This window comes from Streptomyces sp. NPDC047525 (genome assembly GCF_040643025.1).
Classification (GTDB): Bacteria; Actinomycetota; Actinomycetes; order Streptomycetales; family Streptomycetaceae; genus Streptomyces; species Streptomyces durmitorensis.
In genome coordinates this window covers 144432-198720 of record NZ_JBEYTL010000015.1, presented here as the reverse complement: position 1 = coordinate 198720, position 54289 = coordinate 144432, and the positions used below count along the sequence as shown (strand labels likewise).

General features: G+C 69.6%; 60 protein-coding genes (1 of these 60 running past the window's edge). 40 read left to right on the top strand and 20 right to left on the bottom strand.

What is annotated here, in order from left to right; genetic code table 11:
* The 5 genes from ABZ833_RS34395 to ABZ833_RS34375 form a co-directional block, all read left to right on the top strand.
* On the top strand, positions 1 to 171 hold the 3' portion of the coding sequence (locus ABZ833_RS34395; protein ID WP_361055136.1) for a glutamyl-tRNA reductase. Its footprint begins 1560 nt before the window's first position; the window shows 171 of its 1731 coding nt (coding positions 1561-1731); its start codon lies beyond the left edge, outside the window; its stop codon occupies positions 169 to 171.
* Entirely contained in the window at positions 168 to 1127 is a 960-nt protein-coding gene (gene hemC, locus ABZ833_RS34390; protein ID WP_361055133.1) for a hydroxymethylbilane synthase, read from the top strand. The genes ABZ833_RS34395 and hemC overlap by 4 nt, the downstream gene beginning before the upstream one ends.
* Positions 1124 to 2782 (top strand): bifunctional uroporphyrinogen-III C-methyltransferase/uroporphyrinogen-III synthase, encoded by a 1659-nt coding sequence (locus ABZ833_RS34385; RefSeq protein WP_361055130.1) that lies wholly within the window; start codon positions 1124 to 1126, stop codon positions 2780 to 2782. The genes hemC and ABZ833_RS34385 overlap by 4 nt, the downstream gene beginning before the upstream one ends.
* Positions 2783 to 2919: 137 nt before the next feature.
* Positions 2920 to 3909 carry a porphobilinogen synthase gene (gene hemB / locus ABZ833_RS34380; RefSeq protein WP_361055127.1) on the top strand — a complete coding sequence of 330 codons (990 nt, stop codon included), beginning with the start codon at positions 2920 to 2922 and terminating at the stop codon, positions 3907 to 3909.
* A gap of 121 nt (positions 3910 to 4030) precedes the next feature.
* On the top strand, positions 4031 to 5008 hold the full coding sequence (locus tag ABZ833_RS34375; RefSeq protein WP_361055124.1) for a zinc-binding dehydrogenase: 978 nt from the start codon (positions 4031 to 4033) through the stop codon (positions 5006 to 5008).
* Here ABZ833_RS34375 and ABZ833_RS34370 read toward each other — a convergent pair.
* Both ABZ833_RS34370 and ABZ833_RS34365 read right to left on the bottom strand, forming a co-directional pair.
* Positions 5005 to 5898, bottom strand: coding sequence for an NAD(P)-binding domain-containing protein (locus ABZ833_RS34370; protein ID WP_361055121.1), 894 nt, complete (start codon positions 5896 to 5898; stop codon positions 5005 to 5007). The two genes, ABZ833_RS34375 and ABZ833_RS34370, sit on opposite strands and share 4 nt — an antisense overlap.
* A gap of 188 nt (positions 5899 to 6086) precedes the next feature.
* A complete protein-coding gene (locus ABZ833_RS34365) occupies positions 6087 to 6617 on the bottom strand; it encodes a DUF4232 domain-containing protein (protein WP_361055118.1) in 531 nt (176 codons plus the stop codon).
* A 225-nt stretch (positions 6618 to 6842) separates the two neighbouring features.
* Here ABZ833_RS34365 and ABZ833_RS34360 point away from each other — a divergent pair, with 225 nt between their 5' ends.
* Positions 6843 to 8300, top strand: coding sequence for a helix-turn-helix transcriptional regulator (locus ABZ833_RS34360; protein ID WP_361055115.1), 1458 nt, complete (start codon positions 6843 to 6845; stop codon positions 8298 to 8300).
* Positions 8301 to 8412: 112 nt separating this feature from the next.
* Positions 8413 to 9621 carry a PLP-dependent aminotransferase family protein gene (locus ABZ833_RS34355; RefSeq protein WP_361055112.1) on the top strand — a complete coding sequence of 403 codons (1209 nt, stop codon included), beginning with the start codon at positions 8413 to 8415 and terminating at the stop codon, positions 9619 to 9621.
* A 100-nt stretch (positions 9622 to 9721) separates the two neighbouring features.
* Here ABZ833_RS34355 and argS read toward each other — a convergent pair whose 3' ends face one another.
* On the bottom strand, positions 9722 to 11500 hold the full coding sequence (argS, locus tag ABZ833_RS34350; protein WP_361055109.1) for an arginine--tRNA ligase: 1779 nt from the start codon (positions 11498 to 11500) through the stop codon (positions 9722 to 9724).
* 135 nt (positions 11501 to 11635) lie between these two features.
* On the opposite strand from argS, the gene lysS reads away from it, so the two are divergent.
* From lysS to ABZ833_RS34325, 5 genes are all read left to right on the top strand, one after another.
* Positions 11636 to 13384, top strand: coding sequence for a lysine--tRNA ligase (gene lysS, locus ABZ833_RS34345; RefSeq protein WP_361055106.1), 1749 nt, complete (start codon positions 11636 to 11638; stop codon positions 13382 to 13384).
* Positions 13385 to 13550: 166 nt separating this feature from the next.
* On the top strand, positions 13551 to 13877 hold the full coding sequence (locus ABZ833_RS34340) for a PadR family transcriptional regulator (RefSeq protein WP_361055103.1): 327 nt from the start codon (positions 13551 to 13553) through the stop codon (positions 13875 to 13877).
* A complete protein-coding gene (locus tag ABZ833_RS34335; protein ID WP_361055100.1) occupies positions 13874 to 14230 on the top strand; it encodes a DUF1048 domain-containing protein in 357 nt (118 codons plus the stop codon). Before ABZ833_RS34340 ends, ABZ833_RS34335 begins: the two co-directional genes overlap by 4 nt.
* A 1-nt stretch (position 14231) precedes the next feature.
* A complete protein-coding gene (locus tag ABZ833_RS34330; protein ID WP_361055097.1) occupies positions 14232 to 14573 on the top strand; it encodes a DUF1048 domain-containing protein in 342 nt (113 codons plus the stop codon).
* 51 nt (positions 14574 to 14624) lie between these two features.
* Entirely contained in the window at positions 14625 to 14834 is a 210-nt protein-coding gene (locus tag ABZ833_RS34325) for a hypothetical protein (RefSeq protein WP_249588529.1), read from the top strand.
* Positions 14835 to 14846: 12 nt separating this feature from the next.
* Here ABZ833_RS34325 and ABZ833_RS34320 read toward each other — a convergent pair whose 3' ends face one another.
* The 3 genes from ABZ833_RS34320 to ABZ833_RS34310 all read right to left on the bottom strand — a co-directional run bounded on the left by ABZ833_RS34320 (position 14847) and on the right by ABZ833_RS34310 (position 18331).
* Positions 14847 to 16301 (bottom strand): DUF2637 domain-containing protein, encoded by a 1455-nt coding sequence (locus ABZ833_RS34320; RefSeq protein ID WP_361055093.1) that lies wholly within the window; start codon positions 16299 to 16301, stop codon positions 14847 to 14849.
* Between the two features lie 174 nt (positions 16302 to 16475).
* The gene (locus ABZ833_RS34315; RefSeq protein WP_361055090.1) at positions 16476 to 17345 is read right to left on the bottom strand and encodes a DUF3558 domain-containing protein; all 870 of its coding nucleotides are present in this window, start codon (positions 17343 to 17345) and stop codon (positions 16476 to 16478) included.
* A gap of 116 nt (positions 17346 to 17461) precedes the next feature.
* A complete protein-coding gene (locus ABZ833_RS34310) occupies positions 17462 to 18331 on the bottom strand; it encodes a DUF3558 domain-containing protein (protein WP_361055087.1) in 870 nt (289 codons plus the stop codon).
* A 182-nt stretch (positions 18332 to 18513) separates the two neighbouring features.
* On the opposite strand from ABZ833_RS34310, the gene ABZ833_RS34305 reads away from it, so the two are divergent.
* Complete coding sequence (locus ABZ833_RS34305; RefSeq protein WP_361055084.1) at positions 18514 to 19707, top strand: RtcB family protein; 1194 nt, start codon at positions 18514 to 18516, stop codon at positions 19705 to 19707.
* Positions 19708 to 19722: 15 nt separating this feature from the next.
* Here the strand turns inward: ABZ833_RS34305 and ABZ833_RS34300 are convergent, their stop codons facing one another.
* The 3 genes from ABZ833_RS34300 to ABZ833_RS34290 all read right to left on the bottom strand — a co-directional run bounded on the left by ABZ833_RS34300 (position 19723) and on the right by ABZ833_RS34290 (position 21061).
* On the bottom strand, positions 19723 to 19875 hold the full coding sequence (locus ABZ833_RS34300; RefSeq protein WP_361055081.1) for a hypothetical protein: 153 nt from the start codon (positions 19873 to 19875) through the stop codon (positions 19723 to 19725).
* Entirely contained in the window at positions 19875 to 20657 is a 783-nt protein-coding gene (locus ABZ833_RS34295; protein ID WP_249588522.1) for an SDR family NAD(P)-dependent oxidoreductase, read from the bottom strand. Before ABZ833_RS34295 ends, ABZ833_RS34300 begins: the two co-directional genes overlap by 1 nt.
* A 68-nt stretch (positions 20658 to 20725) precedes the next feature.
* Positions 20726 to 21061, bottom strand: coding sequence for a YnfA family protein (locus ABZ833_RS34290; protein WP_361055078.1), 336 nt, complete (start codon positions 21059 to 21061; stop codon positions 20726 to 20728).
* Between the two features lie 164 nt (positions 21062 to 21225).
* On the opposite strand from ABZ833_RS34290, the gene ABZ833_RS34285 reads away from it, so the two are divergent.
* The gene (locus ABZ833_RS34285) at positions 21226 to 21657 is read left to right on the top strand and encodes a MarR family transcriptional regulator (protein ID WP_361055212.1); all 432 of its coding nucleotides are present in this window, start codon (positions 21226 to 21228) and stop codon (positions 21655 to 21657) included.
* Here the strand turns inward: ABZ833_RS34285 and ABZ833_RS34280 are convergent.
* A complete protein-coding gene (locus ABZ833_RS34280) occupies positions 21654 to 23099 on the bottom strand; it encodes an MFS transporter (RefSeq protein ID WP_361055075.1) in 1446 nt (481 codons plus the stop codon). The two genes, ABZ833_RS34285 and ABZ833_RS34280, sit on opposite strands and share 4 nt — an antisense overlap.
* A gap of 257 nt (positions 23100 to 23356) precedes the next feature.
* On the opposite strand from ABZ833_RS34280, the gene ABZ833_RS34275 reads away from it, so the two are divergent.
* Positions 23357 to 23893 carry a GNAT family N-acetyltransferase gene (locus ABZ833_RS34275; protein WP_361055072.1) on the top strand — a complete coding sequence of 179 codons (537 nt, stop codon included), beginning with the start codon at positions 23357 to 23359 and terminating at the stop codon, positions 23891 to 23893.
* Here ABZ833_RS34275 and ABZ833_RS34270 read toward each other — a convergent pair.
* Positions 23847 to 24671: a helix-turn-helix domain-containing protein gene (locus ABZ833_RS34270; protein ID WP_361055069.1), complete on the bottom strand. Its 825-nt coding sequence runs from the start codon at positions 24669 to 24671 to the stop codon at positions 23847 to 23849. The genes ABZ833_RS34275 and ABZ833_RS34270 overlap by 47 nt on opposite strands.
* An 81-nt stretch (positions 24672 to 24752) precedes the next feature.
* Between ABZ833_RS34270 and ABZ833_RS34265 the strand changes: the two genes are divergently transcribed.
* The 3 genes from ABZ833_RS34265 (at position 24753) to ABZ833_RS34255 (ending at position 27199) form a co-directional block, all read left to right on the top strand.
* On the top strand, positions 24753 to 25355 hold the full coding sequence (locus ABZ833_RS34265; protein WP_361055066.1) for a TIGR03086 family metal-binding protein: 603 nt from the start codon (positions 24753 to 24755) through the stop codon (positions 25353 to 25355).
* A 165-nt stretch (positions 25356 to 25520) separates the two neighbouring features.
* Complete coding sequence (locus ABZ833_RS34260) at positions 25521 to 26621, top strand: LLM class flavin-dependent oxidoreductase (protein ID WP_361055209.1); 1101 nt, start codon at positions 25521 to 25523, stop codon at positions 26619 to 26621.
* Positions 26618 to 27199: an FMN reductase gene (locus tag ABZ833_RS34255; RefSeq protein WP_361055063.1), complete on the top strand. Its 582-nt coding sequence runs from the start codon at positions 26618 to 26620 to the stop codon at positions 27197 to 27199. Before ABZ833_RS34260 ends, ABZ833_RS34255 begins: the two co-directional genes overlap by 4 nt.
* A 53-nt stretch (positions 27200 to 27252) precedes the next feature.
* Here the strand turns inward: ABZ833_RS34255 and ABZ833_RS34250 are convergent, their stop codons facing one another.
* A complete protein-coding gene (locus ABZ833_RS34250) occupies positions 27253 to 27852 on the bottom strand; it encodes a hypothetical protein (protein WP_249588516.1) in 600 nt (199 codons plus the stop codon).
* Between the two features lie 162 nt (positions 27853 to 28014).
* Here ABZ833_RS34250 and hemL point away from each other — a divergent pair, with 162 nt between their 5' ends.
* From hemL to ABZ833_RS34210, 8 genes are all read left to right on the top strand, one after another.
* Positions 28015 to 29352, top strand: a complete 1338-nt coding sequence (gene hemL / locus ABZ833_RS34245) for a glutamate-1-semialdehyde 2,1-aminomutase (protein WP_361055206.1) — start codon at positions 28015 to 28017, stop codon at positions 29350 to 29352.
* Positions 29349 to 30032: a histidine phosphatase family protein gene (locus ABZ833_RS34240; protein WP_249588515.1), complete on the top strand. Its 684-nt coding sequence runs from the start codon at positions 29349 to 29351 to the stop codon at positions 30030 to 30032. The genes hemL and ABZ833_RS34240 overlap by 4 nt, the downstream gene beginning before the upstream one ends.
* A 177-nt stretch (positions 30033 to 30209) precedes the next feature.
* Complete coding sequence (locus ABZ833_RS34235) at positions 30210 to 31439, top strand: hypothetical protein (RefSeq protein WP_361055059.1); 1230 nt, start codon at positions 30210 to 30212, stop codon at positions 31437 to 31439.
* Positions 31440 to 31505: 66 nt separating this feature from the next.
* Positions 31506 to 32129 carry a TlpA disulfide reductase family protein gene (locus ABZ833_RS34230; RefSeq protein ID WP_361055056.1) on the top strand — a complete coding sequence of 208 codons (624 nt, stop codon included), beginning with the start codon at positions 31506 to 31508 and terminating at the stop codon, positions 32127 to 32129.
* A 10-nt stretch (positions 32130 to 32139) separates the two neighbouring features.
* Positions 32140 to 32904, top strand: a complete 765-nt coding sequence (locus tag ABZ833_RS34225; protein WP_361055203.1) for a cytochrome c biogenesis protein CcdA — start codon at positions 32140 to 32142, stop codon at positions 32902 to 32904.
* A 3-nt stretch (positions 32905 to 32907) separates the two neighbouring features.
* Positions 32908 to 34704: a cytochrome c biogenesis protein ResB gene (locus tag ABZ833_RS34220; protein ID WP_361055053.1), complete on the top strand. Its 1797-nt coding sequence runs from the start codon at positions 32908 to 32910 to the stop codon at positions 34702 to 34704.
* On the top strand, positions 34701 to 35807 hold the full coding sequence (ccsB, locus tag ABZ833_RS34215) for a c-type cytochrome biogenesis protein CcsB (RefSeq protein WP_361055050.1): 1107 nt from the start codon (positions 34701 to 34703) through the stop codon (positions 35805 to 35807). Before ABZ833_RS34220 ends, ccsB begins: the two co-directional genes overlap by 4 nt.
* 150 nt (positions 35808 to 35957) lie before the next feature.
* A complete protein-coding gene (locus ABZ833_RS34210) occupies positions 35958 to 36464 on the top strand; it encodes an SRPBCC domain-containing protein (RefSeq protein WP_361055047.1) in 507 nt (168 codons plus the stop codon).
* Between the two features lie 14 nt (positions 36465 to 36478).
* Here ABZ833_RS34210 and ABZ833_RS34205 read toward each other — a convergent pair whose 3' ends face one another.
* Complete coding sequence (locus tag ABZ833_RS34205; protein ID WP_361055044.1) at positions 36479 to 37471, bottom strand: 2-oxoglutarate and iron-dependent oxygenase domain-containing protein; 993 nt, start codon at positions 37469 to 37471, stop codon at positions 36479 to 36481.
* Positions 37472 to 37504: 33 nt separating this feature from the next.
* Positions 37505 to 38482, bottom strand: a complete 978-nt coding sequence (locus tag ABZ833_RS34200) for a zinc-binding dehydrogenase (RefSeq protein ID WP_361055200.1) — start codon at positions 38480 to 38482, stop codon at positions 37505 to 37507.
* Between the two features lie 118 nt (positions 38483 to 38600).
* On the opposite strand from ABZ833_RS34200, the gene ABZ833_RS34195 reads away from it, so the two are divergent.
* The gene (locus ABZ833_RS34195; RefSeq protein ID WP_361055042.1) at positions 38601 to 38927 is read left to right on the top strand and encodes a winged helix-turn-helix domain-containing protein; all 327 of its coding nucleotides are present in this window, start codon (positions 38601 to 38603) and stop codon (positions 38925 to 38927) included.
* A gap of 6 nt (positions 38928 to 38933) precedes the next feature.
* On the opposite strand, the gene ABZ833_RS34190 is transcribed toward ABZ833_RS34195, so the two are convergent.
* Entirely contained in the window at positions 38934 to 39392 is a 459-nt protein-coding gene (locus tag ABZ833_RS34190) for a nucleoside deaminase (protein WP_361055039.1), read from the bottom strand.
* A gap of 129 nt (positions 39393 to 39521) precedes the next feature.
* Between ABZ833_RS34190 and ABZ833_RS34185 the strand changes: the two genes are divergently transcribed.
* On the top strand, positions 39522 to 40457 hold the full coding sequence (locus tag ABZ833_RS34185; protein ID WP_361055036.1) for a DMT family transporter: 936 nt from the start codon (positions 39522 to 39524) through the stop codon (positions 40455 to 40457).
* Here ABZ833_RS34185 and ABZ833_RS34180 read toward each other — a convergent pair.
* Both ABZ833_RS34180 and ABZ833_RS34175 read right to left on the bottom strand, forming a co-directional pair.
* Positions 40384 to 41313, bottom strand: a complete 930-nt coding sequence (locus ABZ833_RS34180) for a LysR family transcriptional regulator (protein ID WP_361055197.1) — start codon at positions 41311 to 41313, stop codon at positions 40384 to 40386. The two genes, ABZ833_RS34185 and ABZ833_RS34180, sit on opposite strands and share 74 nt — an antisense overlap.
* A gap of 25 nt (positions 41314 to 41338) precedes the next feature.
* Positions 41339 to 41680, bottom strand: a complete 342-nt coding sequence (locus ABZ833_RS34175) for a PLD nuclease N-terminal domain-containing protein (RefSeq protein WP_361055033.1) — start codon at positions 41678 to 41680, stop codon at positions 41339 to 41341.
* Positions 41681 to 41751: 71 nt separating this feature from the next.
* Here ABZ833_RS34175 and ABZ833_RS34170 point away from each other — a divergent pair, with 71 nt between their 5' ends.
* The 3 genes from ABZ833_RS34170 to ABZ833_RS34160 are packed head-to-tail and all read left to right on the top strand — an operon-like array spanning position 41752 to position 44825.
* Complete coding sequence (locus ABZ833_RS34170; RefSeq protein WP_249588505.1) at positions 41752 to 43209, top strand: menaquinone biosynthesis decarboxylase; 1458 nt, start codon at positions 41752 to 41754, stop codon at positions 43207 to 43209.
* A 2-nt stretch (positions 43210 to 43211) separates the two neighbouring features.
* Positions 43212 to 44135 carry a menaquinone biosynthesis prenyltransferase MqnP gene (gene mqnP, locus ABZ833_RS34165; RefSeq protein WP_249588504.1) on the top strand — a complete coding sequence of 308 codons (924 nt, stop codon included), beginning with the start codon at positions 43212 to 43214 and terminating at the stop codon, positions 44133 to 44135.
* A 9-nt stretch (positions 44136 to 44144) separates the two neighbouring features.
* Positions 44145 to 44825: a UbiX family flavin prenyltransferase gene (locus ABZ833_RS34160; protein WP_361055029.1), complete on the top strand. Its 681-nt coding sequence runs from the start codon at positions 44145 to 44147 to the stop codon at positions 44823 to 44825.
* Here ABZ833_RS34160 and ABZ833_RS34155 read toward each other — a convergent pair.
* Positions 44822 to 44950 (bottom strand): hypothetical protein, encoded by a 129-nt coding sequence (locus ABZ833_RS34155; RefSeq protein WP_361055218.1) that lies wholly within the window; start codon positions 44948 to 44950, stop codon positions 44822 to 44824. The genes ABZ833_RS34160 and ABZ833_RS34155 overlap by 4 nt on opposite strands.
* Positions 44951 to 45109: 159 nt before the next feature.
* Here ABZ833_RS34155 and ABZ833_RS34150 point away from each other — a divergent pair, with 159 nt between their 5' ends.
* From ABZ833_RS34150 to ABZ833_RS34130, 5 genes are all read left to right on the top strand, one after another.
* Complete coding sequence (locus tag ABZ833_RS34150) at positions 45110 to 45565, top strand: Lrp/AsnC family transcriptional regulator (RefSeq protein WP_249588502.1); 456 nt, start codon at positions 45110 to 45112, stop codon at positions 45563 to 45565.
* Between the two features lie 81 nt (positions 45566 to 45646).
* Complete coding sequence (gene mqnE, locus ABZ833_RS34145) at positions 45647 to 46810, top strand: aminofutalosine synthase MqnE (RefSeq protein ID WP_361055025.1); 1164 nt, start codon at positions 45647 to 45649, stop codon at positions 46808 to 46810.
* Positions 46811 to 46934: 124 nt separating this feature from the next.
* A complete protein-coding gene (locus ABZ833_RS34140) occupies positions 46935 to 47459 on the top strand; it encodes a GNAT family N-acetyltransferase (protein ID WP_361055022.1) in 525 nt (174 codons plus the stop codon).
* A 105-nt stretch (positions 47460 to 47564) separates the two neighbouring features.
* A complete protein-coding gene (locus ABZ833_RS34135; RefSeq protein WP_361055019.1) occupies positions 47565 to 47855 on the top strand; it encodes a DUF4229 domain-containing protein in 291 nt (96 codons plus the stop codon).
* 442 nt (positions 47856 to 48297) lie between these two features.
* Positions 48298 to 49659, top strand: coding sequence for a dicarboxylate/amino acid:cation symporter (locus ABZ833_RS34130; RefSeq protein ID WP_361055016.1), 1362 nt, complete (start codon positions 48298 to 48300; stop codon positions 49657 to 49659).
* A gap of 127 nt (positions 49660 to 49786) precedes the next feature.
* Here ABZ833_RS34130 and arsM read toward each other — a convergent pair whose 3' ends face one another.
* Positions 49787 to 50572, bottom strand: coding sequence for an arsenite methyltransferase (gene arsM / locus ABZ833_RS34125; RefSeq protein ID WP_361055013.1), 786 nt, complete (start codon positions 50570 to 50572; stop codon positions 49787 to 49789).
* An 88-nt stretch (positions 50573 to 50660) separates the two neighbouring features.
* On the opposite strand from arsM, the gene ABZ833_RS34120 reads away from it, so the two are divergent.
* The 4 genes from ABZ833_RS34120 (at position 50661) to ABZ833_RS34105 (ending at position 53416) form a co-directional block, all read left to right on the top strand.
* Positions 50661 to 51080: a metalloregulator ArsR/SmtB family transcription factor gene (locus ABZ833_RS34120; protein WP_361055010.1), complete on the top strand. Its 420-nt coding sequence runs from the start codon at positions 50661 to 50663 to the stop codon at positions 51078 to 51080.
* Positions 51077 to 52186 carry an ACR3 family arsenite efflux transporter gene (arsB, locus tag ABZ833_RS34115; RefSeq protein ID WP_361055007.1) on the top strand — a complete coding sequence of 370 codons (1110 nt, stop codon included), beginning with the start codon at positions 51077 to 51079 and terminating at the stop codon, positions 52184 to 52186. Before ABZ833_RS34120 ends, arsB begins: the two co-directional genes overlap by 4 nt.
* Complete coding sequence (locus ABZ833_RS34110) at positions 52179 to 52604, top strand: arsenate reductase ArsC (protein WP_361055004.1); 426 nt, start codon at positions 52179 to 52181, stop codon at positions 52602 to 52604. Before arsB ends, ABZ833_RS34110 begins: the two co-directional genes overlap by 8 nt.
* 167 nt (positions 52605 to 52771) lie before the next feature.
* The gene (locus ABZ833_RS34105) at positions 52772 to 53416 is read left to right on the top strand and encodes a helix-turn-helix domain-containing protein (protein WP_361055194.1); all 645 of its coding nucleotides are present in this window, start codon (positions 52772 to 52774) and stop codon (positions 53414 to 53416) included.
* Here the strand turns inward: ABZ833_RS34105 and ABZ833_RS34100 are convergent.
* Entirely contained in the window at positions 53413 to 54222 is an 810-nt protein-coding gene (locus ABZ833_RS34100) for a MaoC/PaaZ C-terminal domain-containing protein (RefSeq protein WP_361055001.1), read from the bottom strand. The two genes, ABZ833_RS34105 and ABZ833_RS34100, sit on opposite strands and share 4 nt — an antisense overlap.
* Positions 54223 to 54289 lie beyond the last annotated feature (67 nt).

Sequence of the window (54289 nt, the reverse complement as noted above, 5' to 3'; positions counted from 1 at the left end):
CGGGTCAAGCAGCTGGCGAGCGAGCCCGGCGGCGCCGGGTACGCGGACGCCCTGCGCACCCTCTTCGACCTCGACCCGCAGACGGTCGCCGCCGTCAGCAGGGCCGACAAGATCAATGAATCCACCGATCAGAACGCATCACAAACAGATCCGAATCGAGGCCGGGCATGACCGAGAGGGCACTAAGGCTCGGGACACGGCGCAGCAAGCTGGCCATGGCCCAGTCCGGGCAAGTGGCCGAGACAGTGAGCCGGTTGACCGGCCGCTCCGTAGAGCTCGTGGAGATCACGACGTACGGCGATACGTCCCGTGAGCACCTGGCGCAGATCGGCGGCACCGGCGTCTTCGTCACCGCCCTGCGTGACGCGCTGCTCGGCGGTGAGGTCGACTTCGCCGTCCACTCGCTGAAGGACCTGCCGACCGCACAGCCGGACGACCTGGCCCTGGCCGCGGTACCGCTGCGCGCGGACCCCCGCGACGTTCTCATCGCGCGCGACGGGATGACCTTCACGGAGCTGCCGAGCGGCGCGCGCATCGGCACCGGTTCGCCCCGCCGCATGGCGCAGCTCAACGCCTACGCCCGCAACCACGGGCTCGCGATAGAGACCGTGCCGATCCGCGGGAACATCGACACCCGCATCGGGTTCGTGCACAAGGGGGAGCTCGACGCCGTCGTGCTCGCCGCCGCCGGACTCCACCGCGTCGGCAGGATCGACGAGGTGACCGACTTCCTGTCGGTCGACACAGTTCTGCCCGCCCCCGGCCAGGGGGCACTGGCGATCGAATGTGCCGCGTCCAACGTGTCACTGACCGCCGCGCTCGCCGAGCTCGACGACCCGTACACCCGGGCCGCCGTGACCGCCGAGCGATCCCTGCTCGCCGCCCTGGAAGCCGGTTGCAGCGCACCTGTGGGTGCGTTGGCCGACTTGCTGGCCGACGGGCAGATTGTCAAGGAAATGCGCCTGCGCGGCGTCGTCGGGGCAACCGACGGCTCGACGCTGGTGCAGCTGTCCACCACCGGTCCCGTGCCCGAGACGCATGACCAAGCCTTGGCGCTCGGCCGTGAACTCGCTGCCGAGATGCTTGCCAAGGGCGCGGCCGGTCTGATGGGGGAGCGAGCACTTTGAGCCCCACCTCGAACCTTCCCGGCCTTCCCGCACACGGGCACGTCACCTTCCTGGGTGCCGGACCCGGAGATCCGGGACTACTTACGCTGCGCGCCGTAGAGGCGCTGGCCCGAGCGGACGTGCTGATCGCCGAGCCGGATGTGCTCGACGTCGTCTCCGCGCATGCCAGGGGAGGTGTGGACACACCTCAGCCAGGGACAGTTGACGACGCGTCAGCGGTCACCGAAGCGTCTTCGTTGCGAGCCGCCACCAATCTTGTCATGGAGGCAGCACGCGGCGGCAAGCGGGTCGTACGTGCCGTCAGCGGCGACGTCGGCCTCGACACGTACGCCGCGGAGGAGATGCTCGCCTGCGCAGCCGAGGGCATTTCCTTCGAAGTCGTGCCCGGCATCGCGGCGGCGGTCGGTGTACCCGCCTACGCGGGTGTTCCGCTGCGCGATGCCCAGGGCACGGACGTGCGTTTCGTCGACGCGCGCACCGCGTCCGACCGCTGCTGGAGCGAGGTGGGGGCATCCGACGGGACCGTGGTCGTGTCGACCTCCCTGGACTCCGTGGCCGCGGCCGCCGGTGAACTGGTGTCGTCCGGCCGCAAGCCGGACACCCCGATGACGGTGACGATCGCCGGTACGACGACGCGTCAGCGCACGTGGACGGCGACCCTCGGCACGATCGCGCAGGTCCTCAAGCAGGCGAAGGTGCTGCCTTCGCCCGACGGAGGGCAGCCCGTCATAGCCGTGGTCGGTGAGCGGTCCGCCGCCGCCCAGCGCGACCAGCTGTCGTGGTTCGAGTCGAAGCCGCTCTTCGGGTGGCGGGTACTCGTGCCGCGCACCAAGGAGCAGGCGGCCTCGCTCTCCGACCAGCTGAGCTCCTACGGCGCGGTGCCGCACGAGGTGCCGACCATCGCCGTGGAGCCGCCCCGGACGCCGCAGCAGATGGAGCGCGCGGTCAAGGGGCTCGTCACGGGTCGCTACGAGTGGATCGCCTTCACCAGCGTCAACGCCGTCAAGGCGGTGCGCGAGAAGTTCGAGGAGTACGGGCTCGACGCGCGTGCCTTCGCCGGGATCAAGGTCGCGGCGGTGGGCGAGCAGACGGCTGCCGCGCTCGTCGCCTTCGGCGTGAAGCCCGACCTGGTGCCCAGCGGTGAGCAGTCGGCCGCGGGTCTCCTGGAGGACTGGCCGCCGTACGACCCGGTCTTCGACCCGATCGACCGTGTCTTCCTGCCGCGGGCCGACATCGCCACGGAGACGCTGGTCGCCGGGCTCATCGACCTCGGGTGGGAGGTCGACGACGTCACCGCCTACCGGACGGTGCGCGCGTCGCCGCCCCCGGCGGACACGCGTGAGGCGATCAAGGGCGGCGGCTTCGACGCCGTGCTCTTCACGTCGTCGAGCACGGTGCGGAACCTGGTCGGCATCGCCGGCAAGCCGCACAACGTGACCGTCATCGCCTGCATCGGTCCCGCCACCGCCAAGACGGCGGAGGAGCACGGGCTCCGGGTGGACGTGATGGCTCCGGAGCCTTCCGTCCACAAGCTGGCCGAGGCGCTTGCCGAGTTCGGCACGCGGCGTCGCCTGGCCGCGCTGGAGGCGGGGGATCCCGTGACCCGGCCCAGCGAGCGGCGGCCGGGTTCCCGTAGGCGGCGTACGGCCCCCTGAGGCCCAGGCGTACCGTTAATCACCGGCTTCGCCGAGTTCGTCCTCAAACGCCGGACAGGCTGGATATCCAGCCTGTCCGGCGTTTGAGGTTGCGGGCGGGGCCGGGGACCCAGACATCGCGTGAGGTGAGAGAGACAGTGACCAAGTACGGATCGTTTCCCGGAGCACGGCCCCGGCGCCTTCGGACCACTCCCGCCATGCGCCGCATGGTCGCGGAGACGCGGCTGCACCCGGCCGACCTGATCCTGCCCGCGTTCGTGCGCGAGGGAATCAGCGCGCCCGTGGAGATCGGCGCCATGCCCGGCGTCGTCCAGCACACCCGCGACAGCCTGAAGAAGGCCGCCGTCGAGGCGCTGGAGGCCGGGGTCGCCGGGATCATGCTCTTCGGTGTGCCGGAGGAGTCGAAGAAGGACGCCGCCGGGACCGTCGGCACCGATCCGGACGGGATCCTCCAGGTCGCCCTGCGCGACGTGCGCGCCGAGGTGGGCGACGACCTCATCGTCATGTCCGACCTGTGCCTGGACGAGTTCACCGACCACGGGCACTGCGGCGTCCTCGACTCGCAGGGGCGCGTCGACAACGACGCCACCCTTGAGCGGTACGCCGAGATGGCGCAGGTCCAGGCCGACGCGGGCGCCCACGTGGTGGGTCCGAGCGGCATGATGGACGGTCAGATCGGCGTCATCCGGGATGCGTTGGACCAGGTCGGCCACGAGGACGTGTCCATCCTCGCCTACACCGTCAAGTACTCGTCCGCCTTCTTCGGCCCCTTCCGCGAGGCCGTCGGTTCGTCCCTGAAGGGCGACCGCAAGACCTACCAGCAGGACCCGGCCAACACCCGTGAGTCCCTGCGGGAGTTGGCGCTCGACCTCGAAGAGGGCGCCGACATGGTGATGGTGAAGCCCGCGGGGCCCTACCTGGACGTCCTCGCCCGGGTCGCCGACGCCGTGGACGTGCCGGTCGCCGCGTACCAGATCTCCGGTGAGTACGCGATGATCGAGGCCGCGGCCGAGCGCGGCATGATCGACCGGGACAAGGCGATCATGGAATCGCTCACCGGCATCAAGCGCGCGGGCGCGAACATGATCCTCACGTACTGGGCCACCGAGGTGGCGCGGCAGCTCTGAGGTGCGCGCCGCGGGGACACCTCCCGGCCGACCGCTTGACCTCAAGTTAGCTTGAGGTCACAGAGTGGTGTGCATCGACGAAGTCCGGACGACGGACCGTCGACGTTCTGAGGAGGACGTTATGCACGCCGTTGTTCTGCACGAGTTCGGGCCCGCCGAGAACCTGACGTACGAGACCTTGCCCGACCCCGTCGCGGGGCCGGGTCAGGTGCGGATCGCCGTGCGGGCGGCGGGAGTTCACTTCGTCGAGACCGTCATGCGGCGGGGTGAGGCGAGTGACATGGCGCCGCCGCTGCCCGAGCTGCCCTCCGTCTTCGGCGGGGAGGTCGCCGGGGTCGTCGACGCGGTCGGGCCCGGTGTGGACACCTCGTGGCTTGGGCGGGCCGTCGTGACCCCGCGCAGTGAGCCCGGCGGGTACGCCGAGCTCGCCGTGGCCGACCTCGCGGCGCTGCACGAGGTGCCGGACGGGCTCGGGTTCGAGACCGCCGTGACCATGGTGATGACCGGGGCGACGGCCATGGGGCTCCTGGATGCCGCCCGGCTCACCTCCGACGACGTGGTGCTTGTGACGTCCGCCGCCGGTGGCGTCGGGCGGCTCGTGGTGCAGTACGCCCGTGCGCTCGGGGCGGTGGTCATCGGTGCCGCCGGTGGGCCCGACAAGGTCGAGGCCGTCTGGGGGCTCGGCGCCGATCTCGCCGTCGACTACAACAAGCCCGGCTGGGCGGACCTCGTGCGTGAGCGGCTCGACGGGCGTCAGGTGAGTGTGGTGCTCGACGGGGTGGGCGGCGAGCAGTCCGCCGCCGCGTTCGGGCTGATCGGTGAGGGCGGGCGCCACGTGGTCATCGGCTGGTCGTCGCAGGAAGGGTTCGAGCCGGACGCCGGTGTCGTGGAGGAGCGGGGGATCTCCGTCGTCAACGCGCTGCTGAAGCTGATCGAGCGGCCCGAGGACGGCCCCGAGCACCAGAGGCGGGCCCTGGAGGCCGCGGCCAAGGGGGAGTTGAAGCCTTCGGTGCAGACGTTCCCGCTTGCGGAGGCGGCTCGGGCCCATGCGGCCATGGAGCGGCGGGAGACGACGGGGAAGGTAGTGCTGGTGCCTTAGTCCTGCTTGAGCAGGGTCACCAGACGGGAGAGGCCGTCGGCGCCGTGGCCCTCCTCCACCGCACGGTCGAGGAGGTCCTGGAAGGGCTCGAACGCATCGGTCCGCAGGCCTTGTTCGGCGTACGCCTGGATGAAGTTGGGGTATGCCTCGCGGTTCATGGCGAGGTTGGACACGTCGGTGAGGTGCTGGTCGGTGTCGACCGCCTCGGCCGTTCCCGGCACGATCCCCTCCGTCATCGCGACGATCCAGTCCCCGAGCAGCGGCGCGAACTCGCGGGCCGGGATGCCCTCGCTGCCGATCAGCGCGAAGGACTGGGCGACGCCGAGCGCCATGCCGTACATCCCGGTGAGCAGGGAGAGGTCGTAGAGGGCGGCGAGGCCGGGGTCCTTGCCGACCCACTTGGTGTCGGCGAGGGCCTCCAGGGTGGGGCGGTGCGTCTCGAAGGCGGCCTCGTCGCTGCCGCTGTAGAGGATGTACGCGCCGGGCGTCGCGATCATCTGCGGTACGGCCATGATGCCGCCGTCGATGTACGTGATGCCGTGAGCCGCTGCCCACTGCGCCAACTCCCTTGCCTGGGCGGGGGTTCCGTTCGTGAGGTTCACGAGCGTGCGGCCTGCGAGGGCCTCCGCCTCCGGGGCGAGGAGGGCGCGTACGGCTTCGTTGGTGGTGAGGCAGACGACGGTGAGCGGGCTCGCGGCGACGGCATCCGCCGCGGTGTCCGCCGGGGTCGCGCCCTGGGCGGCCAGGGGGCCGGTCTTGGCGGCGGTGCGGTTCCACACGGTGGTGGGGTGGCCCGCCTTGAGGAGCGCGGAGGCGAGCGCGGTGCCCATGAGGCCGAGGCCGAGGACGGTCACGGGGGACTGTGCGGGCTGTGTGGGCTGTGCGGGCATGGCTGTGGGACTCCGATCGGAGGCGTGGGGTGGGGACGCCTTCGATCCTTCCCGTGCGCGGTGAAGCGGACAAGTACCCACTTTTTTGTGCGTACTTACCGGGAGGTTGGTGAGGGGTCCGGGGAGGCCGGGGGCGCTTGTCGCTCCCGGCCTCGCGCGGTGTCAGACGGTGACGGGCGCGGCGCCCGTCACCACATCAGGGCGTCGGACGCCGACGTCTGCCAGTACGTGACGTACGCCGAGCTGTCCACGTAGACCCCGCCCCGCGGAAGCTTCGCCGCCGCCGGGGCGCCCACGCTGCCGTTCATCGCGCGGTTGGCGAAGTGGACGCCCAGCTCATGGGCCTGGCGGCCCTCCGAGCCCTCCGGCGACGACGTGCCGATGGCCGCGTACGCCGTCTGGCCCGGCTTCAGCGTGACGACCGCCTGCGGCGTGCTGTCCTCCAGCCACCCGGTGGCGGACTGCGCCTCGTCGAAGCGGAGGTACGGTGCGCCGTACGCGTAACACGTCTTCGTGCCCGTGTTCTTGGCCTTCAGGAGCAGGTGGTTGAGAGGGCGGTCGACCTGCTTGACGGTGACCTTGGTGGTGGCGGCGGTACAGGTGACCGGCGCCGACTTGGCCGCGGGGGTCGCGGCCGACGCGGCGCCGCCGAGTGCGGTGAGCGAGAGGGCGGCGGTGAGGGCCGTGGCAGCGGTGGCGGCTTTGGCGGTGAATCGCATGGATCGCATGGTGAGTCGCATGGCTGGTCTCTTTCGGTGTGACGGGGGAGACGTGAGTCGCGTCGGAAGGCCCCCGGTCGCGGCGTGTTTGTATGGGCCACAGCTTGTGCGGGGTTTCGTCCCCGCGGCCGGCGCGGCACGGCAGTTGGGGACGTCGGGACATTCGGACGGCTGTGAGCTGCGAGAACTCCGTTCCATGGAACGGATGGATGGGATGGAGAGAGCGTGGGGGCGGGCGATCTCGCGGAGTTGCTGCGGGAGCTGAAGGAGAGGTCGGGGCTCAGTTACGGGGCGCTGGCCAAGCGGTTGCACATGTCGACGTCGACGCTGCACCGCTATGTGAGCGGGTCGGCCGTACCGACGGAGTTCGCTCCGCTGGAGCGGCTTGCGCGGGTCTGTGGGGCCTCGCGGGAGGAGATGGTCGAGGTCCACCGGCGGTGGATCCTGGCCGATGCGTCGAGAGGCGACCGCAAGGAGGGGGAGCAGGGGCAGCCGGGACAGCAGGGGCAGCTGGGGGAGCCCCCTGCCGTCGCGGCACCTGATGCCGCGGCTGCCCCGTCCGGCGGCGGTCGTTCCGGTGACGGCGACGGCGACGGCGGCGAATCCGGCCGCGACGGCGACGGTGACTCCGACCGCGGCGACTCCGACGACGGAGCGCCCGGCATCGTGATCGGCCAGGCGCCCACGGCGGCGGGGCGGCGCGAGGGGAGACGCCTGCCCAGGGCGCGGGTACTCGTGGCCGCCGGTGTCGTGCTCGCGCTCGGTGCCACCGCCGTCGCCGTACAGGCGGCCTCCGGAGGCGGTGACCGCGACCACGTGTCCAGCGACTCCCCGAGCGCCTTCGAAGGGGAGCGGGGGCGGAGCCCGGACGGCGCCGGGTCCGCCTCGCCGTCCGGGAAGGAATCCGGCAAGGAGTCCGGGAAGGGCAAGCCGGGCAAGGGGGCGAAGGGCTCCGCCGAGCCGGGTGGCGACGGCAAGGGCTCCGGCGGCGAGACCCGGGGGCCCGTCACCGGGGACGGCGGCAAGGGCGGCGGTACGGGCAAGGCCCGTGTCCCGATGACCGTCTCCACCCAGCCCCAGTACTGGGACAGTCCCTGCGGCCACCCCTACCTCGTCGACAAGGACCCCGGCGACCTCTCGCCGCCCCCCAACGAGCAGGACGTGGCCGGCTGGGTGGACGCGAACGGCGCGGTCTCCGCCAGGAACCAGACCGTGATGCTGACCGTCCAGGGCACGGGCGACGACACCGTCGTCCTGGAGTCCCTGAACGTCCGCGTCGCCGGAACCAGCGCGCCGCTCGCGTGGAACAACTACAAGATGGGGTACCTCGGCGTCGGCTGCGGCGGCAGAGTGCCCCAGCACGCCTTCGACGTCAACCTGGACGCGTCGGTGCCCCGCCTGAGCCCCCAGTCCGCGAGCGACAGCTTCCCTTACCGGGTGAGCGAGAGCGACCCGGAGGCGTTCTACATCAACGCGACCGCCAACTCCCGCTATGTGCGCTGGTACTTGGAGCTGCGGTGGTCGAGCGGCGCCCGGCACGGCACGGTGCGCATCGACGACACGGGCAAGCCGTTCGCGACGAGCGGCGACCAGGGGCGTCAGGTCTACGGGTTCTCGCTCAACAGCAAGAAGTGGACAAAGACGAACCGCGACAACGACAACGTGCCGGACCCGCCGGCGTAGCGGCCAGGGGCCTGTCCCCGGCGCGGTCCGTATTCCGGAATGGCGCGTGTAGACGGCACTTACGTGCCTAGGGTGCGAATCGAGCCATCCGCCCGCGCCGAAGGAGCCGTAGATGACCGCCACCGCCGACGAGGCAATCGCCGCCCCCACCCCGCCGTTCGCCGCGCGCGCGGTCTCGGTCGGGGGCTCGCCCGTGCGGGAGATCCTCGCGGTCACCGCGCGTCCCGAGGTCATCAACTTCGCGGGCGGGCTCCCCGCGCCCGAGCTGTTCGACGCGGTGGGCGTGGCCGCCGCGTTCCAGGCGGTCCTGACGACGACGCCCGGCACGGCGCTGCAGTACTCCACGACGGAGGGCGAGCCCGCTCTCCGTGCCGCGATAGCCGCCAGGACCACGGCGCGCGGGCTGCCCACCGACGCGGACGACGTGCTCGTCACCACCGGCTCGCAGCAGGCGCTCTCGCTCCTGGCGACGGCGCTCGTCGAGCCCGGGGACACCGTCCTCGTCGAGAGCCCCTGCTACCTGGCGGCACTTCAGGCGTTCGCCTTCGCGGGCGCCCGCCTGGTGCCCGTGCCGTGCGACGAGGCGGGCATCGACCCGGCCGCCCTCGACGAACTCGTCGCCGCGCACCGGCCGAAGCTGCTCTACACCGTCCCCACCTTCCAGAACCCGACGGGCCGTACGCTGCCCGCCGGGCGGCGCGCGGAGATCGCCGCCGTGGCCGCGCGGCGCGGCCTGTGGATCATCGAGGACGACCCGTACGGGGAGCTGCGGTTCGAGGGCGAGCGGGTGCCGTGGATCGCGACGTACCCGGGAGCGGAGGACCGCACCGTACTCCTCGGCAGCTTCTCGAAGGTGATGGCGCCGGGCCTGCGGCTCGGCTGGCTGCGGGGGCCCGCGGCGCTGCTGCGGGCGTGTGCGGTGGCCAAGCAGGCGGCGGATCTGCACACGCCCACCGTCAACCAGCTCGCCGCGGCGCGGTACTTGGCGGACAACGACCTGGACGCGCATGTCGCCCGCGTCGCCGGGGAGTACCGCATGCGCCGGGACGCGATGCTCTCGGGCCTCGCTGACGCGTTGCCGCACGGCTCTTCCTGGCTCCGGCCCGAAGGCGGCATGTTCGTCTGGGCGACGCTGCCCGAGGGGTACGACACCGCTGCGCTGCTGCCGCGGGTCGTCGAGCATGACGTGGCCTACGTGCCGGGGGCGCCGTTCTATGCCGGGGCCCCTGATGTCGCCACCTTGCGGATGTGCTTTGTCACGCAGAGCGTCGAGGAGATCGCGGAAGGGCTGCGGAGGCTTGGGGGCGCGCTGGTGCGTTGAGATCTGCGGGCCCGCTGTGGCTGGTCGCGCAGTTCCCCGCGCCCCTGAAGACTTGGCCCGGCGTCCCTTGCAGGGACGCCGGGCCAAGTCACGGGAGCAATCAGAGCCGCTCAGGAGTCCTGATGCCCAGCAGTGCCATTCCCTGGTGCAGCGTCCGGGCCGTGATGTCGCAGAGGAACAGGCGGTTCTCCGCGATGTCCTGCGGCGGCTTCGGCTTGATGACCGGGCACTTGTCGTAGAACGTCGTGTACAGCGAGGCCAGTTGGTAGAGGTACGCCGCCAGCTTGTGCGGGGCGTACTCCTCCGCGACCTCCGCGACCGTCTCCGCGAACTGGTCCAGGTGCAGGCCCAACGCGCGCTCGGCGTCGGCCAGTTCGAGCTCCGGGTGCGCCTTGGGGGACACGTCGTCGGCCTTGCGCAGGATCGACTGGATACGGGCGTACGCGTACTGGAGGTACACCGACGTGTCGCCGTTCAGCGACACCATCTGGTCCAGGTCGAACTTGTAGTCGCGCACCGCCGATGTCGACAGGTCCGCGTACTTCACCGCGCCGATGCCCACCTGGGCGCCGCGCTCGGCGATCTCCTCCTCGGAGAGGTCCTGGGCCTTCTCGCGGACGATGGCCGACGCCCGGTCGATCGCCTCGTCGAGGAGGTCGATGAGGCGTACGGTCTCGCCCTCACGCGTCTTGAACGGCTTGCCGTCCTTGCCGAGGACCGTGCCGAAGCCCAGCTGCACGGCCTTGACGTCCTCCGTCAGCCAGCCCGCCCTGCGGGCCGTCTCGAAGACCATCTTGAAGTGCAGGGACTGCCGCGCGTCCACGACGTAGAGGAGCGTGTCCGCCTTGAGGTTGAAGACGCGGTCGCGGATCGCGGAGAGGTCGGTGGCCGCATACCCGAAGCCGCCGTCGGACTTCTGGACGATCAGCGGGGACGGGTTGCCGTCCGGGCCCTTCACGTCGTCGAAGAAGACGCACAGCGCGCCGTTCGACCGGACCGCGACGCCGGACTCCTCCAGCAGGCGGCAGGTCTCCGCCAGCATGTCGTTGTAGCCGGACTCGCCGACGATGTCCTCGTCGTGGATCTCCACGTCCAGCTTGTTGAAGACCGAGTAGAAGTAGACCTTCGACTCGTCCACGAACCGCTGCCAGATCGCGAGGGTCTCGGGGTCGCCCGCCTGGAGGTCGACCACCCGGCGCCGGGCCCGCGTCTTGAACTCCTCGTCGGAGTCGAAGAGCACCTTCGATTCCTTGTAGACGCGGTTGAGGCTGGACATCGCCTCCTCGCCCGCCGCTGTGTCGTCGGAGCCGTCGGCGGCCTGGTGGCCCAGCGCGTCCGGGTGCTCGATGAGGTACTGCACGAGCATGCCGAACTGCGTGCCCCAGTCGCCGATGTGGTGGCGGCTGACGATCTTCTCGCCGGTGAACTCGAGGATCTTGACGACGGAGTTGCCGATGACCGAGTTCCGCAGGTGCCCGACGTGCATCTCCTTGGCCACGTTCGGCTGGGCCCAGTCGACCACCGTCGTGCCGGCCTTCTCGGCGAACGGCACGCCGAGGCGGTCGCCGTCGGCGGCGCGCGCGGCGAGGTTCTCGGTGATCGCCCTGTCGGTGACCGTGATGTTCAGGAAGCCGGGGCCGGAGACCTCGACCTCGCTGATCAGATCAGGGGCGGTGATCTCCGAGACGACCTTCGTCGCGAGCTCGCGCGGGTTCGCCTTCGCCTTCTTGGCGAGGGCCAGGATCCCGTTGGCCTGGTAGTCGGCCCGGTCGCTTCGTCGCAGCAGCGGGTCGGCGGCGCCGGCCTCCGGCAGGGCAGCCGAGAGGGCGTCCGCGAGGCGCTGGTGGACGGAGGCGGTGAGGGACGTGACCGAGGCCATGGAGTGGATGCCGTTCTCCTCGAGGTGCAGATAGACGCGCCCAGTATCCCATGCAGGGAAAAGCGGTTTTCGCGGTTGCGGGTGGAGCTGGGAGAATGGCTCCGTCAAGCGGTACTCACGTAGAAGAAGAAAGGCGTGCCGATCGTGGCTCAGAGCACCGATACCACCGACTGGGTCTCCCGCTACGCGGACGAGGTCATCGCCGAGTCGGAGCGTCGTGCCCCGGGCAAACCGGTCGTCGTCGCCTCCGGGCTCTCCCCCTCGGGCCCGATCCACCTGGGCAACCTCCGCGAGGTCATGACCCCGCACCTGGTCGCGGACGAGATCCGGCGGCGCGGGCACGAGGTCAGGCACCTGATCTCCTGGGACGACTACGACCGGTATCGCAAGGTCCCGGCCGGCGTCCCCGGCGTCGACGAGTCCTGGGCCCAGCACATCGGCAAGCCCCTCACCTCCGTGCCCGCCCCGGCCGGTTCCGCGTACGCGAACTGGGCCGAGCACTTCAAGGCGGCCATGACCGAGGCGCTCGACGAGCTGGGTGTCGAGTACGACGGGATCAGCCAGACCGAGCAGTACACCTCGGGCGTCTACCGCGAGCAGGTCCTGCACGCGATGAAGCACCGCGGTGACATCGACGCGATCCTCGACCAGTACCGCACCAAGAAGGCGGCCCCCGGCAAGAAGCAGTCGCAGAAGCCGGTCGACGAGGCCGAGCTGGAGGCCGCCGAGGGCTCCGGCGCCGCGAGCGAGGACGACGGCAGCGGCGGCTCCAGCGGGTACTTCCCGTACAAGCCGTACTGCGGCGCCTGCGAGAAGGACCTGACCACGGTCACGTCGTACGACGACGAGAGCACCGAGCTCGCCTACGTCTGCGCGGACTGCGGGCACACCGAGACGGTCCTGCTCAGCGAGTTCAACCGCGGCAAGCTGGTCTGGAAGGTCGACTGGCCCATGCGCTGGGCGTACGAGGGCGTGATCTTCGAGCCGAGCGGCGTGGACCACTCGTCTCCCGGTTCGTCGTTCGTGGTCGGCGGGCAGATCGTGCGCGAGATCTTCGACGGCGTGCAGCCGATCGGTCCCATGTACGCGTTCGTGGGGATCTCGGGCATGGCGAAGATGTCGTCCTCCAAGGGCGGCGTGCCGACCCCGGCCGACGCGCTGAAGATCATGGAGGCGCCGCTGCTTCGCTGGCTGTACGCGCGCCGCAGGCCCAACCAGTCCTTCAAGATCGCCTTCGACCAGGAGATCCAGCGGCTCTACGACGAGTGGGACAAGCTGGACGCGAAGGTCGCGGACGGCTCCGTGCTGCCCGCCGACGCCGCCGCGCACTCGCGTGCGGTGCGGACGGCCGCCGGTGAGCTGCCGAGGACGCCGCGTCCGCTGCCGTACCGGACGCTCGCGTCCGTCGCGGACATCACGGCCGGTGCCGAGGACCAGACGCTGCGGATCCTGCGGGACCTGGACCCGTCGGACCCGATCTCGTCCCTGGACGAGGCGCGGCCGAGGCTCGACCGTGCCGAGAACTGGATCACCACCCAGGTCCCGGCCGACGCACGCACGATCGTGCGCGCGGAGCCGGACGCGGAGCTCCTGTCGTCCCTCGACGACGAGGGCCGCGAGTCGCTGAGGCTGCTCCTGGACGGCCTCGACTCGCACTGGTCCCTCGACGGGCTCACGCACCTCGTGTACGGAGTGCCGAAGGTGCAGGCAGGGTTCTCCGCGGACGCGACGCCGAAGGAGCTGCCGCCGGAGATCAAGGTCGCGCAGCGGTCGTTCTTCGCGCTCCTGTACCGGCTTCTCGTGACCCGCGAGACGGGGCCGCGACTGCCCACGCTGTTGCTCGCCGTGGGCGCGGAGAGGGTGCGCAAGCTGCTGGGTGCCTAGCGTTCGCGCTTGGTGGTACGTGAGAGGGGCGCCGTCCAGTTTCCTGGGCGGCGCCCCTTTCGCATGCCGTCGAGGGCTTCTGGCTCGTGCTCCCCTCCACTACTCGGTGATACTGTATAGTGGTACTCGGTACCACGCAGTACCGCTAGTGCGAGGAGAACGCGCGATGGACGACCTGACGGAGATGCTGAAGGGCACGCTCGAAGGGTGCGTGCTCGAAATCATCGGCAGCGAGGAAACCTACGGGTACGCCATCACCCGTCGGCTGAACGAACTCGGCTTCGCCGACGTCGTCGAGGGCACGGTGTACACCATCCTGCTGCGGCTGGAGCGGAACGGACTCGTCCAGGTGACCAAGAGGCCGTCCGGAGTCGGTCCGCCGCGCAAGTTCTACGCGCTCAACGACGCCGGACGCGACGAACTCGCGAGGTTCTGGGCGAAATGGCAGTACGTCTCGTCACGCATCGACAGCCTCAAGGAGGGCGGGAGATGAACATCTGGGAGAAGGTCACAGGCAGCGATCTCACCAGGGACTGGGAGGCGTTCGGAGCCCGGGCCGAGGCTCTGCCGGACGACTACCGGGAGGCCTGGGACCAGATCGTCGCCCACCTCTTCCCCTACGGGGATTTCACCGGCCGCAACCTGACACCGATCCTCGACTCCGCCCTGGGGCTCCTCGAAGTGTCGGCAGCCGACGGACAGAGCATCCACGAGGTGTTCGGCGACGACATCCCGGGCTTCTGCACGGCGCTGGCCGGTGGAGAAGGAGCCCGGACCCAACGCGACCGGTGGCGCGAGCAGTTGAACGCGAACGTGGCGAAGAAGCTGAGCCGGCTGGGAGGCTGACGTGGGCATCCAGGACATCATCGAGGGCAAGAAGCAGTGGCGGGCGCACCTGGCCCGGGTCAAGGCGCTCCCGCCGGACTACCAGATCGTCTACAAGGAAATGCAGAAGTACCTGTTCAAGGTCGGTCCTGTCGACCTGCCCGACGGGGGCCTGCTCCCCGGGATCCTCGACTTCTTCGAGGAGGGCGTCGCCGCGGGCAAAGGGGTCCTGGAACTCACCGGCACGGACGTCGCCGCGTTCTGCGACGACCTGATCAAGGACACACGCACCTACGCGGACATCTACCAGGAGTCCGTCAGCGGGAAGTCCGGCACGGCCCTGCATCGTTCGGATGAGTCCTAGATCCCTCCTCGGCAGGACGAACGGCGCCCCGGGGCCGGTGATCGTGGACGTATGAAGGAAATCATCTCCATCGTCGGATGGGTCGTCGGCATTCAGGGAGCTCTCGGCGCGGCCGGGCGCATGTTCGGGGACGAGCCGTGGGGCCTCTTCCACAAGTGGTGGGACCTGTCCACCCCCGCGTACCTCGCCCTGCTCCTCGTCGGCGCCGCCCTCGCCATCTGGGGCGAGAGCAGCAAGAAGCGCGCCCGCAGCAGGAGTTGAGCCGCGGCGTCCTTACGCGCTGTACTCGGAGTCCAGCTCCTCCTGGTAGCGGCCCCGGAAATCACGCAGGTAGGGGCGCAGGGTGCTCTCCGCCGGAGGGCCGCCCGCCTGGCCCGTGACGCCGTACAGGTCCATCAAGTACAGGCCGAACTGCCGGGCGTTGGGGTAGTCCCCGAGCTCGCTCACGTACTTCCGGAACGCCGCGAAGTACGCGTCCTCGCGCGAGACGTCATCCGGGAGACCGGACGCGTCCGGCAGCGCTTCCAGGACCTCGGGCGCCTCGTGCGCCTCCTCGTGCAGGGCGTCGTCGACGTCGGGCGTCTGCTCCTCGCGCGGGCCCGGAATCAGATGCTGACCGCCGAGCGGGCGCGTGCGGCCGGGACCCGCGGGGACCGGGAACGCGGGCTCGGGTGCGGCGGCCGCGGAGTCGCCCTGCTCGTCGAAGTACGCCTGCTGCTGCTCCAGATAGGCCTGCTGCTCGACGTAGGCCTGCTGCTCCGCGTACGCCTGCTGGTCCGCGTACCACTGGTCGTGCGGCTCTTCGGGAACGTACGAAGGCTGCTGCGCCGCGAACCACGGGCTCACCTGCGCGACCTCGGGCTCCGGCTGCTGCTGGCCCTGCGGGTGCTGTTCCTGCCCCTGGCCCTGTGCCTGCTGCTGCCCCTGCTCGGCCCGTGGTGCGGGCTCCGCCTCCAGCTGCGGCGCGGTCGGCGCCACCAGCTCCGGCTGCTGCGGCTGCTGCTGTTCCGCGGGAACCGGCGCCGGCGGGAGCAGCGCGGGCTCGATGCCCGCCGCTGCGAGGCCCGCGGGGGCGGTCTCCGCGAGGGGCACGCCGAAGCGCGCCAGGCGCAGCGGCATCAGGGACTCGACGGGGGCCTTGCGGCGCCAGGAGCGGCCGAAGCGGGCCTGGAGGCGGGCCTGGTAGATGAGGCGGTCCTGCTCCAGCTGGATGACCTGCTCGTAGGAGCGGATCTCCCACAGCTTCATCCGGCGCCACAGCTTGAACGTGGGCACGGGCGAGAGGAGCCAGCGCGTCAGACGCACGCCCTCCATGTGCTTGTCGGCCGTGATGTCCGCGATCCGGCCCACCGCGTGCCGCGCCGCCTCGACGGCGACCACGAACAGGATCGGGATGACCGCGTGCATGCCCACGCCCAGCGGGTCGGGCCAGGCCGCAGCCCCGTTGAAGGCGATCGTCGCCGCCGTCAGGAGCCACGCCGTCTGGCGCAGCAGCGGGAAGGGAATGCGGATCCAGGTAAGGAGGAGGTCGAGCGCCAGCAGGACGCAGATGCCCGCGTCGATGCCGATCGGGAAGACCGCCGAGAAGCTGCCGAAGCCCTTCTGCTCGGCGAGTTCGCGCACGGCCGCGTACGACCCCGCGAAACCGATGCCGGCGATGACGACCGCACCGGCGACGACCACGCCGATGAGTATTCGGTGCGTGCGTGTCAGCTGCATCGCGGCCACCCGCGAACCCCTCCCTGTTCGGTTTGTTGCGAGCGACAGCCTGGCACACGCATGCGGAAGCCGGTGTGCCGGTACGGCAGGAGCCCGGCCACCAGGGGGCCGGGCTCCACAACTGCCTTGACTGTGCCGCCAGTTGTACGCGTGACGCGTACGCGGGCTGTTGGCCGCCCGGCGTCAGCTCTTGGGCTTGGTGCTGGACTTGGAGCTCTCCTTGGAGCCCGAGTCCTTGGAGTCCTTCGAGCCGGAGTCCTTCGAGTCCGACTCCTTGGAGCCGCTGCTGCTGCCGCTGCCGCTGCCGCTGTCCGTGCCGCCCGCCTTGTTCGCGGAGACGACCGCGGCGGAGGCCTCCTTCGCCGCCTTCTCGGCGGCCTTGGACAGGTCCTTCGCGCTCGGCGCCTTGTCACCGGCCAGGCCCGCGCCGTTGTAGTCGATCGTGACGACGGCGTTCTCCACGCGCGTCACGACCGTCTGCTGCTTGAAGTTTTCCTTGTCCTTCTTCAGGTCGTACGCCACGACCGTCGTCTGGTCGCCCATACCCGGCACCGGCTCCGTCTTGACGCTCTTCGCGCCCTCCGTCGCCTGCGCGTCCGCGACCTGCTTCGCGAAGTTGTTCTGCGCGCGCTTGGCACCGCTGCCCAGCGACGCGTCCGAGTCGAAGCGCATCAGCGAGACGCGGAGCCAGCGGAACTGCGAGCCGTCGACGCCGTTGTTGTCGAGGCTGTCCCAGGAGCAGGTGCCGCGCGCCGACGTGTCGTCGGACGTGCCCGCCTTGCCCGACTTGTCCTTCGCCTTCGGGACGAGGTCGTCGAGCGACTTCTTCGACAGGACCTCGCAGGGCTCGGGCAGCTTGCTGAACGCCGCCTTCTCCACGGTCGCGGCCTTGTCCTTGCCCGAGGCCGAGGCGGAAGCCTTCGAGCCCGAGTCCTTCTTGGCCCCGTCCGAACCCGAGCCGGAGTCGGAGGAGCAGCCGGAGGCAATGAGGATCACCGGTACGGCGGCTGCGCAGGTGAGTATGCGGGTGAGTCGCTGTGCTGGTCGGTGCATGGTTCCTTCACTCAAGTCACTCAAGACGGCTGTCGTCGGTTCGATGGGCCACGGTACGCCGTGCCCGACGCGGACGACTCCGCTTCCGAGGAGCCGGGCACCCGTCCGAACCGTCGCTATTCGTCGAAGCCGTCGGCCAGGCTTCCGGCCAGTTCCTGCGCCATGTCCTGCATTTCCTTGCTGTCGGGGATGTCGGTGAGACGCCCCGGCTGCTCGTCGTACTCGACGGTCACGATGACGTTCGACGTGCGGAACACCACAGTCACCGTGCGGTGCCGGGTCGCGGAACCGGACGTGGTGAGCGCGTCGTCGAGGAAGGCCTCGTCGCCCAGGTCGTCGAGGACGCGGGGCTCAAGACCGGGGGGCGTGACGGCCTCGCCCGAGGAGTCACCGGAGGCGCTGTCGCCCGCGTCACCCTTGCCGTCGCCCTTGCCGGACTCATCCGCATCCGTGCCGTTATCGGCACCGTCGGAAGGCTCGGCACCGGCCCCCTCGTCCTCGCTCTCGCCGTCATCGGCGGTCGGGGTGCCGGAGGGCTCGGGCAGGTCCGCCTTCTGGACCTTCGACGCGTAGACCTCCGTGGCGCGGGTGTCGTCGCTGACGCCGTTGTCGTACGAGACGACCCGTTCGAAGTCGACGAGCAGATGGTGGGTGGCGCCCGAGGACTCCACCTTCCAGCGGCAGCCCACACGCCGGTCGGTGTCGTACGTGACGGTGGGCGCACCCTCGTACGCCTTCTCCCGCTGCTCCTCGTCCTGCACCTCCTTGATGCCGGGCAGCATCGAGTCGAGCGTGCTGCGGTCGACCTGGCCGCAGGGCTCGGGGAGGGTGCGGTACTTGCCGGGCTCGGCGGCCGCGGTGGAGCTGCCGGTGTCGCCGGGCTTCGAGTCGTCCGGCTCGCCGCCGAGCGCGCCCCCGCCCGTGCAGCCGGCGAGCAGCGCCGCGATGAGAGCTGCGACGCCTGGTACGTACGCCTTCCGCTGCACCGTGTGGGCTCCTTCTCGCCGGGGATATTGGGTTGCCGCTGGTGGGCGACCGGTGGACACAATGTGTATCGCACGCAATGCCGTGGACGCCGGTCCGTCGTACCTTTCGTTGACCTTGGCTCCGGTATTTGCGCTACGAGACTTTCAGCACTTCTGTTCAACTACGGGGGAATGAGGACGTTATGTCGTACGTGGAGGTTCCCGGGGCAAAGGTACCGATCCGCATGTGGACGGACCCGGCCTCGGTCGAGGATGTCGCACTCCAGCAGCTCCAGAACGTGGCGACGCTGCCCTGGATCAAGGGCCTGGCCGTCATGCCGGACGTCCACTACGGCAAGGGCGCGACGGTCGGCTCGGTGATCGCCATGCAGGGGGCGGTGTGTCCCGCGGCGGTGGGTGTGGACATCGGCTGCGGGATGTCCGCCGTCAAGACCTCGCTGACGGCCAATGACCTGCCGGGGGACCTTTCGCGGCTTCGGTCGAAGATCGAGCAGGCTATTCCGGTGGGGCGTGGGATGCATGACGACGCCGTGGATCCGGGGCGGCTGCACGGGTTCGGGACTTCCGCCTGGGACGACTTCTGGTCGCGCTTCGACGGGGTCGCCGATGCGGTCAAGTTCCGTCAGGAGCGGGCGACGAAGCAGATGGGAACGCTCGGAAGTGGAAACCATTTCATCGAGTTCTGTCTCGACGAGTCGGGTTCGGTCTGGCTGATGCTGCACTCCGGCTCCCGGAACATCGGCAAGGAGCTGGCCGACCACCACATAGGGGTGGCCCAGAAGCTGCCGCACAACCAGGGCCTCGTCGACCGCGACCTGGCGGTCTTCGTCGCGGACACCCCGCAGATGGCGGCGTACCGGAACGATCTCTTCTGGGCGCAGGAGTACGCGAAGTACAACCGCTCGATCATGATGGGGCTCTTCCAGGACGTGGTCCGCAAGGAGTTCAAGAAGGCGAAGGTGACCTTCGAGCCGGTGATCTCCTGCCACCACAACTACGTCAGCGAAGAGCGGTACGACGGGATGGACCTGCTGGTCACGCGGAAGGGCGCGATCCGTGCGGGAAGCGGCGACTTCGGGATCATCCCCGGCTCCATGGGCACGGGTTCGTACATCGTGAAGGGCCTCGGGAACGCGGCGTCCTTCAACTCGGCCTCGCACGGCGCCGGCCGGAGGATGAGCCGCAACGCCGCGAAGAAGCGCTTCTCGACGCAGGACCTGGAGGAGCAGACGCGGGGCGTCGAGTGCCGCAAGGACTCGGGTGTCGTGGACGAGATCCCGGGTGCGTACAAGCCGATCGAGAAGGTCATGGAGCAGCAGAGCGACCTGGTCCAGGTCGTGGCCAAGCTCAAGCAGGTCATCTGCGTGAAGGGCTGAGCCGCCGCGCGAGGGCTACTTCGCGTTCTTGATGGCGAAGATCATCACGAACGCGATGATGTGGATGCCGAAGAGGAAGTACGCCAGGTACCACCACACCAGGCGTTCGTTCTTCGTCTCCTGGGTGAGGCGCTTCTGCTCGTCCGATGCCTCGCCGGGCTCCGGCATCACAGCTCCCTGTGGACCTTCGTGTTCGAGGCCTGGGCGCGGGGGCGGACCACCAGGAGGTCGATGTTGACGTGGGGCGGGCGTGTCACCGCCCAGGTGATCGTGTCCGCCACGTCGTCCGCCGTGAGGGGGGCCGACACTCCCGCGTAGACCTTCGCGGCCTTCTCCTCGTCGCCGCCGAAGCGGGTCGTGGCGAACTCCTCCGTCTTGACCATGCCGGGGGCGACCTCGATCACGCGGACCGGGGTGCCGACGATCTCCAGGCGCAGGGTCTCGGCGAGGACGTGCTCGGCGTGCTTCGCGGCCACGTAGCCGCCGCCGCCCTCGTACGTGCCGTGCCCGGCCGTGGAGGAGAGGACCACGATCGTGCCGTCGCCGCTCGCGGTGAGCGCGGGGAGCAGGGCCTGGGTGACGTTCAGGGTGCCGATGACGTTCGTCTCGTACATCTGGCGCCAGTCGGCGGGGTCGCCGGTGGCGATGGTGTCGGCGCCGAGCGCGCCGCCCGCGTTGTTGACCAGGACCGCGACCTTGCGGAAGGCGGTGGCGAACTCGTCCACGGCCGTGCGGTCGGTGATGTCCAGGGCGTACGCCATCGCGTCGTGGCCCGCGGCCGTGATCTCTGCGGCGAGTGCCTCGATGCGGTCCTTGCGGCGGGCGGTGAGGACGACGCGGTAGCCGGCGGCCGCGAGTCCGCGCGCGGTGGCGGCGCCGATGCCGCTGCTCGCGCCGGTGACGATCGCGATGCGGGTGGCGGCGGGCGCGGCGTTCGCGGCGGCGGTCATGGCTGCTCCTTGTGCGTCCTGATGCGTACGTGTGTTCCTGGACTGTTCCGCCAGGATAGGTCGCCGGGCTAGCGGCCCCGTGGGGCGTACATGATCACCGCCATGCCGGCGAGGCAGATCAGCGCCCCGGTCACGTCCCAGCGGTCGGGCCGGTAGCCGTCGGCGACCATGCCCCAGGCGATCGACCCGGCGACGAAGACGCCGCCGTACGCGGCGAGAATGCGGCCGAACTCGGCGTCGGGCTGGAGCGTGGCCACGAAGCCGTAGATGCCGAGGGCGATGACGCCCGCGCCGATCCAGGCCCAGCCCTTGTGCTCGCGCACGCCCTGCCAGACGAGCCAGGCGCCGCCGATCTCGAAGAGTGCGGCGAGGGCGAAGAGGGCGACGGAGCGTGCGGTGAGCATGGGGGAATCGTGGCATGGCCCCTCAGGTCTCTGCGTCGTACGCTTTCTGTCTGGCGCAGATGTCTGGAGCGAGCTGGTGGAGGGGGTCCTTCGTGGCCGAGAAAGCGAACCGTGCGCGGCGTGCTGCTCTCGTGGACGAGCTGTCCGTCGAGTCGCGGCGCTACATGGCCTCGTACGCCCTCTTCAATCAGGCCGTCGCCGACCATCTGAAGCTGCACCCCACCGATCTGCAGTGCCTGAACCTGCTCAGCCTGGAGGCCGCGCCTGTCACGACGGGCCGCATCGCCGAGCTGACCGGTCTGACGACGGGCTCGGCGACGCGGCTCGTGGACCGTCTGGAGAAGGCGGGGTATGTCGTGCGGGAGCGGGACGTCGCCGACCGGCGGCGGGTCCTTGTCTCGACGGTGCCGGACGCGGTGGCGGAGTTCGGGCGGATGTGGGACAAGCTCGGGGGCGGCTGGTTCGCGCTCTTCGATCGGTACGACGACGATGAACTCGACCTGCTGATCGGCCACATGCGCCGCACCGTGGAGTTCAGTGCGGCGCAGGTGGCGCGGCTGCGGGGCGGGGAGCTGGACGAGGTGGACGGGGCTTAGTGGTGCTGCTCCTCCTGCGGCTTGCGCGGGAGGAGTCGTACGAGGGCGCAGCAGAGCAGGGTGACGCCCGCGACGACGGTGAGGGTGACGGTCATGGCGTGGTCGGGGCCGCCGTCGGCGCCGTCGGCGGTCTTGAAGAAGACGGTGACGACGGTGGCCGCGCCGATCGCGTTGGCCAGTTGCTGCACCGCGCTGAGCGATCCGCTCGCGCTGCCCGCTTCCTGGGGTGCGATGTCGCCGATGGTGATGTCGTAGACGGTGCCGAAGCAGGTGCCCATGCCGAGGCCGATGACGAGCATGGGCGGCACGAGGGCCCAACTGCCCGTGCTTGTACCGGAGCTGGCGACGACGGCGAGCAGGTATCCGGTGCCGGTCAGGATGATCAGCAGGCCGATGAGGACGAGCGTGCGGCCGAGCCTGCCGATGAGGCCGTGGCAGGCGACGGACGCGATGACGATGCCCGCGGAGAGCGGGATGAGGCCGAGCGCGGTGCCGGAGGGCGTGCGGCCGAGGCCTTCTTGCAGGTAGAGCGAGATGACGTAGAGCAGTCCTGACACGGCGGCGGAGAAGGCGACGCAGAGGACGAGCCCCGAGGTGAAGCCGCGGTTGTGCAGCAGTGACGGCTTGATCAGCGGGTTGGGTGCGGTGCGCTGACGGCGGCAGAAGAGCGCGAAGGCGGCGAGGCCCGCGGTGATCAGGAGGACGGGTGCGGTGGTCCAGCCGTTCGTGGAGCCCTCGATGAGGCCGGAGAGCAGTCCGAGCATGGTGGCGCCGAGGTAGGCGGAGCCGGTGCCGTCGATCGAAGTGGTGCTGTCGCCGGGGTCCTTGGGCAGGAGGCGGGCGGCGGCGACGAGGGCCGCGCCGCCGAGCACGAGGTTGATCAGGAACATGGACCGCCAGCCGAGGCCGCCGAGGTCGGCGTCGATCAGGAACCCGGCGAGGACGGGGCCGCCGACGGCGGAGAGCCCCATGGCGGGCGCGAACAGGCTGAACGCCTTGCCGATCTCCTCGCGGGGCCAGACCGCGCCGAGGATGCCGAAGCCCTGCGGGATGACGAGTGCGCCGAAGGCGCCCTGTGCGAGGCGGGCGACGGTGATCGTCTCGGGGCTGAAGGCGAGTCCGCAGGCGACCGAGGCGAGGGTGAAGCCGCCGAGGCCGAGCAGGAAGAGTCGCCGTCTTCCGTACTTGTCGCCGAGCCGTCCGCCGATGACGAGGAGTACGCCGAGGGCGAGCGCGTAGGAGGCGCCGAGCCACGGGATGAGGCCGGGGCCGCCGTCGAGGTCCTTGGCGATGGTGGGGGCGGCGATGTTGGTGATGGTGGCGTCGACCAGGTCGAGTACGTCGGCGGCGAGGATCACGGCCAGGACGGCCCAGCGTTTTCGTGGGGCGAGGGCGTGAGTGGTGGTGGGCGTGGACGTCTGGGTTTCCGTTTCCGTGGGCACGGTGGGTTCCTTCGTGTGCGGGGTGGAGGCGTGTGGGTGCGCAGTCGCGGCGGCAGGAGATGTGCGGCGCTGTGCAGAAGCTGCGTCACGCAGATAAATGTGCGGGGGGAGGGTCTGTGCTGTCAAGGCGGTTTGTGGGGACGGTCCGTCTTCGGGCGGTGGCGCCGTCCGCTGGGCGGGGCCGGGCCGTCTTGGGGTGCGGGGGCGCGCCTGCTGTTCCTCGGGCGTTGTCAGACCCTCGCCGTACCGTGGCCGGTATGGAGAGATCTGTACGTCTGGTTCGCTGGTCCGAGGGTGACTTCGAGTTGTTGGGCGCCTGCAACTCCGCTGAGATGACCGCGCACTTGGGGGGTCCCGAGACGCACGAGCAGTTGGTGTCCCGGCATCGCCGCTACCTCGCGCTGGAGGAGCGGGGGCAGATGTTCCGGATCGAGGTGGACGGGGGCGCCGTCGGGGCCATCGGGTACTGGGAGACGTCCTGGCAGGGGGAGTCCGCCTGGGAGACGGGGTGGAGCGTGCTGCCCGGGTTCCAGGGGCGGGGCATCGCGGCGAGCGCCGCGCGGCTGGTCGTCGAGGAGGCTCGGGCCGCCGGCCGGCACCCGCGGTTGCACGCCTTTCCCTCGGCGGACCACACGGCTTCCAACGGGGTGTGCCGGAAGGCCGGGTTCACGCAGGGCGGCGAGCACGACTTCGAGTACCCGAAGGGGCACTGGATGCGGTGCAACGACTGGAGCGTCGACCTGACCCTCAGTGCGGCGCGTACGCCGTCGGAGGCACACCCACCGTCGTCGTGAAGTCCCTGACGAGGTGGGCCTGGTCGGCGTAGCCCAGCGTGGCCGCCAGGTCCGCCCAGTCCACCTCCGCGTCCGTCTCCGCCCGCTCCAGCGCCTCGTGGATCCGGTGGCGCAGGATCAGCCACTTCGGGCCGACCCCCACGTACGCCGAGAACAGTCGTTGCAGCGTCCGTACGGTCATGCCCTCCGCCCGCGCGAACTCGCTCACCCGGCGGATCCCGCGGTCCGTGCCGATGCGTTCGGCGAGGGCCATCGCCAGGTCCGCCTGGGGGTCGGGCGTGGGTCCGACGGCCAGGAGGAAGGCGTCGAGCGCCGCCACGCGCGCCTGCTCGTCGTCGGGGGTCAGGACCGCGTCCAGTGCGCCGTCGGGGACCTCGGCGAATACGTGATCCAGGGGCAGCATCCGCCGTCCGGTCCAGGCGGACACCGGGTGCTCCGGGGCGAACGGGCGGAAGCCGCCGGGGCGGAACTTCACCCCGCAGACCCGCCCCCGTCCCTCCAGCTTCTGGGTGAAGAGGTCGAGCCCGATGCCCGCGACCTCGGCGAAGGGTTCCTGGCCGGGGAGGGTCTGGAAGACGACGTTCACGGAGGGGTGCGGGACGACGTGCGAGGCGTACGGCTGGGACAGGTCCCAGTCGATCAGCCAGTACTGCTCCACGTAGGGGCGCAGTGCGGGCGCTGCCAGGTGTCGGCGGAACCGTGCGCGGGCGAAGAGTCCGGCGGCGTCGACGATGCCCTTGGTGTCGCTGCGCGGGGCGGGCTCGGAGGCGTCGGCCATGGCTGGATCGTATGCCGGGGTCTGCGGACGGTGTCGCGTTTCTTCAAGCCACGGGGGTGATCGCGGTCCTAACGTCGTGGCATGACTGAGAACAGCATCGGTGATCTCCTGAAGGTGGCGGCCGACCACGCCGTCCCCGTCGTCCGCGCCATCCCGGAAGACCGCCTCACCGCCCCCACTCCCTGTGCCGACTATGACGTGAAGGCCCTGGTCAACCACCTCCACCAGGTGATCGTCCAGTTCCAGGCGCTGGCCGCCAAGCAGGACTCCGAGTTCGGCGAGACCCCCGACTTCGTCGCCGAGAGCCCCGACTGGCGCGACCGTTTCGCCGACGAGGCGGGGAAGCTGGTCGCCGCCTGGTCCGCCCCTGGCGCCGACGAGGGCACCACGGGCGCGATGAACATGCCCGCGACGACCGTCGGCAGCATGGCGCTGCTCGATCTCACGGTGCACGCCTGGGATCTGTCCCGTGCCACGGGCCAGGAGTTCGATGCGGCCCCCGAGAGCAGCGGCGTGGTCGCCGCGTTGCGGGAATCTGTCGCGGGGCTGGCGCCGACGGCCCGGAAGATGGGCGTCTTCGGGGAGCCGGTCGCCGCGCCCGAAGGGGCCGGAGAGCTGGAGCGGCTCCTGGCGGAGACGGGCCGTGACCCGCGCTGGACCCCGCAGACTCCTTCCGCGGCCTAGCCGAGCCCTGTCCGGAGTCCCGGCCCGCGGCCTAGCCGAGCCCTGTCCGGAGTCCCGGCCGAAGCCCCGCCCGGGAATACCCCCTGGACCGCCACCGTTCCGTAGGTATAGTTGAACAGTCAACAACCTGCGGAGAGTGAGTCAGCCATGCAGTCCGGATCCGGCATGCAGTTCGGGATCTTCAGCGTCGGCGACGTGACGCCGGACCCCACCACGGGCCGCACCCCCACCGAGCACGAGCGCATCAAGGCCATGGTCGCCATCGCGCTGAAGGCCGAGGAGGTCGGGCTCGACGTGTTCGCGACCGGCGAGCACCACAACCCGCCGTTCGTCCCGTCCTCGCCCACCACGATGCTCGGCTACATCGCCGCCCGCACCGAGAACCTGATCCTCTCCACCTCCACCACCCTCATCACCACGAACGACCCGGTGAAGATCGCCGAGGACTTCGCGATGCTCCAGCACCTCGCCGAAGGCCGGGTCGACGTGATGATGGGCCGCGGCAACACCGGCCCGGTGTACCCGTGGTTCGGCAAGGACATCCGGCAGGGCATCAACCTCGCCGTCGAGAACTACGCGCTCCTGCACCGGCTGTGGCGCGAGGACGTCGTGACCTGGGAGGGCAAGTTCCGTACGCCCCTGCAGTCCTTCACCTCGACGCCCCGCCCGCTGGACGGCACCGCGCCCTTCGTCTGGCACGGCTCCATCCGCTCCCCGGAGATCGCCGAGCAGGCCGCGTACTACGGCGACGGGTTCTTCCACAACAACATCTTCTGGCCGCAGGAGCACACCAAGAAGATGGTCGACCTCTACCGGCGCCGGTTCGCGCACTACGGGCACGGCACCGAGGAGCAGGCGATCGTCGGGCTCGGCGGACAGGTCTTCATGCGGAAGAACTCCCAGGACGCGGTGCGGGAGTTCCGCCCGTACTTCGACAATGCCCCGGTCTACGGGCACGGCCCGTCCCTGGAGGAGTTCACGTCCCAGACGCCGCTGACCGTCGGCTCCCCGCAGGAGGTCATCGAGCGGACGCTGTCCTTCCGCGACGCCGTCGGCGACTACCAGCGCCAGCTGTTCCTGATGGACCACGCGGGCCTGCCGCTCAAGACCGTCCTTGAGCAGCTGGACATCCTCGGCGAGGAGGTCGTCCCTGTTCTGCGTGAGGAGTTCGCCAAGAACCGCCCGGCGAACGTCCCGGACGCACCGACGCACGCCGCACGCGTGGCGGCCGCCCAGAGCAGTGCAGAGAAGGAGGTCACCGCATGAAGCTCGTCGTCGTATCGGCGGGGCTCAGCGTCCCGTCCTCCACCCGTCTTCTGGCCGACCGCCTGGCGGCGGCCACCGGACGCCACGCCGACGTGGAGATCCAGGTCGTCGAACTCCGAGACCTGGCCGTGGAGATCGCGCACAACTACGCCACCGGGTTCCCCGGCCCCGAGCTGAGCGCGGCGGCGGACGCGGTGAAGTCCGCGGACGGCCTGATCGCCGTCACGCCGGTCTTCTCCGCCTCGTACAGCGGCCTCTTCAAGTCGTTCTTCGACGTCCTGACGGTCCTCGACAAGGACGCGATCGCCGGTACGCCGGTCCTGATCGCGGCGACAGGCGGCACCGCACGCCATTCGCTGGTCCTGGAACACGCGATGCGACCGCTGTTCGCGTACCTGCGGGCGGTGGTCGTGCCGACCGCCGTGTACGCGGCGTCCGAGGACTGGGGCGCGGACGGCCTGGAGGGCCGCATCGAGCGGGCCGCGGCCGAATTGGCCGGAATCATGCGGCCGGCACCGGTCGAGGAGGACGAGCTTGTCCCCTTCGAGCGGCAGCTCGCGGCGCTGCGGCCGGAGTAGATCCGGCCTGGGCGCCAGGGCGCAAGGCGCAAGAGCGCAAGGGCGCGGGGGTGTCAGGGCCACACCAGGCAGTACGCCTGATGCCCCGCGTCATGCAGCCGGTGGCTGAAGTCCTGCCATTCGTGCAGCAGTTGATAGACGTTGAACGCGTCGCGCGGGCCGCCGCGGTCGGGGACCGTGGACCAGATGAACGCCGCGGCGCCGACCGACTCCTCGCCGATGCCGCGCAGCGGGTCGACGACCGTCATGGGGAGCTTCACCACGGCGTAGTCGGGGTGCAGGACGACCAGTTCGAGCGGAGGGACCTTGTTCAGGGGTATCCCCTCGATGCCGGTCAGGACCATCGCGGCCACCGTCTCCGGCTTGATCTTCGTGAACATGCCGCCCATGCCGAGCTCGTCGCCGCCGAGCTCTTCGGGGCGCATCGAGATGGGCACTCGGGCGGCGGTCGCGCCGTCCGGGGCTCCGAAGTACTTGTAGGTCACCCCGCCCACTCGGCCACTCCTGGTTCCCGCCCGGTCCTGCTCCGTCTCGCCCCGTGCCAAGGCCTCTGCCTCGGCCGCTTCCGCCTCGCGCCGGTGCTTGCCGATCCGCCGGGCACGCCGCGGACCCAGGTCGTCGGTCCCCTCGCCCAGTCCGCCACCGCGATGCATATCTCCACCCGACTGCTTTTCCAGGGCGCCCGCCCCTGCTTTTCTAGGCCTCGCGGCCCCCGCCGCGCAACCCGATCATCGTGTCAGTGACCTCCCCCACGGTCACCGGCTAAAACGTCGAGTGAAACACCTGTCCGCAGGATGTCCGAAGCCTCTGACACCATGGTTCATGTGAGCTTCCCGTATAGCGCCCCAGTTTCGCAGACTCTCTTCGACCGTGCGGCGGCCGTGACGCCCGGCGGTGTGAACTCTCCCGTGCGCGCTTTCCGCGCTGTGGGCGGTACGCCCCGCTTCATGGTGTCCGGTACCGGTCCGTACCTCACGGACGCCGACGGCCGTGAGTACGTAGACCTCGTCTGCTCGTGGGGGCCGATGATCCTCGGCCACTCCCACCCCGATGTGATCGCCGCAGTCCAGGAGGCCGTCGCGCGCGGCACGTCCTTCGGCACGCCCGGCGAGGGCGAGGTCGCGCTCGCCGAGGAGATCGTCGCGCGCATCGCACCCGTCGAGCAGGTGCGTCTTGTCTCCAGCGGCACCGAGGCGACGATGTCCGCGATCCGCCTGGCGCGCGGATTCACCGGCCGCGCCAAGATCATCAAGTTCGCCGGCTGTTACCACGGTCACGTGGACGCGCTGCTCGCCGCCGCGGGATCCGGTCTCGCCACCTTCGGTCTTCCGGACACCCCGGGCGTCACCGGCGCCCAGGCGGGCGACACGATCGTCGTCCCGTACAACGACCTCGACGCCGTGCGCGCCGCGTTCGCCGCGAACGCCGGTGAGATCGCCTGTGTCATCACGGAGGCGTCGCCGGGCAACATGGGCGTCGTGCCGCCGGGCGAGGGCTTCAACCAGGGCCTGGCCGACCTCTGCCGGGAGAACGGCGCGCTGTACATCTCGGACGAGGTGATGACCGGCTTCCGTACGTCGAAGGCGGGCTGGTTCGGCGTCGACGGCGTGCGGCCCGATCTGATGACCTTCGGCAAGGTCATGGGCGGCGGCTTCCCGGCCGCCGCTTTCGGTGGTCGCGCCGATGTCATGGGGCACCTCGCCCCGGTCGGTCCCGTCTACCAGGCGGGCACCCTGTCGGGGAACCCGATCGCGACGGCCGCGGGCCTCGCGCAGCTGCGGCTGCTCGACGACGCGGCGTACGAGAAGGTCGACGCCGTCTCCGAGCAGCTGCGCGGCCTGGTCACCGAGGCGCTCTCCAAGGAGGGCGTCGCGCACCGGCTGCAGAACGCGTCGAACATGTTCTCCGTCTTCTTCACCGACGGTGACGTGCGGAACTACGACGACGCGAAGGCCCAGGAGTCGTTCCGCTTCACCGCGTTCTTCCACTCGATGCTGTCGCAGGGCGTGTATCTGCCGCCGTCGGCCTTCGAGTCCTGGTTCGTCTCCACCGCCCATGACGAGCGGGCGATCGAGAAGATCGCCGCGGCCCTGCCTTCGGCGGCGCGCGCGGCCGCCGAAGCCACTGAACCCACCACGGAGGCCACCGCATGAGCGCGGGCAGCGAGCTCACAGTCGTCCACGTGATGCGCCACGGGGAGGTGGAGAACCCGGAGGGGATCCTGTACGGGCGCCTTCCCGACTACCACCTCTCCGAGCTGGGGCGGCAGATGGCCGACCGGGTCGCCGAGCACCTCGCCCCGCGTGACATCACGCACGTCGTGGCCTCGCCCCTGGACCGTGCGCAGGAGACGGCGACGCCGATCGCCAAGGCGCAGGGCCTTGACCTGGCGACGGACGGGCGGCTCATCGAGGCGGGCAACGTCTTCGAGGGCAAGACCTTCGGCGTCGGCGACGGCGCGCTGAAGAACCCGGAGAACTGGAAGCACCTGGTCAACCCCTTCAAGCCGTCCTGGGGCGAGCCGTACGTCGAGCAGGTCGTGCGGATGATGGGCGCCCTGGACGCGGCGAAGGACGCGGCCCGCGGGCATGAAGCGGTGTGCGTCAGCCATCAGTTGCCGATCTGGATCGTGCGCAGCTTCGTGGAGAAGCGGCGCCTGTGGCACGACCCGCGCAAGCGGCAGTGCACGCTGGCCTCGCTGACGACGTTCACGTACCGCGGCGACAAGATCGTGTCGGTGGGATACAGCGAGCCGGCGCGGGATCTCGTTCCCGCTCATCTCCTCGCGGGCGCCAAGCCGGTGAAGGGGAAGGCCAAGGCGTTCGGCGCTTAGTCATTGGCGGCCCGCCTTCGATTCGTTGTCGACGGCGGGTAATTGACTGGCGACTGTATGTCCATTCTCGGCAAAAAGCGCTAAATATGTGCTTGTTGCAGGAACCCTCTAGTTCGTCGCGCCCTCTTACGGGGCGTCCATCGTGCATGGACGCAGGGCGCGACGAATGGGGATGGAATGCGCGACTTCAGTCGCAGGGGAATGCTCGGCCTCGGAGTCGGGACCGCCGCCGCTTTGGGACTTGCCGGCTGCGGCACGGGCGGCGGCAGTCATTCGGCCGGTTCCGCGGGGAAGAGCGAGGGCGGTCAGGGTGGCGGCAAGCACCCGGCGAAGCCGATCGGTGACGGCTCGACCTCGTACACGGGCAAGCAGCCGCATCAGCCGGGCAAGCCCGTCCCCCTCCAGCCCGGTGAGACGCCCCCGCAGTTCGTGATCTTCTCCTGGGACGGCGCGGGCGAGGTCGGCAACGGTCTCTTCCCGCGTTTCCTGAAGCTGGCCGAGGACCACGACGCGAAGATGACGTTCTTCCTGTCCGGGCTCTATCTCCTTCCCGAGTCCAAGAAGCGGATGTACAAGCCGCCGAACAACGGGGTCGGCGCATCCGACATCGGTTATCTCACCGACGGTCACATCAAGGAGACGCTGAAGTACGTCCGGCAGGCCTGGCTCGAAGGCCATGAGATCGGCACGCACTTCAACGGGCACTTCTGTGCGGGCAGCGGCACGGTCGCCAACTGGACGCCCGCGCAATGGCAGAGCGAAATCGACCAGGCCACCGCGTTCGTGAAGGAATGGCGCACGAATACCGGCTGGACCGATCTTCCGTCGCTTCCTTTCGACTACGACAAGGAACTCGTCGGCGGCCGTACTCCCTGTCTCCTCGGCCAGGAAAATCTGCTGCCGACGGCGAAGAAGCTCGGCTGGCGCTATGACGCCTCCTCGCCCGGCGGCCGTCAGCGCTGGCCCGAGAAGAAGATGGGCATCTGGGATCTGCCGCTGCAGGCGATGCCGTTCCCCGGGCACTCCTTCGAGGTCCTTTCCATGGACTACAACATCCTGGCCAACCAGTCGCAGAACTCCACCAAGGCGCCGCCGGCCAACTACCCGGGCTGGCGCAAGCAGGCCACCGAGTCCTACATCGCCGGATTCAAGCGCGCCTACGAGACCAACCGCGCGCCGTTCTTCATCGGCAACCACTTCGAGGAGTGGAACGGCGGCATCTACATGGACGCCGTCGAGGAAGCCCTGAAGCACATCGCGGGCAAGAAGGACGTACGCCTCGTCTCGTTCCGGCAGTTCGTCGACTGGCTCGACGTCCAGGACCCGAAGGTGCTCGCCGACCTGCAGGGCCTTGATGTCGGCCAGGAGCCCACCGGTGGCTGGAAGGGACTCGGGAAGGCCGTCTGAAATGGGACTTTCCGCAACCCCGGGGGGTGCGGAAGATCCCCGAAACAGACATGCGAAACTTTTCACATGAGTGCCGCCTGCCGCGCCCCCCACAGCACGAACCGCAGCCGTAGCCGCGCCGCCCTTCTGGGCGCTGGGGCCGCGGTCGCCGCGCTGACCCTGTCGGCGTGCAGCTCCGGCGGCACGTCCGGTGGCTCCGGGAACACGAACTTCGTCACCGGCTCCGACGGCATCGCCACGGCAGGCAAGGGCGAGCGCCAGGACGGGCCGAAGCTCGAGGGGGAGACCCTCGAGGGCAAGCACCTCGACGTCGCCGACTACAAGGGCAAGATCGTCGTCCTGAACGTGTGGGGCTCCTGGTGCTCGCCGTGCCGGGCCGAGGCGCCGAACTTCGCGAAGGTCTCGAAGGACCTCAAGGACAAGGGTGTGCAGTTCGTCGGGATCAACACCCGCGATCCGCAGAAGGGCCCGGCGCTCACGTTCGAGAAGGAGTGGAAGATCTCCTACCCGAGCCTGCACGACCCGATGGGCAAGCTGATGCTGCGCTTCCCCAAGGGCACGATGAACCCCAAGTTCATCCCCTCCACGATCATCCTGGACCGCGAGGGCAAGATCGCGGCCCGCTCGCAGCAGGCGCTCAACGAAGAGAAGCTGCGCAAGATGATCGACCCGCTGATCGCGGAGAAGTGATCTCCTCGTGATGTCCACTCTCGCCGCCGTCGGCGAAGCGAACCAGACCGTCATGAACGGGGCGCTTCTTCTGGCGCTGCCCGTGGCCGTGCTCGGTGGGCTCGTCTCCTTCTTCTCGCCGTGCGTCCTGCCGCTCGTGCCGGGCTATCTGTCGTACGTCACCGGGGTCGGCGGGACCGACCTCGCGGAGGCCAAGCGGGGACGGATGGCCGCCGGGGCCGGGCTCTTCGTGCTCGGCTTCACCGCCGTCTTCGTCTCCACCGGGGCGCTCTTCGGATACGTCGGGCAGAACCTGCAGGAGTACCAGGACGTCATCACCAAGGTGCTCGGTGTGGTGATGATCGCCCTCGGCATCTTCTTCATGGGGCTCATGCCCTGGCTCTCCCAGCGCGAATTCCGCTTCCACAAGAAGCCCGCCGCCGGGCTCGCGGGTGCTCCGGTGCTCGGCGCGCTGTTCGCCGTGGGCTGGGCGCCCTGCGTGGGTCCGACGCTCACCTCCGTCAACTCCCTGGCGCTCGACCAGGGGAGCGCGGGGCGCGGGGCCATACTGAGCGTCGCGTACTGCGTGGGGCTCGGGCTGCCGTTCATCCTGGCGGCGATCGCCTTCCGCAAGGCGCTCGGCGCGTTCAGCTGGGTGAAGAAGCACTACGTCTGGGTGATGCGCATCGGCGGCATCATGATGATCGCGACCGGGCTGCTCCTTGTCACCGGCGTCTGGGACAGCATCGTGCAGCAGATGCAGGTCTGGTCCAATGGCTACACGGTGGGGATCTGATCCATGAGCAAGACCGAAGCCCCTGAAGAACAGAGCGACCTGGGCGCCGCGGGCGCCCAGCTCTCCACCGCCCCGGTCGACCGGGCGATGCCCGGCTCCTTCGGCGGCAGGCGCGCTCCCGGCGTCACCGGGTGGCTCGTCTGGACCGGCCGTGAGGTCACCGGCTGGGTGCGCTGGATGTGGCGGCAGCTGACCTCGATGCGGGTCGCGCTGCTCCTGCTGCTCCTGCTCTCGCTCGGCGCGATCCCGGGCTCGCTGATCCCGCAGACCAGCATCGACGAGCTGAAGGTCGCGGACTTCAAGAAGGCCCACACCACGCTCGGGCCGATCTACGAGAAGTTCCAGCTGTTCGACGTCTACAGCTCCGTGTGGTTCTCGGCGATCTACATCCTTCTCTTCATCTCGCTCATCGGCTGCATCGTGCCCCGCACCTGGCAGTTCGTCGGCCAGTTGCGCGGGCGCCCGCCGGGTGCCCCCAAACGGCTCGACCGGCTGCCCGCGTACACCACGTGGCGCACCGAGGCGGAGCCCGAGCAGGTGCACGAGGCCGCGCTGACCCTGCTCAAGGGGCGCCGCTTCCGCGCGGACCTCACGAGCCGCCAGGGCGGCGGGGCGTCCGTCGCCGCGGAGAAGGGCTACCTGCGTGAGGCGGGCAACCTCTTCTTCCACATCTCCCTGATCGTGCTCCTGGTGGCCTTCGCCGTCGGCGCGCTGTTCAAGTCCGAGGGCGGCAAGCTCATCGTCCAGGGCGACGGGTTCTCCAACACCCTCACCCAGTACGACAACTTCAAGTCCGGCAACCTCTTCAACACCGACGACCTGGCGCCGTTCACCTTCAAGCTGGACAGCTTCGAGTCTTCGTTCGAGAGGAAGGGCCCCGAGAAGGGGACGGCCCGCACCTACCGTGCGAACGTCACCTACAGCGAGGGCATCGACGGCCCCGAGAAGAAGAAGGCCATCGAGGTCAACAAGCCGCTCGAGGTCGACGGCTCGAAGGTCTACCTCATCGGCCAGGGCTACGCGCCGACCGTCACCGTGCGCGACGGCAAGGGCAAGGTCGTCAGCAGGCAGTCCACGCCGCTCCTTCCGATCGACTCCAACGGCACGGCCACCGGCGCCATCAAGGTCCTCGACGGGTACCGCGACAAGAACGGCAAGAAGGAGCAGCTCGGCTTCAACGCCTTCTTCGTGCCGACGTTCGCGGGCTCCGGCCAGGGCAACATGTTCTCCCAGTTCCCCGCGCTCGACTATCCCGTGCTCGCGCTGTCCGCGTACCACGGAAGCCTCGGTGTGGACTCCGGGCTGCCGCAGAACGTGTACCAGCTGGACACCAGCAAGATGGAGAAGTTCAAGGACTCCAAGGGCGAGCTCCTGAAGAAGCGGATGGTGCCCGGCGAGACGATGAAGCTGCCGAACGGCGCCGGCTCGATCACCTTCGAGAAGGACATCAAGCGCTGGGCGACCTTCCAGATCTCCCAGCAGCCCGGCAGCATGTGGGCGCTCGTCGGAGCGATCTCCGCCATCGTCGGCCTCGCCGGATCGCTCTTCATCCAGCGCCGCCGCGTGTGGGTGCGGGCCGTGCGGGGCGCTGACGGCGTCACCGTCGTCGAGATGGCCGGGCTCGGCCGCAGCGAGTCCGCCAAGCTGCCCGAAGAACTGGGCGACCTCGCCGCACACCTTCACGAGACGGCGCCGAGCGCGCCCGACCCAGACCATGCCGATCATGCCGGTGACACCCCCGATGCCGCGCATGCCGACTCCACCCCCGATGTTGTTCCTGCCGAAGGGGCTGAGAAGTGAATCTCGCCACCACCCTCGCCGCCGAACCGAACGAGAACCTCGCGAACATCAGCAATGTGCTGGTCTACTCCGCGATGGCCGTCTATCTCCTCGCCTTCTTCGCGCACATGGCGGAGTGGATCCTCGGCAGCCGCAGCAAGGTCGGCCGCACGGCCGCCGCGCTGACCCCCCAGAGCGAGGCCGCCGCCAAGGCGCCCGCCGTCACCGTCAAGGCCAAGGGCAGCACCGCCGTCCTCGACCGCCCCAAGTCCGCCCCCAAGGTCGTCACCCGCTCCGTCACCGGCACCCGTGACGTGCCGGACGGTCCCGGCGCCTCGGCAGGTGACGAGAAGGGGGACCTCTACGGCCGTATCGCCGTGTCCCTCACCGTGCTCGCGTTCCTCGTCGAGTTCGGTGGTGTGCTCACCCGCGCCCTTTCGGTGCAGCGGGCGCCGTGGGGCAACATGTACGAGTTCAACCTGACGTTCTCCACCATGGCCGTGGGTGTGTACCTCGTGCTCCTGGCGCTGAAGAAGAACGTCAGCTGGCTCGGCCTTCCGCTGGTCACCACGGTCCTCCTCGATCTCGGTCTCGCCGTCACTGTCTTGTACACCGCCAGCGACCAGTTGGTTCCCGCCCTTCACTCGTACTGGCTGTGGATCCACGTCTCCACCGCGATCTTCTGCGGCGCGACGTTCTACCTGGCCGGCGTCGCGACGATCCTCTACCTCTTCCGCGACTCCTACGAGAACAAGCTGGCCTCCGGCGGACAGCCCGGCCGCTTCGCGACCTCCGTCCTGGAGCGCCTCCCGGCCGCGGCCACGCTCGACAAGTTCTCGTACCGCGTGAACGCCGCGGTCTTCCCGCTGTGGACGTTCACGATCATCGCGGGCGCGATCTGGGCGGGCGACGCGTGGGGCCGCTACTGGGGCTGGGACCCCAAGGAGGTCTGGTCCTTCATCACCTGGGTCGCCTACGCCTGCTACCTGCACGCGCGCGCGACGGCGGGCTGGAAGGGCCGCAAGGCCGCCTACCTGGCCCTGATCGCCTTCGGCTGCTGGCTGTTCAACTACTACGGTGTGAACATCTTCGTCACCGGCAAGCACTCGTACGCCGGGGTCTGAACCCCCGTACCGCTGCTGCCTCTTGAAGGCCGGTCAAAGGCCGGTTCCCGTGACCTGGGTCACGGGAACCGGCCTTTGCCGTACGCCGCCCGGCGCCCGTAGGCACGCGCAAGGGGTGCGGAACGGGACGTGCCGGGCCAGGCTTGGGCCATGACCGTGACGATCAGGCAGGGCACGAGCAGCACGGACGGCAGCACCCAGCACCTCCACCACGAGCTCCGTCTTCCCCACCCTGTGGAAAAAGTCTGGGCGGCGGTGGCCACCCCGGAAGGGCTTCCGGGGTGGCTTGCCGCCGCCGATGTGTTCGAGCCGCGGCTCGGTGGTGCCGTCACGCTCCGCTGGCTCAACGGGGACGAGCCGGCCACGCACTCCGGGCACATCACCGCGTGGGACCCGGAGCGGGTCGCGGAGTACACGATCGACCTGCACGGACGGTGCCGCTTCCACCTGGAGACGGCCGACGGGAAGACCGGCACGACCCTGCGCTTCACCAATGAGTTCGACGGCGACGACGAGCTGCGCCTCGACTGCCTCGCCGGCTGGCACAACCACTTCGAGTTCCTCGTCGACGCGCTCGACGGGCGGCCGAAGGACTGGTCGGCGTGGAGCCTGGACCGGTGGCGCGAGCTGCGCGAGTCGTACGAGAAGAGCGCGTGATCAGCCCAGCGTGATCAGCCCAGGGTGATCGAGTCCAGCTTCGCCCGCAGATACGTGTGCGAGTCCACCGGCTCGTACGCGACCCGCCCCACCGGCGCGGGCACCGACTCCACGAGCGTGCCGGGCGTGCACTCGCCGAAGTAGACCAGGGACATCAGTTCCTCGGCCGGTGCGTCGGCCGGTGGCGGCAGGACCCGGTGGCGGCCCGAGCGCCAGCGGTCGCCGGTCCAACGGGCCATCAGATCGCCGATGTTGACGGTGAAGGCGTCCGGGTCGTACGGGGCGTCCTGCCAGCCGCCCTCGTCGGTGAAGACCTGGAGTCCGCCCTTGCCCGCCTGCCGGTCGAGCACGGTGACCGTGCCGAAGTCGGTGTGCGGGCCGATGCGGAACTGGCCGGGCCGCGGCTCCCCGACGACCTCCGTGCCCGGGTACCAGTTGATGTTGAAGCCGTACGTCGGGTGGCTCATGTGCCGCGTGAAGAAGTCGGGCCGCTCGCCCAGTGCCTCGCCGAGGAGGGTGAGGAGTTGGTCGGTGAGCTTCTCCATCCGGGCCAGGTAGGCCGAGCACAGAGCCCTCAGTCCGGATGCCTCCGGCGGCCAGACATTCGGTTCGTACCACTCGGCGTTGACGGCCGGGTCGTCGAAGGGGCGCTCGGTCGCGAAGGTCAGGGACTCTTTGAGGTCGGGCGGGGTCTCGGTCCCTTCCGCGTAGCCGTTGGCCTCGGCGCCGGGGCCGAGCCAGCCGCGCCCGCCGACCTTCGCGGCGTACGGCTCCTTGGCCGACGCGGGGAGCACGAAGAACGCGCGGGCCGCTGCGCGGATGCGTGTGCGCAGGGATGGGTCCACGCCGTGGCCGGTCACCAGCAGGAAGCCGGCCGTCCGCAGGGCGCGGTCGACGGTCCGCGCGACGGCGGCACGGGCCGCCGGGTCGCCGGAGAGCCACGGCTCCAGGTCGATGGTGGGGATGCGGGGCTCGCCCCTGCCGTGCTCTCCCGAGGAGGTCGTCATGCTCTCCACTGTCCTCCCGGACAGGCCGTGAAGTCAGCCCGCCACCCGCAGCAGCAGCTTCCCCGTGCTCGTGCGCGCCCCCATCAGGCGATGCGCGTCGGCGGCGTCCGCGAGGCCGAACTCCGCCGTCACCGGCAGCTCCACCGTCCCGTCGGCCACCTTCGCGAAGGCGCGGGCCGCGACCTCGCGCAGGGCCTGCGGTGCCGTCTTGGCGAGGGAGAGGATCGAGAAGCCGAAGACGCCGAGCGCCGTCCCGTACAGCTCGGGCTGGCCCACCTGCCACGGCTCCGCCGAGCTCGCGTTGCCGAAGGAGACGAGCCGCCCGAAGACGGCGAGCGCGGCGAGCCCGTCGCGGAAGGCGTCGCCGCCGACCGGGTCAAGGGCGAGGTCCACCCCGCGCCCGCCGGTGGCCGCGCGGACCTCAGCGGCGAAGCCGTCCCCGACGAACACCTCGTCGTACCCGTGTTCAAGGGCGTACTTGGCCTTGGCCTCGCTCGACACGACGCCGTACACCGCGCCCGCGCCGCCCGCCTTCGCCAACTGGCCCACCACCGTGCCGATTCCGCCCGCCGCGCCCTGCACGAGGACCGTCTCGCCCGTGCGCAATCGGCCCACTTCGTGGAGCAGGGCGTGCGCGGTGGGCAGGACCGTGGGCAGCGTGGCGGCCGTGCGCAGGTCCACGCCGTCCGGCAGGGCGAACACCGTGGTGCCATCGGCGAGCGCGACCTCGGCGTACGCCCCGCCCTCGGTGAGCGCGGCGACCTCTTGGCCGACCTCGAACCCCTCGACGCCCGCGCCGAGCGCCCGGACGCGACCGGAGACCTCCAGGCCCGGAACGTAGGGCAGCGAGGGCACGCGGTAGCCCTCGGCGCGGGCCTTGAGGTCGGCGAAGTTCACGCCGGTGTAGGCGACGTCGACGGCGATCTGGCCGGGGCCGGGCTCGGGGGTGCTCGTCTCGACCACCCTGAGGACCTCGGGGCCGCCGTACTCCTGGAACTGGATCGCGCGCATGGTGGACATGGGCATGGCTGGGGCAACCCCTTCGAGTGTTCAATGGGAAGCGAACACTCGGAGTGTATGGTTTTCATCGAACACTCGGCAAGGGGCCGAGAGGGAGAGGGGGTCGGCCGTGGCGAACACGCACCACCGCGCGGCGCCGGTGCACGCCCATCCGGACGAGGTGTCCGTACTGACCGCGCTCACCGCACTGGCCGATCCCGTACGCCTGGAACTGGTACGGGAGTTGGCGTCGTCCCCCGACTGGTCCCGCGCCTGCGGCAGCTTCGACGTACCCGTAGGCAAGGCGGCGCTGAGCCACCACTTCGGGGTGCTGCGGGGAGCGGGGATCGTCGAGCAGCGGGACCAGGGCCCCCGGCGGGTCAACCGGCTCCGCCGGGAGGAGTTCGAGGAGCGCTTCCCGGGCCTGCTCGCGCTGGTCCTGCGGTCCGACCAGTAGGCCTGACTACTCGACGTCCTCGCCGATGTCCTCGTGCCACAGCTCCGGCCGCGCCGCGATGAAGTCCTCCATCATCGCCGCGCACGCGGGATCGTCGAGGACCACGATCTCCACGCCGTGCTCCGCGAGCCAGTCGTGCCCGCCGTGGAACGTCCGCGCCTCGCCCACGACGACCCGCGAGATCCCGAACTGCCGCACCAGACCGCTGCAGTACCAGCAGGGGGAGAGCGTCGTGACCATCGTCGTCCCGCGGTAGGTGCGCTGGCGCCCCGCGTCGCGGAACGCGGAGGTCTCCGCGTGCAGGGACGGATCGCCGTCCTGGACGCGGCGGTTGTGCCCGCGTCCCAGCAGAACCCCGTCCGCGCCGTAGAGCGCGGCGCCGATGGGGATGCCGCCCTCCGCGAGCCCCTGCCGCGCCTCGCCGACAGCGGTCGCGAGCCATGCGCGGGCCTGTGCCTGATCCATGCGTGCACCTTTCGTCCGGAGCCTTGTCCGGGCCCCTGTCAGGGGCCATCGTCCCCGCCGATGGCCCCATCGGCACGACGCCCCACTGGCGCGTGGACCAGCGCATACGTCCGCTCGTAACTTCGACGCATGACCTCAGAGAACAAGGGCACGGCCCAGCTCACCGCCGCGATGGTGCTCTCCGGCACCCTCGGGATCTTCGTCGTCGAGTCGGGCGCGTCGGCCTTCAACGTCGTGTTCTTCCGCGTGCTCTTCGGTGCCATCGCCCTGGGCGCCTACGCCTTCGCCCGCGGCTACTTCCGCGGCCACGGCCTCACCCCGAAGAAGCTCGGACTCGCCGCGCTCGGCGGCGCGTTCATCGTCTTCAACTGGGTGTTCCTCTTCAAGGCGTACGAGGCGACCTCGATCTCCCTGGCCACCGTCGTCTACCACACGCAGCCGTTCCTGCTCGTGCTGCTCAGCGCGGTCATCTTCCGCGAGCGCCTGACCAGGCATCAACTCATGTGGCTGGCCACGGCGTTCGCCGGGCTCGTCCTGGTCTCCGGGGTGCGTCCGGGCGACCTCGGCTCGCTCACCGGCATCGGCTTCGCGCTCCTCGCCGCACTGCTCTACGGCCTGTCCACGCTCGTCACCAAGCGCATCACCGGTGTCCGCCCCCACCTCATCGCCCTGGTCCAAGTCCTCGTCGGCATACCGCTGTTGCTGCCCTTCGCCGACTTCGGCGCGATGAGCGGCACGGGCGCCGGATGGGGCTGGCTCGTCGGCCTCGGCGTCATCCACACCGGCCTGATGTACGTCCTGATGTACGCGGCGTACGCGAAGCTGCCCACCGCCAAGATCGCCGTACTCGCCTTCACCTACCCGGCGGTCGCGATGGTCGCCGACTGGGCCGTCTACGGGCACCACATCGGGCTCGTCCAGGCGCTCGGCGTACCGCTGATCGTCCTCGCGAGCCTCAAGGTGAACCGTGCCAAGTCGCCCAAGACGGTGGCTAGTTCACCGGCTCCTGAGGCTGCTGAGCCTCCGCTGCCTGCTCCCGCACCAGCCGTACCGACTGGTCGATGAACAGCCGCACATGCGAGGCAAGACGCTTGCCCGACCGCCACGCCAGCTGCGTGTGCAGCACGAACGGCGGCTCCCACGGCAGCGCGACGAGCACCCCCGAAGCCAGCTCGTCCCGCACCGCCATCCGCGGCAAAAGCGCCACCCCGAGGCCACCGGCGACACCCCGCTTGGTGGCCTCGATCGTGCCGAACTCCATGAAGGGCGGCGGGGCGCCGTTGCGCACCCGCAGCTCGTCCTCGAACAGGTCGCGATACGGGCAGCCCGGCTCCGTGCCGACCAGCTGCACCGCCGCCAGGTCGCCCGTGGCGAGCGAGTCGCCCCCGTGCCCGGCCAGCGGATGCGTCGGCGCGCAGACCAGGACCAGCGGCTCCTCGGCGAGGACCTCGGTCTCCAGGCCCGCGTGCGTGGTCTCCCGCTCCATCAGGAACCCCACGTCGTACGTCCCCTGCCGCAGCGCGTGGCGGGTCTCGTCGCCCAGGGTGGGGCGCAGCGAGAGCTGCACCTTCGGGTAGCGGTGGTGGAAGAGTTCGAGCAGCGGGGGCAGGCGGTAGGAGGTCAGCGACTCCATCGTGCCGACCGCGATCGCGCCGCTCGGCTCCCCGGCGTCGGCGACCTCGGCCCGCGCCTCCTCCGTCAGCTCGATGATCTGCCGGGCGTAGGGGAGCAGGCGCTCACCGGCCTCCGTCAGACGGATGCGGCTGCCGAGCCGGTCGAAGAGCTCGGTGCCCAGCGAGGACTCCAGGGAGCGGATCTGGCTGGTGACGCTGGACTGGGCGTACTTCAGCTCGGCCGCGGCCTGCGTGAAGCTGAGTACGGACGCGACTTTTTCGAAGGTGACGAGCAGCCGCAGTTCCATCATTCAGCCTTCCGTTCCCCTGGCCCTAGCTCTCCGTGCCCTTGTCCCGCTTCTTGTCGTCCGGGTCCTCGTCCCTGAGGGACTTCAGGAACTCGGGGTTGTCGTCCGGCGCGACCCACTGTCCGCCGCGCCCGGGGCGCGTGCCACCCCCGGCGGCGGGTGTCTTGCGCACCTTGCCCGTGACGAACCAGGCGATCGGGCCGAGGAGAACCTCGCCGAAGAGCAGCACGATGATGACCCAGACCACCTTCGGCAGATGCCTGATCTCCTTCTCCGGAGTGTTCAGGACATCGATGAAGGCATAGATCCACACGGCCAGGACCAGCAGGAACGGCAGATACCTGAGCATGGTGGCGCGATTCCCCAAGCGACGAAGGTAGGGCGGCGTGCGGGCCCCGCTGTCGGGGCCAGGGTAGCCGGTGACCGATACTTGACCGCATGGCTTATGACGATCTTCGCTCCCTGCTCCGTGCACTGGAGCGCGAGGGCGATCTCAAGCGCATCAAGGCCGAGGTCGATCCGTATCTGGAGGTCGGCGAGATCACCGACCGGGTGCAGAAGTCCGGCGGCCCCGCGCTCCTCTTCGAGAACGTCAAGGGCTCGGCGATGCCCCTTGCGATGAACGTGTACGGGACGGACCGCCGCCTCCTGAAGGCGCTCGGCCTGAAGTCGTACGGCGAGATCAGCGAGAAGATCGGCGGCCTGCTCAAGCCGGAGCTGCCGCACGGCTTCGTCGGGGTGCGCGAGGCCTTCGGGAAGCTCGGCGCCATGACGCACGTGCCGCCGAAGAAGGTGAAGTCCGACAACGCGCCCGTGCAGGAGGTCGTCCTCACCGGTGACGACGTCGACCTGGAGAAGCTGCCCGCGCTCTTCACCTGGCCCGAGGACGGCGGCTCCTTCTTCAACCTGGGTCTGACCCACACCAAGGACCCGGACACGGGCGTCCGCAACCTCGGTCTGTACCGCCTCCAGCGCCACGACAAGCGCACCATCGGCATGCACTGGCAGATCCACAAGGACAGCCGCAACCACTACCAGGTGGCCGCCCGCAGGGGCGAGAAGCTGCCGGTCGCGATCGCCTTCGGCTGTCCGCCCGCCGTCACGTACGCCTCCACCGCGCCGCTGCCCGGCGACATGGACGAGTACATGCTGGCCGGGTTCATCCAGGGCAAGCGCGTGGAGATGGTCGACTGCAAGACGGTCCCGCTCCAGGTCCCGGCGCACGCCGAGGTCGTCATCGAGGGCTGGCTGGAGCCGGGCGAGATGCTCCCCGAGGGCCCCTTCGGCGACCACACCGGCTTCTACACGCCGCAGGAGCCGTTCCCCGCGCTGAAGATCGACTGCGTGACGATGCGGAAGCGTCCGCTGCTCCAGTCGATCGTCGTGGGCCGCCCGCCGACGGAGGACGGCCCTCTTGGCCGCGCCACGGAGAGGTTCTTCCTCCCCCTCCTCAAGGTGATCGTCCCGGACATCGTGGACTACCACCTGCCGGAGTCCGGCGGCTTCCACAACTGCGCGATCGTCTCGATCGACAAGAAGTACCCGAAGCACGCGCAGAAGGTCATGCACGCCATCTGGGGTGCGCACATGATGTCGCTGACCAAACTGATCGTGGTCGTGGACAAGGATTGCGACGTCCATGACCTGCACGAAGTGTCCTGGCGCGCGCTCGGCAACACCGACTACGCCCGCGACCTGACGGTGGCCGAAGGTCCCGTCGACCATCTCGACCACGCCTCCTACCAGCAGTTCTGGGGCGGCAAGGCGGGCATCGACGCGACGAAGAAGCTGCCCGAAGAGGGATACACCCGGGACGGGGGCTGGCCGAACATGGTCGAGTCCGACCCGGAGACGGCGTCGAAGGTCGACCGCCGCTGGAAGGAGTACGGGCTCTAAAGATGAGTGCTGATTCAGCCACCCCGGAACTCTTCGGGCCCGAGCCCGCGCCGCCCGGCAAGGTCAAGGCGTTCCTGCGCCTGGTCATGATCGAGCACTCGGTCTTCGCCCTGCCCTTCGCGTACATCGCGGCGCTGACCGCGATGTTCCAGCTGGACGAGAACATCCACTGGGGGCGGCTGCTCCTGGTCACGATCTGCATGGTCGGCCTGCGGACGTTCGCCATGGCCGCCAACCGGATCATCGACCGGGAGATCGACGCCCGGAACCCGAGGACCGCCCACCGCGAGCTCGTCACGGGCGCCGTCTCGGTGAAGTCCGCCTGGACCGGCGCGCTGATCGCCCTCGTCGTGTTCCTCGCATCGGCCGCCCTGCTCAACCCGCTCTGCCTCGCGCTCGCGCCCATCGCGGTGATCCCGATGGTGGTCTATCCCTACGGCAAGCGGTTCACGAACTTCCCGCAGGCGATCCTGGGCCTGGCCCAGGCCATGGGTCCGGTCGGCGCCTGGATCGCGATCACCGGCGAGTGGTCGTGGCAGGCCGTCATCCTCGGGCTCGCGGTCGGCGTCTGGATCGGCGGCTTCGACCTGATCTACGCCTGCCAGGACGTGGAGACGGACCGCGAGGTCGGCGTGATGTCGGTGCCCGCGCGGTTCGGCATCCCGGGCGCCATCTGGGGTGCGCGCGGCTGCCACCTGGTGACCACGGCGCTGTTCGTCTGGTACGCCGCCGCCACCGACGCGGGCGCGTTCCTGTGGCTGGGCATCGCGGTCGTCGCCGGCGCGTTCGTCTACGAGCACTCCATCGTGAAGCCGCATGACCTCTCGCGGCTCAACCGCGCCTTCTTCCAGGTCAACGGCTTCATCGGTATCGCGCTCTTCGTCTGTGCGCTGCTCGATCTGCTGGTGCGCGGCCTGACCGTCTAGGCTCACAGCGTGAAGCCAGGAGATACGCAGCGTAAGCCTTGGATCGTGGGGGTGTCGGGGGCCTCAGGGACCCCGTACGCCGCTGCCGTGCTGCGGGCGCTGCTCGCGGCGGGGGAGAGCGTGGACCTGGTGGTCTCGCGGGCCTCGCGCCTGACGATCCTCGACGAGACGGGCATCGCCTTCCGGGACGCGCACTGGCAGGACGACCTGCGGGAGTGGCTCGGGCGGGGTGCCGACGGGAAGCCGGGCACCTTCGACGTGCCGGTGGACGGCGTGCGGTACTGGGCGGCCGGGGATCTGGCCGCCGGCCCTTCGTCGGGGTCGTACGCGACCAAGGGGATGCTCATCGTGCCCGCGTCCACGGCGTGCGTGGCCGGGGTGGCGCTCGGGCTCTCGAAGGATCTGCTGCAGCGGTCGGCGAGCGTGACGCTCAAGGAAGGCCGCCGGCTCGTGGTCTGCGTACGCGAGACGCCGCTGAACGGGCAGACGCTGAAGCACTTGGTGAGCCTGGACGAGGCGGGCGCGATCGTGCTGCCCGCCTCTCCGGCGTTCTACGCGGGGGCGACGCACATCCAGGATCTGGTGGACTTCGTCGCCGGGCGGACGCTCGACGCGGCAGGGGTGCCGCATGAGCTGTACCGCCGCTGGAAGGGAGAGCTCGGTGGAGGCTCTGCCCCTTCGGGGGGTTAGCGCTTCTTGGCGGCGCGCTTCGTGCTGCGCTCGGCCTTGGGCGCGGTGGGCTGATGGGCACGCGAGCGGTTGGCCAGGTCCTGCAGCTCGCGCATCCGGGCGTAGGCCATCTCGATCGAGTACACGGTGTCTCTCACTCCTGAGTGTTGTTTGTGAAGTGTCGTTTGAAGAATCAACGCCGATCGGCGGAGATTCCGAAAGATTCACAGGGGTTCAACCCTGTTGCACCTTAGATTCTACACATAGACTCGCGGTATCGCTGAATAATGAAAGGCATCGCACCTATGGACGCCGTGGACAGGCAGCTCATCCAGGCTCTGCGCGAGAACGGCAGGGCCTCGTACGCCGAACTCGGCCGGCTCGTCGGCCTCTCCGGACCGAGCGTCACGGACCGGATCAACCGCCTCGAAGCGGCGGGTGTCATCACCGGATACCGCGCGACCGTGGACTCCGCCTCGCTCGGTCTGGGCGTCATCGCCCTGATCGGCATCTCCCTCTCGGACGCCGCCGACCATGAGGACGTGGCGCGGCGCCTGAAGGACCTGCACGAGATCGAGGACTGCTGGTTCATCGCGGGCGACGACTCGTACATGCTCAAGGTGCGCGCCAGTGACGTGGACGGCCTGGAGAAGACGATCCGCAGGCTGAGCGGCACGAAGGGCGTCTCCAGGACGCGTACGACGATCGTGCTCTCCACGAAGTGGGAGAACAGGGTCGGGGAGCTGCCCGAAGAGGGATGAGTACGGGGGCGTACCGTGGGCGAGGCCTGATTTACGCAGACATTTAGAGCAGACGGAACAGACACGGAGAGGCGGCCGGGAATGGACGCTGGGCTCAAGCGCGAGCTGGAGGAGAAGGTCCGCGCGGGTGAGCGGCTGTCCCGCGAGGACGGCATCGCCCTCTACGCATCGGACGATCTGGCCTGGCTCGGCGGTCTCGCCCACGAGGTGCGCACGCGCAAGAACGGCGACGTCGTGCACTTCAACGTCAACCGTCACCTCAACATGACGAACGTGTGCACCGCCTCCTGCGCGTACTGCTCGTTCCAGCGCAAGCCGGGCGAGAAGGACGCGTACACGATGCGCATCGAGGAGGCCGTCCGCCTCGCCAAGGCGATGGAGGGCGAGAACCTCACCGAGCTGCACATCGTCAACGGCCTGCACCCGAACCTGCCGTGGCGCTACTACCCGCGTTCGCTGAGCGAGCTCAAGAAGGCGCTCCCGGACGTCTCCCTGAAGGCCTTCACGGCCACGGAGATCCACCACTTCGAGACGATCTCGGGGATGTCGGCGTCCGACATCCTCGACGAGCTGATCGAGGCGGGCCTTGAGTCGCTGACCGGCGGCGGCGCGGAGATCTTCGACTGGGAGGTCCGCCAGCACATCGTCGACCACCGCACCCACTGGGAGGACTGGTCGCGCATCCACCGCCTCGCGCACGAGAAGGGTCTGAAGACCCCGAGCACGATGCTGTACGGCCACATCGAGGAGCCCCGTCACCGGGTCGACCACGTGCTGCGCCTGCGCGAACTCCAGGACGAGACCGGCGGTTTCCAGGTCTTCATCCCGCTGCGGTACCAGCACGACTTCGTGGACATGAAGGACGGCAAGGTCAGGAACCGCCTCCAGGCGCGGACGACCATGGCGTCGGGCGCCGAGGCCCTGAAGACCTTCGCGGTCTCGCGGCTGCTCTTCGACAATGTCCCGCACGTCAAGGTCTTCTGGGTCATGCACGGCCTCCAGACGACGCAGCTCGCGCTGCAGCACGGCGCGGACGACATGGACGGCTCGGTCGTCGAGTACAAGATCACGCACGACGCGGACAACTTCGGTACGCCGAACAAGCTGACGCGGGAGGACCTGCTCGACCTCATCCGCGAGGCGGGCTTCCGCCCCGTCGAGCGCAACACTCGCTACGAGTCGATCCGTGAGTACGACGGTCCTGACCTGGCGCTGCGCGAGACCCCGCAGGCGATGCGGGTCTGACGCACCCGCGTACGGACGACGAGCCCCGGCCCCTTCGGCCGGGGCTCGCCGCGTTCGCCGCGCTCGTTGTCCGCGATGCGGAACGCGGTTGAGGCACGGGATGGGTAATAGTTAATCTCGCCCTATGGCACTTACCTTCCGGTTGGACCCGGAGATCGATCCCGCCCTCCGCGACGGCGTCCTCGCCCTCTGGGCCGACGTGTCCAACGCCGGCGGGGCCGTCGGCTTCGTACCGCCCGTGACGGTCGAGGACATCCGGCCCGAGTGGCTCAAGCGCCTGACCCAGCTCAGTCAGGGGGACACCCGGCTCCTCGTCGGGTACGACGAGGACGGCACCGTCGCCGCGACCGCCTTCCTCGCCTACAACACGCACCGCCTGATGAAGCACTGGATCTGGCTGTACGTGGTGATGGTGCACCCCAGGCACCAGGGCAAGGGATACGGCCGCGACCTGATGGCCGCCGCCGCGGACGCCGCCCGGGGGCTCGACGGGATCGAGGCGATCCGGCTGACCTGCCGGGGCGGCACGGGGGTCGACCGGTTCTACGAGTCCTGCGGATACAAGGAGGTCGGACGGGTGCCCGGCGCGATCCGCGTCGCCCCCGGCGACGACCGCGACGACATCACCATGCTGCTCCCGCTCGGCTGACGGTTCCCGCGAGGCTCACCCCCTTGCTGGACGCGACCCCTCCCGTGCTTCACTGGTGGGGCTCGTCCTACTCGGGCCCATTTCGGAACGGAAGAGTGGATTGACATGCTCCGCTACACGCTGATGCGCCTCGGGCTCTTCGTGGGCTGCTTTTTCGCGGTCTGGGGCCTTGTCTATGCCGGGATCCTGCCGAAGGGCCTCGGAGACTCCAACCTCCTGTGGGTCCTGCTGCTCGCGCTCGTCATCTCCGCGCCCCTCAGCTTCGTGCTGCTGCGCAAGGAGCGGGACCGGGCGTCGATCCAGGTCGTCGAGCGCGTGGAGCGGACCAAGGCCAACCTGGAGGCGAACCGCACCCAGGAGGACCTCGCCGACGACGCGGCCCGCGCGAAGTCGTAAGGTCCGCGCGCAGTCGTAAGGCCCGCGTGAAGTCGTAAGCTTCGTCACAGAAGCCTCAACCCCGGTACTGGAGCAGCCGCTCCGGGCCGGGGTTTCTTGCGTCCCGGGAGTGATCCCGCCTCCGATCGGCCTCGTCTACCTCAAACAAGACCTTTGATGTTCTCAAAGTTCAAGTGTTAACGTGTTCGACATGAAGACAGCAGCCGCGCACCGCATCGCCATGAGCGTTCCGCTCGTGGCGCGCCTGCATGTCGATCTCTGCCGCTGCATGTCCGCGGCCTGTCGTCGCCGTCTCTGAGTTCTCGCTGAGCCTCTCCGACACAGCGCAAGCGACAAGCACCAAGTGACATCTGCACTGCAGCGGCGCCGTTACGGCCGTTCCGTCTGACCCCTCGCGGTCGCCGCTCCCTCACGTCCCCCTGCCATTACCCGGAGTGTGTCCGTGTCCGCGAAGTCCCCCGTGTCCCCGGCCCCGCAGGCCGACGAGCCGACGTCCGGCTCCCGGATACCCAAGTTCCTCAAGCCGCCCTTCTGGGCGCAGATTCTCGGCGGTCTGGTCCTCGGCGTCCTGCTCGGCTGGCTCGCCCGCAGCCAGGACATCTCCTGGCTCGTCACCACCTTGGACAAGGTGGGCACCACCTTCATCGGGCTCCTGAAGCTCGCGGTCGCCCCGCTCGTCTTCTTCGCGATCCTGGTGTCGATCACCAACCTGCGCAAGGTCAACAACGCGGCGCGCCTCGCCACCCAGACGCTGATCTGGTTCATGATCACCTCGCTGATCGCGGTCGTCATCGGCCTCGCCATCGGGCTCCTCACGAACCCGGGCTCCGGCACCGGCCTCACCCCGAAGGACGGCGCCAAGCCGGACCACGCGGGCTCCTGGATCGACTTCCTGACCGGGATCATCCCGACGGACGTCGTCACGCCGTTCACCGAGCTCAACGTCCTGCAGATCGTCTTCATGGCAGCCGTCGCCGGTATCGCCGTACTGAAGATCGGCGAGAAGGCGCAGCCGATCCTGGAGCTGAGCGAGTCCGTGCTCGCCCTGCTCCAGAAGGCCCTGTGGTGGGTCATCAAGCTCTCCCCGATCGGCACCGTCGGCCTCATCGGCTTCGCCATCGCCGACTACGGCTGGGACCTGATCGGCAAGTACGCGACGTTCACCGCCGACATCTACGTCGGCTGCGCCATCGTGATGTTCGGCGTCTACCCGCTGCTGCTCTCCACGGTCGCCAAGGTCAACCCGGTGCAGTTCTTCAAGGGCGCCTGGCCCGCGATCCAGCTGGCCTTCGTCTCGCGCTCCTCGGTCGGCACGATGCCGGTCACCCAGAAGGTCACCGAGCGCCTCGGCGTGCCGAAGGAGTACACCTCCTTCGCGGTGCCGTTCGGCTCGACCACGAAGATGGACGGCTGCGCCGCGATCTACCCGGCGATCGCCGCGATCTTCGTCGCGCAGATCTTCGACGTGCAGCTCGGCGTCAAGGAGTACCTCCTGATCGCCTTCGTCTCGGTGGTGGGCTCGGCCGCGACGGCCGGTCTGACCGGCGCGACGGTCATGCTGACGCTGACCCTGTCGACGCTGGGCCTGCCGATGGAGGGCGTGGGTCTGCTGCTCGCCATCGACCCGGTCCTGGACATGATGCGCACGGCCACGAACGTGGCAGGACAAGCGGCCGTGCCGGTGATCGTCGCCGCCCGCGAGAAGATTCTCGACCGTGAGGCCTACGAGAACGCGTCGGCTTCGCCGCTCGACGGGTTCGACGGGGTTGCCGACGAGCCGCAGACGGTGCCTGCCGCCGCCTGACGTCCCCCGGCTCGTGGTGAGCGTGCCCCGTACCTGGATTCTTTCCGGGTGCGGGGCACGTTTGCTGTTCTGCCTGTGCCTGTGCCTGTGCCTGTGCCTCTGCCTCAGCCGCAGGGGCGACGGCTGATCAGTGGTCGCCCGCGGTCACGGGCTTCGTCGCGCGGACGATGGCGGAGTGCATGGCGTCGGCGACGGTGTGGGTCGGGGTGAGTTCGATGTCCGTGAAGCCGGCCGCCGACAGGCCGTCGCGGTACTCGGTGAAGGAGAGCGCGCCCGCGATGCAGCCGACGTAGTCGCCGCGTTCGGCGCGCTGTTCGGGGGTGAGGGCATCGTCGGCGACGACGTCGGAGATGCCGATCCGGCCGCCGGGCGTCAGGACGCGGAACATCTCGGCGAACACCGCGGGCTTGTCGGTGGACAGGTTGATCACGCAGTTGGAGATGACGACGTCGATGGTGTGCGCGGGCAGCGGGACGGCCTCGATCGTGCCCTTGAGGAACTCGACGTTGGTGGCGCCCGCCTTCTTCTGGTTGTCGCGTGCCAGGGCGAGCATCTCCTCGGTCATGTCCAGGCCGTAGGCCTTGCCGGTGGGGCCGACGCGGCGGGCCGAGAGCAGGACGTCGATGCCTCCGCCGGAGCCGAGGTCCAGGACGCGCTCGCCCTCGTGGAGGTCGGCGACGGCGGTGGGGTTGCCGCAGCCCAGCGAGGCGGCGACGGCCTCGGCGGGCAGCTGGTCGCGCTCGTCGGCGGCGTAGAGGGTCCCGCCGAAGTTCTCGTCGACCTCGATCGCGGCCGGTCCGCAACAGGCGGTGCCGCCTTCGGTGACCTGGACGGCGGCGGCCGCGTAGCGCTCGCGGACGGTTTCGCGCAGGTCAGTGGATGTGGATTCCGTGGATGTGGATTCCGTGCTCATGGCTGTCGCTCCTCGACTGTATTGATGTTTCTCGATGCAGGCTTGATGCGAGCTTGCGCCTTGGATCGAAGAACGTCAACATAGAAGCATGTCGAAACAAGAGCTTGTGGTGCTCGGTCAGGACGGCGGCGCCGACGGGTGCTGCCCGACCCTGCTGGCCGCCCCCATGGCCGAGGACCAGGCCGTTGAGCTGGCGAAGGTGTTCAAGGCCCTCGGGGACCCGGTGCGGCTGCGGCTGCTGTCGATGATCGCCTCGCGGGAGGGCGGGGAGATCTGCGTGTGCGATCTGACCCCCGCCTTCGATCTCTCCCAGCCGACGATCTCCCACCACCTCAAGCTCCTGAAGCAGGCCGGTCTCATCGCCTCCGAGCGGCGGGGCACGTGGGTGTACTACCGGGTGCTGCCCGAGGCGACTGACCGGCTCGCGGCGGTCCTCACTCGCCCGGGTGCGAGTGCGGGTGCGAGTGCGGGGTCAGCGGGTGCGGGGTCAGTGGGTGTGGGCTCGTGAGCGGGGTGACGGCTGCCGATCCCGCAGCCGATGCGGGGCCGGTCGCGGCGCGGCTGTCGTTCCTCGACCGGTTCCTCGCGGTGTGGATCCTGATCGCGATGGCCGCGGGCCTCGGCCTCGGCCGTCTCGTGCCAGGCCTCGGGGACGCGCTGGCCGAGGTCACCGTCACCGGGGTCTCCCTGCCGATCGCGCTGGGCCTGCTGGTGATGATGTATCCGGTCCTTGCCAAGGTCCGTTACGACCGGCTCGACTCCGTCACGCGGGATCGCCGCCTGCTCGTCCCCTCCCTGGTCCTGAACTGGGTCCTCGGCCCGGCGCTGATGTTCGCGCTCGCCTGGATCTTCCTGCCCGACCTGCCGGAGTACCGGACCGGGTTGATCATCGTCGGGCTCGCCCGGTGCATCGCGATGGTCATCATCTGGAACGACCTCGCCTGCGGCGACCGGGAGGCGGCGGCCGTGCTGGTCGCCCTCAACTCGGTGTTCCAGGTGATCGCGTTCAGCCTGCTCGGCTGGTTCTATCTCTCCGTGCTGCCCGGCTGGCTGGGCCTGGAGACCACCGGCCTGAACGTCTCGGTGTGGGAGATCGCCCGCAGTGTGCTGATCTTTCTCGGCATCCCGCTTGCGGCCGGTTTCCTGACCCGCAAGCTGGGCGAGCGGGTGAAGGGGCGCGCCTGGTACGAGGCTGAACTGATCCCGAGGATCGGTCCGTTCGCGCTCTATGGCCTGCTGTTCACGATCGTCGTGCTCTTCGCGCTACAGGGGGATGCGATCACTTCCCGGCCGGTGGACGTGGCGCGGATCGCGCTGCCGCTGCTGGTGTACTTCGCCGTGATGTGGGCCGGGTCCATGGCTCTGGGCAAGGCTGTCGGTCTCGACTATCCGCGGGCCACGACGCTGGCGTTCACCGCGGCGGGCAACAACTTCGAACTCGCCATCGCCGTCGCCATCGCCACGTTCGGTGCGACGTCGGGGCAGGCCCTGGCCGGGGTCGTCGGTCCGCTCATCGAGGTGCCGGTGCTGATCGGACTGGTGCATGTCGCTCTGGCGGCTCGGCGCCGTTTCCCTCGGGTCGGCGCTGTGGAGGAAGGTCCCGCCCGTGTCTGAGGCCAAGGGGTTCGAGGGGGCCGTGCCCTCCGTGTTGTTCGTGTGCGTGCACAACGCCGGACGCTCGCAGATGGCCGCGGCCTGGCTCGCCCACCTTGCCGGTGGCCGCATCGAGGTCCGATCGGCGGGATCCGCTCCCGCCGAGACCATCAATCCCGCCGTCGCCGGGGCGATGCGCGAAGTCGGCGTCGACATCTCGGCCGAAGTGCCCAAGGTCCTCACGGCCGAGGCTGTTCAGGCGTCCGACGTGGTGATCACCATGGGCTGCGGTGACGCCTGCCCCGTCTTCCCCGGCAAGAGATATCTGGACTGGAAGCTCGACGACCCGGCCGGGCAGGGCGTCGCTGCCGTGCGCCCCATACGGGACGAGATCAGGGTGAGGGTCGAAGCGTTGATCGCGGAGCTGCTGCTGCGCTGAGTCGCCGGGTCGCCGGGGGCCGTCGGGTTGCCGGGTCTTCGGGGTGAGTGCATCATCGTAGGCTGGTTCTTTCTGTGCGCAGGTTGTGTGGAGGGTGGGCGGCCGGGGTGGGCGACGTGAAGGCCGGAGCGGTGGCCGCTGGTGCGGTGGGGAAGCGGCAGAAGCGGATGCCGCGGGCCGTGCGGGAGCAGCAGATGCTGGACGCCGCCGTGCGGATCTTCGGGCAGCGGGGGTACCGGGCGGCTTCGATGGATGAGATCGCGGACGTCGCGGGGGTCTCGAAGCCGCTGGTGTACCTGTACTTGAACTCCAAGGAAGAGCTGTTCACCGCGTGCATCCGGCGGGAGGCTGCGGCGTTGGTGGCGGCGGTGCGGGCCGGGGTCAGCGAGGGCGAGGGCGAGGGCGGGGGCGGGGTGCGTGGGGGCCTGCCCGCCGACCGGCAGCTGTGGGCCGGGCTGCAGGCCTTCTTCACGCATACCGCGGAGCGGCCCGACGCGTGGGTGGTGCTGCACAACCAGGCGCGGACGCAGGGGGAGCCGTTCGCCGCCGAGGTCGCCGTGATGCGCGAGGAGATCGTGGCGTTCGTTACGTCGCTGATCGCGGAGGCGGCACGGGAGGCGCACCGGAAGCCGGAGCTCGCGGAGCGCGAAGTGGCGGGCCTCGCGCAGGCGTTGGTGGGGGCGGCGGAGTCTCTGGCGGGCTGGGCGAACGGGGATGCGTCGGTGTCCGCGAAGGAGGCAGCGGCGACACTGATGAACTTCGCGTGGGCGGGGCTCGGGGAGTTGATGGAGGGGCGGCGGTGGGTTCCTTAGCGGATGGTTCCGCTGAGGTGGGTGGTGTTGCTGTCGCTGCTCCGGAGTTCGAAGGCTGGTCCGTCGGCGGCGTAGGTGACGGTGCTGGGGAGTAGTACGGGGGCCTTGAAGTCGATCTGTACGTGGGCGGATTCGGGCGTGCCGTACTCGGCGAGGCAGCGGGCGGCGGTCCACATGCCGTGGGCGATGGCTCGGGGGAAGCCGAGCAGGCGTGCGGTGAGGGGGTACAGGTGGATGGGGTTGCGGTCACCTGAGACGGCGCCGTAGCGGCGGCCGAGGTCTGCGGGGAGCGGCCACTCGGCGTGGGCGGGGAGGGGGGTTCCGTTGCTGCCGCGCGGTGGGCGGGGTGTCTCGGTGCTGGTGCGGTGGCGGGCGAGGTAGGTGCTGCTGGAGGTCCATACGGCGGTGCCGTCGACGCGGGCCTCGGTGACGAGGGTGGCTTCGGTGCCACGGCGGTGGGGGGTCAAGTGGGCGGCGTGCACGGAGAGTTCGAGGCTGTCGGCGGTGGTCGGCGCGCGGTGCTGGGTGATCTCGATGGACGTGTGGACGAGGCCGAGGAGGGGGAGCGGAAAGGCGCGGGTGGTCATGAGGCGCATGGCCAGGGGGAAGCTGAGGACGTGGGGGTAGGTGAGGGGGAGGGTGTGCGTGGGGGTGCGGTAGCCGCAGAGGCGGGAGTAGGCGGCGAGGTGGGCGGGGCTGGGGCGAACGCCGGTGAGGGTCGGGCGGGAGCTGGGGAGGGGGGCGTCGGGGCGGGGCCGCTTGAGGGGGGAGAGGATCGCGCCGCGGAGGAGCAGGGGGGCGAGCATGGGGGTCCTTTCGGGGGTGCGTGGCCGACTGCGGGTGCGTGCGTGCTGCGGGTCTGGTCCGTCTGTG

Coding starts and splice junctions, on each gene's coding strand:
- ABZ833_RS34300 (WP_361055081.1), bottom strand. CDS start 19,875: ATGCCGGAGCCCGGCGAGGCATCGGACGAGCAGAAGCGCCTCACCCAG.
- ABZ833_RS34205 (WP_361055044.1), bottom strand. CDS start 37,471: ATGACGACCTCCTCGGGAGAGCACGGCAGGGGCGAGCCCCGCATCCCC.
- mqnE (WP_361055025.1), top strand. CDS start 45,647: ATGGACGCTGGGCTCAAGCGCGAGCTGGAGGAGAAGGTCCGCGCGGGT.
- arsM (WP_361055013.1), bottom strand. CDS start 50,572: ATGAGCACGGAATCCACATCCACGGAATCCACATCCACTGACCTGCGC.
- ABZ833_RS34285 (WP_361055212.1), top strand. CDS start 21,226: ATGGCCTCGTACGCCCTCTTCAATCAGGCCGTCGCCGACCATCTGAAG.
- argS (WP_361055109.1), bottom strand. CDS start 11,500: ATGGCCTCGGTCACGTCCCTCACCGCCTCCGTCCACCAGCGCCTCGCG.
- ABZ833_RS34240 (WP_249588515.1), top strand. CDS start 29,349: ATGAGCGCGGGCAGCGAGCTCACAGTCGTCCACGTGATGCGCCACGGG.
- ABZ833_RS34305 (WP_361055084.1), top strand. CDS start 18,514: ATGTCGTACGTGGAGGTTCCCGGGGCAAAGGTACCGATCCGCATGTGG.
- ABZ833_RS34290 (WP_361055078.1), bottom strand. CDS start 21,061: ATGCTCACCGCACGCTCCGTCGCCCTCTTCGCCCTCGCCGCACTCTTC.
- ABZ833_RS34170 (WP_249588505.1), top strand. CDS start 41,752: ATGGCTTATGACGATCTTCGCTCCCTGCTCCGTGCACTGGAGCGCGAG.
- ABZ833_RS34250 (WP_249588516.1), bottom strand. CDS start 27,852: ATGCATCGCGGTGGCGGACTGGGCGAGGGGACCGACGACCTGGGTCCG.
- ABZ833_RS34105 (WP_361055194.1), top strand. CDS start 52,772: ATGCCGCGGGCCGTGCGGGAGCAGCAGATGCTGGACGCCGCCGTGCGG.
- ABZ833_RS34340 (WP_361055103.1), top strand. CDS start 13,551: ATGGACGACCTGACGGAGATGCTGAAGGGCACGCTCGAAGGGTGCGTG.
- hemL (WP_361055206.1), top strand. CDS start 28,015: ATGGTTCATGTGAGCTTCCCGTATAGCGCCCCAGTTTCGCAGACTCTC.
- ABZ833_RS34135 (WP_361055019.1), top strand. CDS start 47,565: ATGCTCCGCTACACGCTGATGCGCCTCGGGCTCTTCGTGGGCTGCTTT.
- ABZ833_RS34120 (WP_361055010.1), top strand. CDS start 50,661: ATGTCGAAACAAGAGCTTGTGGTGCTCGGTCAGGACGGCGGCGCCGAC.
- ABZ833_RS34100 (WP_361055001.1), bottom strand. CDS start 54,222: ATGCTCGCCCCCCTGCTCCTCCGCGGCGCGATCCTCTCCCCCCTCAAG.
- ABZ833_RS34365 (WP_361055118.1), bottom strand. CDS start 6,617: ATGCGATTCACCGCCAAAGCCGCCACCGCTGCCACGGCCCTCACCGCC.
- ABZ833_RS34375 (WP_361055124.1), top strand. CDS start 4,031: ATGCACGCCGTTGTTCTGCACGAGTTCGGGCCCGCCGAGAACCTGACG.
- ABZ833_RS34190 (WP_361055039.1), bottom strand. CDS start 39,392: ATGGATCAGGCACAGGCCCGCGCATGGCTCGCGACCGCTGTCGGCGAG.
- ABZ833_RS34180 (WP_361055197.1), bottom strand. CDS start 41,313: ATGGAACTGCGGCTGCTCGTCACCTTCGAAAAAGTCGCGTCCGTACTC.
- ABZ833_RS34210 (WP_361055047.1), top strand. CDS start 35,958: ATGACCGTGACGATCAGGCAGGGCACGAGCAGCACGGACGGCAGCACC.
- ABZ833_RS34335 (WP_361055100.1), top strand. CDS start 13,874: ATGAACATCTGGGAGAAGGTCACAGGCAGCGATCTCACCAGGGACTGG.
- ABZ833_RS34255 (WP_361055063.1), top strand. CDS start 26,618: ATGAAGCTCGTCGTCGTATCGGCGGGGCTCAGCGTCCCGTCCTCCACC.
- ABZ833_RS34235 (WP_361055059.1), top strand. CDS start 30,210: ATGCGCGACTTCAGTCGCAGGGGAATGCTCGGCCTCGGAGTCGGGACC.
- ABZ833_RS34355 (WP_361055112.1), top strand. CDS start 8,413: ATGACCGCCACCGCCGACGAGGCAATCGCCGCCCCCACCCCGCCGTTC.
- hemC (WP_361055133.1), top strand. CDS start 168: ATGACCGAGAGGGCACTAAGGCTCGGGACACGGCGCAGCAAGCTGGCC.
- ABZ833_RS34200 (WP_361055200.1), bottom strand. CDS start 38,482: ATGCGCGCGATCCAGTTCCAGGAGTACGGCGGCCCCGAGGTCCTCAGG.
- ABZ833_RS34225 (WP_361055203.1), top strand. CDS start 32,140: ATGTCCACTCTCGCCGCCGTCGGCGAAGCGAACCAGACCGTCATGAAC.
- ABZ833_RS34295 (WP_249588522.1), bottom strand. CDS start 20,657: ATGACCGCCGCCGCGAACGCCGCGCCCGCCGCCACCCGCATCGCGATC.
- ABZ833_RS34270 (WP_361055069.1), bottom strand. CDS start 24,671: ATGGCCGACGCCTCCGAGCCCGCCCCGCGCAGCGACACCAAGGGCATC.
- ABZ833_RS34265 (WP_361055066.1), top strand. CDS start 24,753: ATGACTGAGAACAGCATCGGTGATCTCCTGAAGGTGGCGGCCGACCAC.
- ABZ833_RS34220 (WP_361055053.1), top strand. CDS start 32,908: ATGAGCAAGACCGAAGCCCCTGAAGAACAGAGCGACCTGGGCGCCGCG.
- ABZ833_RS34315 (WP_361055090.1), bottom strand. CDS start 17,345: ATGCACCGACCAGCACAGCGACTCACCCGCATACTCACCTGCGCAGCC.
- ABZ833_RS34370 (WP_361055121.1), bottom strand. CDS start 5,898: ATGCCCGCACAGCCCACACAGCCCGCACAGTCCCCCGTGACCGTCCTC.
- ABZ833_RS34325 (WP_249588529.1), top strand. CDS start 14,625: ATGAAGGAAATCATCTCCATCGTCGGATGGGTCGTCGGCATTCAGGGA.
- ABZ833_RS34275 (WP_361055072.1), top strand. CDS start 23,357: ATGGAGAGATCTGTACGTCTGGTTCGCTGGTCCGAGGGTGACTTCGAG.
- ABZ833_RS34185 (WP_361055036.1), top strand. CDS start 39,522: ATGACCTCAGAGAACAAGGGCACGGCCCAGCTCACCGCCGCGATGGTG.
- ABZ833_RS34150 (WP_249588502.1), top strand. CDS start 45,110: ATGGACGCCGTGGACAGGCAGCTCATCCAGGCTCTGCGCGAGAACGGC.
- ABZ833_RS34140 (WP_361055022.1), top strand. CDS start 46,935: ATGGCACTTACCTTCCGGTTGGACCCGGAGATCGATCCCGCCCTCCGC.
- mqnP (WP_249588504.1), top strand. CDS start 43,212: ATGAGTGCTGATTCAGCCACCCCGGAACTCTTCGGGCCCGAGCCCGCG.
- ABZ833_RS34230 (WP_361055056.1), top strand. CDS start 31,506: ATGAGTGCCGCCTGCCGCGCCCCCCACAGCACGAACCGCAGCCGTAGC.
- ABZ833_RS34260 (WP_361055209.1), top strand. CDS start 25,521: ATGCAGTTCGGGATCTTCAGCGTCGGCGACGTGACGCCGGACCCCACC.